This window comes from Photobacterium rosenbergii (genome assembly GCF_003026455.1).
Lineage (GTDB): Bacteria > Pseudomonadota > Gammaproteobacteria > Enterobacterales > Vibrionaceae > Photobacterium > Photobacterium rosenbergii.
In genome coordinates this window covers 1-57671 of record NZ_PYMB01000004.1, presented here as the reverse complement: position 1 = coordinate 57671, position 57671 = coordinate 1, and the positions used below count along the sequence as shown (strand labels likewise).

Genomic DNA, 57671 nt, shown 5'->3' with positions numbered 1-57671 from the left:
GCGGATTTTAACGCCGAACTTTGTTGCCCAGTTCCCTCATAAAATCATCAATATCCACCACAGCTTCCTACCTGCGTTTATTGGTGCCAAGCCTTACCAGCAAGCCTTTGAGCGCGGGGTGAAAATCATCGGTGCCACAGCCCACTTTGTCACTAACGATCTTGATGAGGGCCCGATCATTACCCAGAACGTGATTCCGGTTGACCATAACTTCAGTGCCGTGGATATGGCGCGGGCGGGGAAAGATGTCGAAAAGTCAGTACTCAGCAAAGCGCTGGGACTGGTAATTGACGACCGGGTGTTTGTCTACGGCAACCGGACTGTGATTTTGTAATCAGCATCAACACTAGGCGCCAAGCAGCAGGGCAAATTATCAAAAACGCATAAAGACATCCATGTCGCTCCGACCCGCCGTCCTTGGCGGGTAGGTTTTGCTAATTCACCCTGCTACTCGCGCAGAACCAGTACCGCATGTTCGATCAGTTCAATGAGGGAGTAAGGTCTTTTTTTACTCGGCTTCACTCTCAATAACGTCCTTCAACGAATGCGGATGCAGTTTGATACACACACCGTCATGCTTGAAAGCATAGGTTGGGTTCGACAGACGCTCTTTTTCACCCGACGGGCTGCTGGCTTTGGCCTTGATGCCCTTATCAGCCAATGCACCCCACTGCCCTGCTAATTGCGGGAAAGCCTCATCAAGCGTGACTTTCAATGCCTCGGTATCGGCTGCTTTTGATGGGATAACAAACTCAACGTGTTCCCACCCCTCCTGCGGGTAGGCTTTGTCTCCCGGGTAAGGCAACTCCAGCGCCTCAATCTGCCATGGGCCACAGCTTAGCGGCTTGTCAAAGCCAATCACCACAATCGGGCGACCATTGATTTCGTTGGTTGACCATTCTTTGCCATAAGCCAACCACGCTTGGTGCAATTGTTCCGCTGTTTCCCAATCATTGACCCGCAAGGCGATGTGATCAGCCTGGTAACCGGCAAGCGATAGGCCCAACTGTTCGGCAAGGCGTTCAATTTTCGCCATAAAGGCTGGCAACTCGGCCAACATTTGCTCGGGTAACAGGCCCTTTTGTTCAAGCTTGTGCATCTCTTTTCTCCGATTATTCACGCTGAGCGATTGAACGCATAATTATCCATAGTTTTCGTCTTGACAACAGCCCTTTCAGCATCGGCAAAGCCCTTGTGCTTGCTAGACTCCTGCATAATTTTCACCCCACTATGATTATTTAAAAAAAATCGCAATCTATTGCCTTTACGGCTTGCCAAAGCACCTAAATTTGTGGGTATTATTAGGGCAATGCAACCAGCGTATTCAAGATGTTTCCCCTCTACCCACTCCTGAGGCGGCCCCGTCAAAAATACTCACGTTATTAAATTATCACTTGGTGCTATCTTTATAGGCCAATGGTCGTGATTATTTTTGACGGTCATATCCCTTGAATACGGTGCCGTTTTTGCCTCGCCAATGTGCATTATCATTTGGCGTTCCAAACGATTTAAAGGATAAGCGTGTGAACATTCAAGCACTCATTAATGACAAAGTCTCTCAGGCGCTAGAAGCCGCAGGCGCACCTGCCGGCAGCCCTGCTGCAGTTCGCCAGTCTGCGAAAGCGCAATTTGGTGATTACCAAGCCAACGGTGTTATGGGCGTAGCCAAAAAACTGGGTACTAACCCTCGCGAGTTCGCACAGAAAGTTATCGACCAGCTAGACCTTGACGGTATCGCTGAAAAAGTTGAAATCGCCGGCCCTGGCTTTATCAATATCTTCCTAAGCAAAACCTGGCTTGCCGAGCAAGCTGAGAGCGCACTGAAAGATGCACGTCTAGGTGTAGCGCAGGAAGAGCAGCAAACTATCGTTGTTGACTACTCTGCACCAAACGTTGCCAAAGAAATGCACGTTGGTCACCTGCGTTCAACCATCATTGGTGATGCCGTTGTCCGTACTCTTGAGCACCTAGGTCACAAAGTGATCCGTGCTAACCACATCGGTGACTGGGGTACCCAGTTCGGTATGCTTATCGCTAACCTTGAGCGTGTACAGAAAGAGTCTGGCGAAGTATCAATGGAGCTTTCTGATCTGGAAGCTTTCTACCGCGAATCTAAAAAGCTATACGACGAAGACGCAGACTTCGCAGAGCGTGCACGTAACTACGTTGTTAAGCTGCAGGGCGGTGACGAGTACTGCGCTGAAATGTGGAAGAAGCTGGTTGACGTTACGATGATCCAAAACCAGCGTAATTACGACCGCCTGAACGTATCACTAAGCCGTGATGACGTAATGGGTGAGTCAATGTACAACGACATGTTGCCAGGCATCGTAGCTGACCTGAAAGAAAAAGGCCTAGCTGTTGAAGATGACGGCGCTCAGGTAGTTTTCCTTGAGGAGTACAAGAACAAAGACGGCGAGCCTATGGGTGTTATCATCCAGAAGCGCGACGGCGGCTTCCTGTACACCACGACTGACATCGCTTGTGCCAAATACCGTTACGAGCAGCTTGGTGCTGACCGCGTTCTTTACTTCATCGACTCCCGCCAGCACCAGCACCTGATGCAGGCATGGACTATCGTTCGCAAAGCGGGCTACGTACCTGAAGAAGTCAGCCTAGAGCACCACGCATTCGGTATGATGCTGGGCAAAGACGGTCGTCCGTTCAAGACCCGTGCCGGTGGTACTGTTCGCCTAGCTGATCTTCTGGATGAAGCAGAAGAGCGTGCAGCGAAACTAATCGAAGAGAAAAACCCAGAGCTAGATGCCGCTGAGAAAGCGAACATCGCTAACACAGTAGCAATGGCAGCAGTTAAGTACGCGGATCTTTCTAAGCACCGTACCACTGACTACATCTTCGATTGGGACAACATGCTAGCGTTCGAAGGTAACACTGCCCCTTACATGCAGTACGCTTACACCCGTGTTGCTTCAATCTTCAAGCGCGCTGACGTTGAGCTTGCTGATCTGACTCACCCAGTTGTGATCAACGAAGAGAAAGAGCAGGCACTACTTTCTAAACTGCTACAGTTCGAAGAAGCAGTACAGACTGTTGCCCGTGAAGGCCACCCTCACGTGATGTGTTCTTACCTATTCGAACTAGCAGGTAACTTCTCAAGCTTCTACGAAGCGTGTCCAATCCTGAACGCAGAAGAAGAAGTGAAGCAGAGCCGTCTGAAGCTGGCACTACTGACAGCTAAGACCATCAAGCAGGGCCTAGACCTTCTTGGTATCGAAACGCTTGAGCGCATGTAATAAAACGCTGACATAATTCGATAAACCTCTAATAATCCAAAGCCTTCTAAGGTATCCTTAGAAGGCTTTTTTATTTCCTAAAGCAATACACCAACCTAAAACCAACACGTTCAGCAATAAAAACAACTGGTGTAGATGACCTCTAAGAATGGATGTTAGGTATGAATAACGACAGCTTTGCGAAATCAACGGAGCTATTGAAACAAACCGTTCCTCTGATGATTAAGCACAAGGTACCCACGACCCCTACCAACTATGCCCTGTGGTATACCTATAGCTCTCAACAAAACCCCCAGCTCAATATGGCTCTCGATAGCGGTATTGCTTCAATCGGCCACTGCACACCGACCCTTTGCGAAAGCATCTATCAAGACCACCTTGCCAGCCAGACCAGTAATGATGTCAAACAGCTTAAGCTGAGCCTTACGGCTATGATGCAGGAGTTGTCCCACAGTATGGCTGACACCCTGTCAGACACCAATAGTTTCCACAATGCGCTGGAAACAACTTTTGGTCGCCTTGAGCAAGTTGGCAAAGAGGGGATCTCACTGGAAGAGACCATTGGTCTGGTCCGTGAGTTGATCCGCGAGTCGCAGCAAATGCGCCAGTCAACCGGCTTGTTCAAAGGGCAACTGGATTCAGCCCAACAGGAGATCCAAACCTTGCGTGCTGCGCTGAATAAAAGCCAGCAGCAGGCTAATGAGGATGCCCTGACCAAGCTCTACAACCGGCGAGCCTTCGATCAGGACATACAGAGCTATCTCGATAACCAGATCCCAACTAGCCTGATCCTGTTGGATATAGACCACTTCAAGAATTTCAACGATGAGTTCGGGCATCTACTGGGAGATCAGGTATTGAAGATGGTGGCGAAAAGGCTGACCGAGTGCTGCCGCGACTATGCCAAGGCCTACCGCTTTGGTGGGGAAGAATTTGCCGTACTATTGCCGCATAAATCACTGCCATCGGCCCGCCAGCAAGCAGAAACAATGCGTAAATCCATTGAGAAGATCTCTGTACTGGACAAGAAATCTGGCCAACGGATCAATTCAGTCACTGCTTCATTCGGCATTAGCGCCTCTGAGCCAGCAGAGCACAGTGAAAAGCTGATAGAACGAGCCGATCATTTTCTCAGCCAAGCCAAGCAACTCGGGCGAAACCGCGTTTTACCTATTTCCTAGCCACGACAGCCTTCACTGTGTTGTTACCTTACTGGCCGAAACGCTGACCGCCGCCATGAAGCCATTCTAGTTCTTCTTGGGTCGATAGCCGACCGAAAGCAGCGTTGCGGTGGGGAAAGCGGCCAAAGCGTTTCACGACATCATGATGACTGACAGCATATTGGTAGAAACTATCAAACGTATCGATATGCGTCGGCGTCACAACCTGACGCAAGCGATCAAAACGGAAGACTGCCTCTTCCTGATCTTCAATCGCTTCTGAATGTTCTAGGGGTAAATAGAAAAAGACCCGCTCGATAGGTGTCAGCTGCAAGTCTTGGTTCTTCGCTAACCCTCGCTTACATAATGCCAAAGCCAGTGAGTCATAGCGGAATGCGGCACTAAGGCCTCGGTAAATATTGCGGGTAAATTGATCCAGTAAAATAATCAGCGCCAAAGTACCTTTCGGCTCTTTTGTCCAATGGCTCAGCTCCCCTGCCCCGGCTTGGCTCACTAAGTGGCGAAAACGTTGTGCAATCAGTTGATCGGTTTCTTCCCCGCCTCGGAACCATAGTTTATTACGATCAGTGACCGTTACCTCTTCACCTATCTCGCCGAACCAAAAATCCAGCACCTCTTGATATTGAGCCACCATGTATCACTCCCACATCGATCTTCGTCACGTTACCGCTAAATCCACAAAGCGGCCAATCCAATACCACTGCCTGATCACAACCCAATCAACCATACATTGCTGAAAAATACTGACTGCCATGGCAGAAAGCATTGCCACTGCTTTATATTCACACTATCTTACTGTCATCAGTGCAGCTCCTGATGCCTTTATCCTACCCCAAAGCCAAATTTTGGCTGGAGGTAAATATCCCAACGTGTGAGCTACACAATACAAATAAGGAATAACCCCATGCCGTTTACACTCCATCCGAGACTAGCCGCAGATACTACAATTATCGGCAATCTTCCCCTGTGTCAGGTATTGCTTTCTAAAGAGGCGCTTGGCCCTTGGTTAATTCTGGTACCAAGAAAAGTGGATCTACGTGAAATTCACCATTTACCTGAAGATGAACAGCTTCAGTTGATCAAAGAGTCCAGTGCAGTAGCAGCCGTACTTGAAAAAGACTACCAAGCCGACAAAATCAATATCGGTGCGCTGGGCAACCTTGTACCCCAGTTACATGTACACCACATTGCCCGCTTCAAAGGTGATGTGGCATGGCCTGGCCCGATTTGGGGCAATACAGACGGCACCCAACGTGACGAGGCCCTACAACAAGCATTAACCGAAGAGTTAAGGGCTGAGCTAGGCCATATCGACGGCTTCAGTGCCGCAGAGTAAGGTATAAAAAAGGCAACCCTGAGGTTGCCTTTCCTTTAATTATTGCCTGCTATCCCCGCATTACGGTGATAGAAAGCTCATCGGATTTTAGCGGTCGGTACCAAATCTCCTTGGCACCCTGACAACAACCATCACTGTCACAGCCGACCAGTTCCTTGCCCAACTTGCCTTTGCGGATCCATACATCCAGCATGGCCTCGACACCGTCTTCCGACATACCGAACCGCATTGCCAATGCCTTGCGGCTGGCACGCCCATGTTGCTCAATGTACTGTTTCAGCTGCTGTAGGATCATAGTGTTGCCAACTCCTCGGTTTGCATCTGCTGACCTTTACGTTTGAAGGTAATAAACAAACCAGCATTGATTGCAGTGAAGACCCCAATCCACAACATGCTTGTTGCTGGGTGATCAGAAAAATGAGCGATCTGGTAATAGTACGTCGCAAAGGTATACGCCAATAGCATGGTATAAGCCGCAATAAACACTGAGTACTTCTGACCAAACTCACGAACGTAGGCACCCATTGCTGCGGCACATGGCGTGTACAGTAGAATGAAGATCAAGTAGGCCATTGCCGCCGCAGAGCTCACAAAGTGGGCTTGGATATTGCCGAAGATTGACGCATCAACTTCCTGCTCTTCAGCCGCTGCAGCTTTATCTTCCAACTCACCAACAGTGATACCCAGCGGATCAGAATAGCTAAGGTCAGCAAGGTTGGCACCGATACTGCCTACCGCTTCCTGAAGGCTGCCCATTAGATCATATTCAGCGTCTTCTTCACCCGAAGCTGGCGCATATAGGTTATTCAACGTTCCGACTACGGCTTCTTTTGCAAAAATACCGGTCAGGATACCAACAGTAGCAGGCCAGTTATCTTCTTTCACACCGATAGGTGAAAGAACAGGGGTAACGATCTGGGCTGTTTTTGCCAGTACAGAATTAGGCGTATCTTCGTTACCGAACGACCCATCAGTACCCAGTGAGTTAAAGAAGCTCAGGATTGCCACAACAACGACGATTGTCTTACCGGCTCCCAGTACAAATTTCTTCAGTTTCTGCCAAGTTTTGATACCAACGTTACGCAATGTTGGCATTTCATAATCTGGCATCTCCATAATGAAGCTATCACTGTTACCCGGGTAAATAGTATGACGCAATACCAAACCAGTCAGTACCGCAGCGGCAATACCCAAAATATAAAGACCGAATACGACATTCTGACCATTTTCAGGGAAGAAAGCTGCAGCAAATAGTGCGTATACTGGTAGGCGCGCGCCACAAGACATAAACGGTGCCATCGCCGCTGCAAGCTTGCGCTCACGCTCTTGTTCCAGTGTACGGGTTGCCATGATAGCTGGTACATTACAACCAAAACCCAATACCAATGGCACAAATGCTTTGCCCGGCAGGCCAACTTTCTGCATCACTTTATCAAGTACAAACGCTGCTCGCGCCATATAACCTGAACTTTCAAGCATCGCCAAGAATAGGTATAGGCAGGCAATAACCGGAATGAAGGTCGCTACGGTCTGGATACCACCACCGATACCGTCGGCAATCACAGTCACCAGCCACACCGGAAGGTGGTCATCAAGTAGGTAATGCCCACCATCAACAAGAAGCGCTCCGGCACTGATATCGAAGAAGTCGATAAAGGCACTACCGATGTTGATGGAGAACATGAACATCAGGTACATCACAACAAAGAAGAAGGGGATACCAAATGCACGGTTGAGCAACACCGCATCAATTTTGTCGCTCAGGCTACGGCTCAGCTTGCCTTCTTGACGGCGAACCTTACTGCACAGTTGATGCAAGAAGCTATAGCGTACATCAGCCACTTGGATATCAGGGTCAACATCCACCATCAAAGTATTGCGAACGTTGCATGCCTGATTCTTTTGCTCTTCTGACAACTGGTTGATCACCAAGGTATCATTTTCCAAAGCACGAATAGCCTGCGCGCGGCTGTTCAATTGGGCATCGGTAAAGAAGGCTTCTGTTTCGGCAATGGCTTGCTCAAACTGGGTACCGTAATCCAACTTCAGCTCATTAACAGCAATTCCCTGCGCCAGCATTTTGTGCAACTGGGTTTTGAATTCTGCTACTTGCTTAAGGTTATTCGCCGACAGGCTCATTACCGGACAGCCCAGAGCTTTTTCCAACCCTTTAATGTCTAGTTTCTGGCGTTGGCGCTCCAGTACATCCATTTTGTTCAGCACAACCACCATTGGACGACCCAGTTCGCGTAACTGTAGAGTCATGTATAGGCTACGCTCAAGGCACGATGCATCCACCACATTGATAATGACATCCGCTGGCATGGTTAGGATGGCGCGAGAAGCAATGGCTTCATCCAAGCTATTAACGTCGTTGGCACTGTCAAGGTTGTAGATACCAGGAAGGTCAGTTAGCGCAAAATTGTCACCTGCGCAGTCATAACGGCCTGTTTTCTTCTCAACGGTTACCCCAGCCCAGTTACCCACCTGCTGCTTGGCGCCAGTCAAGCCATTAAATAGAGTCGTTTTACCGCTATTTGGGTTACCGACTGTCAGAATGCTGTATTGCATCAGTTCACCTCCACATCAATGCTTTCTGCAAGTTGTTTACGCAGGGCGATATCCACGCCTCGAACTCGCACCTGAAGAGGATCACCAAGCGGGGCCACACGAATCACACTCACAGGAGTATTTGGTAACACCCCCATGACCATTAACTTTTTACGGGTAGCTGCTGGTAAGCCAGCTAAACTGGTTACCCTTCCTTCAGCCCCGCATAACATTTCTGACAGTTTCATTCTAAACCGCTACCCTAAATAAGAATAATTAGCATTAATACTTTCAATGTTACAGATTGAAACACATTAAGTGTTGTTTTAAATCAATAAATCCCACTCATTTTTGCATTCATTGTTTGCAATATTGACATCCAGCACGCTTTACAGCCTTATTGATGGATTTGTTACCACCTGCAGCTAAAGGGGAAAAGAAAACATTCAAGGGATCAATCACTTAACATCACTGTGTGGTTAAACACAGATAAACGACACAGAGTTGGTACTTGTACAGGCAGAATGGTTAGATGAAAGGATAACGAAACGGGCAGGAGCTACTCCCTAGCAAAATACCGGGAGGGTGATTACTAACGTGATCTGGCTGAATAACCAGACCACGCAATTTAGTCGAGTGTAGAGGCCCCTTTGGCAAACTCACTAGGTGTTTGCCCGCTATAGGCCTTGAACCTTGCACAGAAATATGAAGGGTCTTTGAAGCCACATGCCAGCGCGACATCAGAGACTTTATCCCCTTGTTTAAGCATGACCGCGGCCTGCTCAAAGCGGAACTGGGTGACATAATCTTTAAAAGACAAGCCAAACTCTTGCTTAAAACGCTGCTGGAACGTCCGCTCGGGCATAGTCAGCGCTTTTGCTGCTGAAGAGTTCCCAAAGCCAGAATGGTGAAATTGCTTGGATACAAAAGCGTGGACATTATCCTGCCACTCCTTACTCTGGGGCCCTTCCTCACCATCAGGTTCAGCAGACTCTTTACTGAGTAAGCGACCGATTTCAGCTAGCGCAACATTCGCCTCTAATGGTTTTGAAAGCGTGTAGTCCGCCCAGCGAATCGGTTGAGATCCGCGTGTTTCTTCAGGAGTAGTTAGTGCGACGAACACCGGTCCCTTGTTGCCAAAATAATCTTCCTTCATCCCCCGAAGCAGTTCTTCATCGCTTGGTTCGAGCACTCCCCTGTTAATAATGACGAGCTCAGGGAGGGTATCTTCAATTAGCATCAAGTCCTCATAATCCCCCCGAGTATGGGTAACATGATAATGTTCGGACAGTCGCTTGCTCCACTCACTATGGTTGTCATCCTCATTCCCAATCACCATTAACCATTGGGGATGGTCTGGCGCTCCTTGCTTAGCCGTTGGATACCCTGCTTCCAATGACTCAACCACAAGGGGAAGCCGAATAATAAACTCGCTCCCGACGCCCTGGTAACTGATAACCGAAATGGCACCCTGGTACTGTTCAACCAATTGCTTTACCGTACTTAGGCCCAAGCCGAATCCCGCCTTGGGATTGAGCTGAGGGTCTTCTTGGTAATAGCTATCAAACAAGTGGGCCTTGGTCTGCTCTGACATCCCGCGACCAGTATCACTCACAGAGACAATCAATTGTTGATCAAGCTCTTTCACAGCAACCGTGATCCCCCCTTTACTGTCGGTATATTTCATCGCATTCGACAGCAGGTTACCGAGCATGATCTCAAGGTGGTAGGGCGCCAAGCAAATGGCAGTTTCAGGGGAAATATTTTCTTCGAGGCACAATGCTATCTGTTTCTTTTCGGCTTCAACTTGCCAACTCATGCAACAAGCCTGAATGATTGGGCTGACTCGCTGTTTACATGCCTTCTCTGACTCAACCAGAGCAAATACGTCACGTGAAAGCAGTTGATCCGCCACATGCAGGGCATGGGTAAGGTTCTTTTCGGCAATATCGACCTTACTCGGTGCTTGGCAAGTGGACCTCAGATCTGACAACAAACCCAGTGACAGTTGCAGCGGTGTCCGCAATTCATGAGAAAGCTGCGCCATAATATGCTGTCTTAGGTCCAATATTCGTTGCAGGTGAACATTGCTCGCGTTGAGTTGCTTTTTCTGGAGTTCAATTTTGGCTGTCTTTTGAAATACAGCCTGTTTGAGTTGCTGTGCCTGATCTTTAAATACCCTACCTCGCCAATAAAATAGCACTACAGCTAGTAGCAAGGCAGCAAGCCCCAAAATGCCTATTATGGCTTGATATATTCGCCAGGCTGGCTGGATATTGAAGACATAGCTTAATTCAACTGCGGTATTGTCAGCAGGCTTCACCCTGCGAACTTCAAGCGTGTACTGCCCAGCAGACAATACACCAACAGGCAGCAATGGGTGGGTGGCTATCTGCCATTCGCCAGCCTGAGCATTTTCATCAACCAGACGATACTGATACAAAGTCGAACGGGATGGCATAGCCTCCAGCTTGAAAGCAATGGAGGAGCCATATGGCAACCGCCTCAGTTTGCTCCATGAATCAGATAAGGGCCAAATATCGTTATCCACCCATACTGCGCTCAGCACTAGCTCAGGATCGGGGGGGAATTCATCAAATAATGCGTCATGATCAAGACTCAATAGTCCTTGGCGGTAGCCTAGTACTAAGGCGTTCGTATTATTTTGCAAACATGCCTGTGAGCCGACATCTTCAGGCAACAAGCCGCTGTTGAAGCTCAAGTGCTGCTTCAGATCGCCATAGTAATTCATGAAAGACATGCCGTTACTGGAAGAGAGCCATACGCCGTTACTTCCTCCAACTAAACAGTATGGACGGACAAAATTAGAAGACAGCTGAACATCTTGCAGCTTTAGCGGAGTCAGTACCTGAGAGACCTGCAGACCATAGTTCGAAGCCACCCAGAGTTGACCCATTCGATCTTCATAGATATCGACAACCCCTCCTTTGCCCTCACTCCCCGGCACAAAATGCAGCATTCCGGCATCAAATTTATACAAGCCGAAGGTTGTCCCAACCCATACATGGTTTTCACTGTCTTCCAAGATACGGGTAACAACCTCTCCCCCTTCAGGATCACGCAACCAGTGATTTCCAAAGGGCATCCACTCACTAAACTCTGGCCAGTAGCGATATAAGCCATCCTCAGTCCCAACCCATAGCGAACCAAAATGATCGACCATAATTTGGCTTATTGACCAAGCAGAAATTTCTTTTGGCACATCAATATTTTGTAAATAAGACTGGCTGATATGATAAGTTGCGATACCGTCTTCTTTTAATATCCACAAGACCTCTCCTGACAATGCTAACTGTTTAATCTTGCCAAGAGTTGCAATATGACTTAAGACTTCAAAAAAGGGGGAGATTTCAAACAATCCGTTATCTGTCGCCAGCCAGTAATGCCCATTGCTACCATAGGCAATATCCCCAATAAAGGATGCATCAATCTCTCCTTCCTTTTTGCCCAGCCTGATCCGCTTGAGTAAATCAGAACCTGCAGGTAATTGGCTTACCCCTTCCGGCGTCGACACCCAGAGCATGCCTTGCTGGTCTTGATGGAGCCCAAGCACCCGGCGACCAGGTAATGAAAACTTGTCGAGTTCTGAAGGCATGAGGTGTACTTTTTCCTCCATACCCAAGTCCATCAGGTATAGCCCCATCGTACTGCCTACCCACATACCTTGCGCCGTTACCTGCAGGCTCATGACCGAAGGGCTACTCGCCTTTTCCCCTAAGGGAGTTAACGAGCCATTTCTTCCTTTAATCACGCCCCGCCGGGTACCAAACCAGATTTCACCTTGCTCGTCTTGCTCTATAGCTGTGACATAAAAGTCTGATAACAGTTTGGTGGGAGGTAAGGAGAATGAAAGGTATTCATACACACCTTGCTGAGCCGCAACATACAAATGATTACCCGCCACATGTAGCCCCGCCAGCTTTATTGGGTGTGGAAATGGGAGAAATTTCGCTTCTGGCTCAAACTCTGATAGCTGGTAGAGCCCACGCCGGTTAGCAAACCATGCGCTATTGTCCAAACTGGCTACAGACTCGATAGGCACCTGGCTGATGTTGTGCCTTTGCAGCTCTGAGGTTTTTGGGGAATAGGAGTAGGCGTGGTTATCCTTCACCAACCATAGTATATCGTCCACCAAGGCAACATCCGTCACGCCGGTGACCGGCTTACCGGTTCTTTCAACAGCAGGTTTAAAATTAGTGCCATCGAAGAACAACAACTGGCCTCGAATATCGACCAGCCACAGGCCTTTGTTGGAATCATCAACGATTTTGCGAACAGACAAATTACTTGGCCCGTTTAGGTCCACCATAGAGCGAAAAAGGTAACTCGATGCAATTACAGACATCGAGGGCGTCAATCCTAGCCCTAATAGCGTGATTAATAATACAAATCGCCTGATCATAACAATGAAAAAAATCATCCAACCTCATGAAATACCTATGTATTATGCAGTAATGACAGGTCTATTATAAGTCGACATTTATAAAATGAGGCAAGATGCATAAAAAAACGCACCGTAGTGCGTTTTTTATTACCCGATCCTGTAACCTGATGAAGTTGAAAACGTTATAGCTGATGAACTAGCTATTCAATGTTTGCTGCAACACACGCTTTTCTTCACGGGCAATTTTACCGTATTCGGCAATTTCGCCATCTGGCACTGGAGCAGCCTCTGGAAGCGGTACTTTCATTGCATCAACCGGACGGTTTTTCTTGATCAGCTCGTAGTGCAAATGCGGTCCGGTAGAGCGTCCGGTATTGCCACTTAACGCAATCCGCTGTCCCATAGTGACCCGCTCTCCCGGCTTAACCAGCATCCGGTGCAAATGGAGGTAGCGTGTCACATATTCCCGTCCATGTTTGACAACCACATAATTTCCCGCCAATGGGTGCTTTTGCGCTTTCACAACAACACCGTCTCCTGCTGACAGCACCGGCGTGCCGATAGGTGTAGCAAAGTCCGTACCGTTATGGGGTGATATCCTGCCGGTTACCGGATGCTTACGACGAGGGTTGAAGGGAGAGCTTATTCTATAACGTTTGGCTGTCGGGTAACGACGAAGGGCGCGATCTAAGCTGTTACCGTCGACATCATAAAACTGGCCATCGTGGTGCCGACTGACAAAGATTTCGTGATTACCGTTAAGATAAAGCAGCGATTTGACTTCTCCTCGGCCAACGGCCTTGCCGTCGATATACTCCCGCTCTACAGTCACAGCAAAACGATCACCGCGACGGGCCTGACGGCCAAAATCAAACCGCCATTGCAGAGCCTGTACCACTTCCTGAATCTGGTTAGGGTTCAACCCTGCCGCCAGTGCAGAATTATAAAAACTGCCTGACACCCGGCCTGATAACCTTACCGGCCTAAGCTCCCCGGCTTCTTCAGTACGCTGGTAGCTATAACCGTTGTCAGTACGTTGATAGTGGTCAGTAAACTTGGCGCTGCGATGAACGGTAAAGCTCTCAACCGCGCTGTTGTCATCAAGAGTCCACTCCAGCCGCTGGCCAACGCCAATCTGTTGCAATGCAGGCTCGGCCTCGAGCATCTGGTACATATCGGCAAGCGGGAGGCCATATTGGCCAAATATGCCGCCCAACGTTTCCCCGCTGGCAACGGTATGGCGATGGTTACGCTGCGCATGCTGGGTCAATTGCTGCCCTAGCTCATCGGTCGGGATCTCGAAGGCTGGGTCATTGTTCTCAACCACGGCCCCCAACGGCTCGCTATTTTGCTCTGACAGAAGCTCCCAGCCACTGGCAGGAACACTGATCTCCACCCTGTGGTTAAGTTCCTGTGCCACATACGAACCTGGCTGCCACAAGGTGGCAGCCAGAACGACAGTTGAACATATTGCTAGTCCAACACGATGAGGGCGCGGTAGTTGCCCTAAAACAGCAGCCGCCCCGCGGGCGGCCTTGATGCTTATTTCAGACACTGGCTATAGCTTTGCGACAATTGATTCAAGAACTCTACATAGCTTCCTTGACCATACTCAATCTCTGTCGCCAACGGATCTAGGGTACCAATATTCACCCCAGTGCCACGAGCAACGCTGTCAACCACTGCAGGAGAGAACTGTGGTTCACTGAAGACACATTTTGCATGCTGGTCTTTCAAAGAATTACGAATTGAAATCAAAGTTTTGGCACCTGGGCGACGATCCGGCTCAACAGTGAAGTGGCCAAGGTTATTTAGACCAAAATGCTCTTCGAAGTACCCGTATGCATCATGGAAGACGAAATAGCCTCGATCGGAAACCGGTGTCAGAGTTTGTTCAATGGAAGCAACAGTAGAGCGAACCTCTGCCGAGAAATTCGCTAGGTTCTGTTCAAATTTCTCTTTGTTGGCCGGTGCTACACTAATGAGTTTCTCTGTGATCACCTGGGCAGCCTGAACCGCTTGTTCTGGGCCCAACCACAGGTGTGGGTCAATACCTTCGTGGCTGTGGCCATGGTGGTCATCATGACCATGGTCGTCGTGATCATCATGGGCATGTTTGTCATGGTCGTGACCTTCGTGATCATCATGATCGTGTTTATCATGATCGTGGCCTTCGTGATCATCATGGGCATGTTTATCATGATCGTGGCCTTCGTGATCATCATGGTCGTGCTCATCATGAGCATCGCCATAATGACGGAAATTAATACTCTCTTGAGCAGTAAGCGTCAGCACATTGTCTTTGCCGTCAATCACTTTAGTCAAAAAACGCTCAAGTTCAGGGCCGACCCAAATCACCAAGTCAGCTTCATCAAGCTTGCGGACATCTGAAGGGCGCAATGCGTAATCATGAGGGGATGCGCCAGCAGGTAACAGCGTCTCAGTCGACGTCACGCCCTCTGTTAGCTCTTGGACAATCATGGTTAAAGGCTTGACCGTCGAAACGACTTTGAGTTCTTCGGCATGCAATGCGGGCGTAGCTAGAAGCCCTAAAGTGCTGCAAGTGAGGAGTAAACGGCGCATAATAGGTTCCCTGAATAATTCTTGATTACAACAATTAACAGAGATGTTATATTATAACATCTCACTTTGGCAATTATCTAAGCAAATAAATTTATGAATTCCTTAGTAGAATTACAGTCGGTTACCGTGACTTTTTCCGAACGGCACGTTCTGGATCAGGTTTCCCTGAAAATAGAACGTGGTCAAATCACAACACTGATTGGCCCAAATGGCGCCGGAAAATCGACATTAGTCAAAGTGATTACCGGTTTGACCAAACCAACGGCTGGCAAACTTGTGCGCCAGAAAGGGCTGCGAATCGGCTATGTCCCACAAAAACTTTCACTCAACAGCACACTGCCGCTGACCGTTGATCGTTTCATGCGCCTTGCTGGCCGTTACAAAGAATCACAGCGTATTGACGCGCTGGAGCTAGTCGGCGGCAAACACCTGCACCATAGCAATATGCACTCCCTCTCTGGGGGAGAAACACAACGTGTGTTGTTAGCACGGGCATTGTTACAACAGCCAGATCTGCTGGTGCTTGACGAACCGGTACAGGGAGTAGATGTTAATGGCCAACTGGAGCTTTATAGCTTAATCCAATCTTTGCGCGACAAACTCAACTGCGCCATCTTGATGGTTTCGCACGATCTGCACTTGGTGATGGCAAAAACCGACCATGTTATCTGCCTGCACCACCACATCTGTTGCTCTGGAGAGCCGGAGATGATCACCAACCACCCATCGTATGTGGCCTTGTTTGGTCGCCATCAGTGCGAGCAGTTGGCTCTATACCAGCACCACCACAACCACGAACATGATTTATCTGGCAATCCTGTTGGCCCTTGCCAGCATGATCACCAACATAACGAAAAACAAGAGAGCAACAATGCTTGATTTATTGCTTCCCGCACTGATCGCGGGCATTGGCATCGCCGTCCTTTCCGGCCCCCTTGGTTCATTCGTCGTTTGGCGAAAAATGGCTTATTTTGGCGATACCCTATCCCATGCCTCGTTGCTCGGCATTGCGCTTGGTTTCCTCTTCAATATCAACCTTAACCTCGCACTGCTCATTTGCTGTATGGCCCTTGCTGTCATCTTGGTAAGTTTGCAAAAACAGAAATACGTGGCAACAGATACCCTGCTAGGTATCCTTGCCCATAGTGCCCTATCTCTTGGTATGGTCGCTGTCAGCTTCCTCGATCATGTTCGTATCGACTTAATGTCGTACCTGTTTGGTGATTTGCTCGCCGTGACACCTTCCGATCTGTTATGGATCTATGGTGGTGGTGCTATCGTCATGACCATGCTGCTAGTCCTATGGCGACCATTGCTTTCCATGACAATCAATGAAGAGTTGGCCCAGGTCGAAGGCGTGAATGTTGATCTGATGCGCCTGTTATTGATGCTGATGGTCGGTATGGTCATTGCCGTCGCGATGAAATTCGTTGGTGCCCTGATCATTACTTCCCTACTGATCATTCCTGCAGCTACTGCCCGAAAATTCTCCCGTAGCCCGGAAACGATGGCCGCGCTGGCTTCAGGATTGGGGGTGATTGCGGTGATGTGCGGTCTAGCAATGTCTTGGTACTATGACACGCCGGCAGGTCCTTCCGTTGTTGTTGCCGCCGCCGCTTTGTTCCTGCTAAGCCAATTCAAACGGAGCGAAGCTTAACCTCGCAGACATATTAACAGCAGCCCCTTTCGGGCTGCTGCCTAATCCCCCGCCGTACATAACGATTCTATTATCAATTAAACAAACTACGATGTCGGCTATTACACGTGCTCTTCACTTGCATGGCTGTACGTAGATGCTTGGTTTCAGGCAGATAATCGAGAAGGCACTGGAAATAAGCCTCATCTTTATCAGATAGCATAAAGTTATCGATATAGAGCCGATGGCAGGCGTTGGTCATCAAGTTGGCTGATGTACCATTTTCAGCTAAAGACACATACTCAAGAATGCAGGTCTCGTAACCATCCTTGTCTTCTTTCGCTACGCTAAATGCCGAACTTAACGCGATTATCAGCAGTAAGGCCACCTTTCTCACTGTCAGCCCTCCGGTCACTTACCTCTCCTAAGCATATACACATCCCATCAGGTGTAGCCCAATAAAAAACCCGCCAAATGGCGGGTTTCATTAGAGTCTATCGGTATCGCTTTGGAGGTAAAGATTTACCAGCCAGTGACTTCACGCAGTGCTTTACCGATGTCCGCAAGGCTCTTCACGGTTTTAACGCCTGCTGCTTCCAGTGCCTGGAACTTATCTTCTGCAGTACCTTTACCGCCAGAGATAATCGCACCCGCGTGGCCCATACGCTTACCAGGAGGCGCCGTAACACCCGCAATATAAGACACAACAGGCTTAGTGACGTTATCTTTGATGTAAGCTGCGGCTTCTTCTTCCGCTGTACCGCCGATCTCACCAATCATCACAATAGCTTCAGTCGCCGGGTCTTTTTCAAACAGTTCTAGTACGTCGATAAAGTTTGAGCCTGGGATTGGGTCACCACCGATACCAACACAGGTAGACTGGCCGAAACCTTCATCTGTCGTCTGCTTAACAGCTTCGTAAGTCAATGTACCTGAACGAGATACAATACCCACTTTACCTGCTTTGTGGATGTGACCAGGCATAATGCCAATCTTACACTCGTCTGGTGTAATCACACCCGGGCAGTTTGGACCAATCATACGCACGCCAGCTTCATCAAGGCGTACTTTCACATCAAGCATGTCCAGTGTTGGGATACCTTCTGTGATAGTTACAATCAGCTCGATACCTGCATCAATTGCTTCTAGGATCGCATCTTTACAGAATGGAGCCGGTACGTAGATAACTGTCGCTGTTGCGCCAGTGGCTTCAACCGCTTCACGCACAGTATTGAACACTGGCAGGCCTAGGTGAGTCGTACCGCCTTTGCCCGGTGATACACCACCGACCATCTGTGTTCCGTATTCAATCGCTTGCTCTGAGTGGAATGTACCTTGACCGCCAGTAAAACCCTGACAGATCACCTTGGTATCTTTATTAATTAGAACAGACATTATTTACCCTCCGCTGCAGCAACAACTTTTTCCGCTGCTTCAGTTAGGGAAGTCGCAGCAATGATGTTCAAACCACTCTTCGCTAGGGTTTCCGCTCCTAGCACCGCATTGTTACCTTCAAGGCGAACGACGACAGGGACTTCTACACCCACTTCTTCGACCGCACCAATAATACCTTCGGCAATCAGGTCACAACGGACGATACCACCGAAGATGTTAACCAATACCGCTTTAACATTGGTATCAGACAGGATGATCTTGAACGCTTCGGTAACACGCTCTTTAGTAGCACCGCCGCCCACATCAAGGAAGTTGGCAGGCTGTCCGCCATGTAGGTTGACGATATCCATGGTACCCATTGCAAGGCCAGCACCGTTAACCATACAGCCGATGTTACCATCAAGCGCGACGTAGTTTAGCTCCCACTGTGCTGCATGCGCTTCACGCTCATCTTCCTGTGAAGAATCGTGCATTTCACGAAGCTTAGGCTGACGATAAAGGGCATTGGAGTCAATGTTGATCTTACCGTCAAGACAAAGCAGGTTGTCATCACCGGTGATCACCAATGGGTTGATTTCTAGCAGGGCAAGGTCGTAATCAGCAAACATGTTACCAAGGCCTAGGAAGATCTTGGTGAACTGCTTGATCTGGTCACCTTTAAGGCCCAGTTTGAAAGCTAGCTCACGGCCTTGGTAAGGCTGAGGACCAACAAGTGGGTCAATCGCTGCTTTATGGATTAGCTCAGGGGTTTCCTCAGCCACTTTTTCGATTTCTACACCGCCTTCCGTAGACGCCATGAACACGATGCGACGTGTACCACGGTCAACAACCGCACCAAGGTACAGTTCATTGGCAATGTTGGAGGCTTCTTCAACCAGGATTTTTGTCACTGGTTGGCCATTTGCATCAGTCTGGTACGTCACCAGATTCTTACCCAGCCACTTCTGGGCAAAACCCTTGATACCTTCTTTGGTGTCGTGCAGTTCCACCCCGCCCGCTTTACCACGGCCACCGGCATGTACCTGACATTTCACGACCCATTTGTCACCACTGATCTTACCTGCAGCTTCTGCTGCTTCTTGTGGCGTGTCGCAAGCGTAACCTTCTGGAACTGGCAGACCGTACTCGGCGAACAGCTGTTTCGCCTGATATTCATGCAAATTCATGATGTTCTATCCGTTTTCATATCCCTTGGGGAATCGTTATATCCATGTGAAGTACTCTTCGGTACTTCTTCGATTGTAACTGCAAAAATGGCAGGCCAACTGTCGAGCCTCACTAGCCTGCCTGCAGGGTTACACGTCTAGAAGCAGACGTGTTGGATCTTCAAGTAACTCTTTGATGGTAACCAGGTAGCCCACAGACTCACGACCATCAACCAAACGGTGGTCATAAGACAGTGCCAGGTACATCATAGGTAGAATTTCTACCTTGCCATCCACAGCCATCGGGCGGTCTTGGATTTTGTGCATTCCCAAAATTGCCGACTGCGGTGGGTTGATAATTGGTGTCGACATCAATGAGCCGAATACACCGCCGTTAGTGATAGTGAAGTTGCCGCCAGTAAGCTCATCAACGGTCAGTTTGCCGTCACGGCCCTTGATAGCCAACTCACGAATACCTTTCTCAATCTCAGCCAAGCTCAGCTTGTCACAGTCACGAAGGACCGGCGTCACCAAACCACGCGGTGTGGATACCGCAATGCTGACATCAAAGAAGTTGTGGTAAACAATGTCGTCACCGTCGATAGACGCATTCACTTCTGGGAAGCGCTTCAGGGCTTCAACAACCGCTTTCACGTAGAAAGACATAAAGCCTAAACGGATACCGTGGCGCTCTTCGAAGATATCTTTGTACTGCTTGCGCAGCTCCATGATTGGTTTCATGTTGACTTCGTTGAACGTCGTCAGCATCGCTGTGCTGTTCTTCGCTTCAAGCAGGCGCTCAGCAACACGTTTACGTAGGCGGGTCATCGGGACACGCTTTTCGCTGCGGTGGCCAATCGGTGCTTCAACCTTCGCTTCAACAGCAGGTGCCGCAGGCGCTGGAGCCGGCTTACCTTCTTTCACGAACGCTTCAACATCTTCACGAGTGATGCGACCACCAACACCGGTACCTTTCACATCGGCTGCACTGATATTGTGCTCAGCCAGCAGGCGGCGAACCGCTGGGCTCAATGCTTCATTGGTCTCATCACCCAGCGCTGCAGTGTTGCGCTTGTTAGGCGACGATTCTGCTTCTGCTGGGACATCTTTTGTTGGTTCACCGGCAACTGCGCCCGCTTTGATCTTACCGATCAACTGCTTAGTCAGTACGGTGGTACCTTCGTCTTCTAGAATTGCTTCAAGAATACCGTCTTCCGGTGCTGGTACTTCCAACACCACTTTGTCTGTTTCGATATCAACCAGAACTTCATCACGGGTGACAGCATCACCTGGCTGCTTGTGCCAAGTCGCTACTGTTGCGTCTGCAACTGATTCAGGTAAATCGGGAACCAGAATTTCGATCGTCATATCGGCTTTGTCCTTTTTGTTCCAGTTCTTATTAATCTATTGTTAGTGCGTCTTCAATCAACGCTTTTTGCTGTTTCAGGTGAACCGACATGTAACCTACAGCCGGTGATGCTGAAGCCGGGCGGCCTGCATATTCAAGCTGGGCGCCGGCCGGAAGTGCAGAACGGAAATTGTGCTGGCTGGAGTACCACGCACCTTGGTTCTGAGGCTCTTCCTGACACCAAATAAAATCAGTAACGTGCTGATAGTCTGCCAAGGCAGCTTCAACGTCTTCTTTAGGGAATGGGTAAAGTTGCTCGATACGAACAATGGCCACATCCGTCTGCTCGTTTTTACGGCGCTGTTCTAGCAGGTCGAAATACACCTTACCTGAACAGAAGACCACGCGGTTGACCTGTTTCGGATCAAGATCGTCAATCTCACCAATCGCTGGCTGGAACGTACCGTTTGCCAGTTCATCCAAGCTGGATGTACACAGCGGATGGCGCAGCAAGGACTTCGGTGACATTACCACCAGCGGACGACGCATCGGGCGAACAACCTGACGACGCAGCATGTGGTATACCTGAGCCGGTGTCGATGGGATCACCACCTGCATGTTCTGCTCAGCACACAGCTGTAGGTAACGTTCAAGACGAGCCGATGAGTGTTCAGGCCCCTGCCCTTCATAGCCATGCGGAAGTAGCATTGTCAGGCCACACATACGGCCCCACTTTTGCTCGCCGGAGCTAATGAACTGGTCAATCACTACCTGGGCTCCGTTGGCAAAGTCACCGAACTGAGCTTCCCATAACGTCAAGCCGCTTGGCTCTGCGGTTGCATAGCCGTATTCAAAAGCCAAAACAGCTTCCTCGGAAAGTACCGAGTCAAAGACCTGAAAAGGACCTTGTTTGTTATGGATATTGGCAAGCGGGATATACGTACTGGCATCGCCCTGGTTATGCAGCACTGAGTGGCGGTGGAAGAAGGTACCACGACCGGAGTCCTGGCCCGTAATACGGATACGCTTACCTTCATCAACCAAGGTGGCATACGCCAACGTTTCTGCCATCCCCCAGTCAACCGCTTTTTCACCTTCAGCCATCGCCATACGGTCGTTGTATAGCTTCTGCACACGGCTTTGCAACTTGTGGCTTTCTGGGAACTGGCAAATTCGATGAGCAAGCTCTTGCAGGCGACCATAGTCAACCTGATTGTCCCAATCGACAGTCCAGTCATGGCCGATATACGGTTCCCAATCCACTGAGTGAAGCTTCATCGGGCGCCACTCTTTAACCACGCATTCACCGCGGTCAAGGGCATCACGGTATTCGTTGATCAACGACGTTGCGGTTTCCAGATCCACCGTACCTGCATCAGTCAAGGCATCGGCATAGATCTTACGCGGTGTCGGGTGCTTCTTGATTTTCTGGTACATCAACGGTTGAGTCGCATTCGGCTCGTCCGCTTCGTTGTGACCATGACGGCGGTAACACACCAAATCAATCACTACATCGCGCTTGAAGGTGTTACGGAAATCAAGGGCAATACGGGTAACGAAAGCAACGGCTTCTGGATCATCGGCGTTAACATGGAAGATCGGTGCCTGTACCATTTTGGCGATATCAGTACAGTACTGGGTCGAGCGGGTATCATTCGGGTTGGATGTGGTAAAACCAATCTGGTTGTTCACCACGATACGCACCGTACCACCAACACGGTAGCCGCGTGACTGAGACATATTGAACGTCTCTGCCACAACGCCCTGACCAGCAATGGCCGAGTCACCGTGGATAGTGATAGGCAATACCTGAGAGCCATCTTTATCGCCTAGGCGGTCCTGTCTTGCTCGAACCGAGCCAACCACCACAGGGTTTACAATTTCCAGGTGCGACGGGTTGAATGCCAACACGAGATGCACGTCGCCGCCTGGTGTAGCAAAGTCAGCCGAGAAGCCTTGGTGATATTTCACATCACCGGTACCCCATGTCTCATCATGCTTACCGGCAAACTCGTCAAACAGGTCCTGCGGCTTTTTACCCAGAACGTTGACCAGCATGTTCAGTCGGCCACGGTGAGCCATACCAACAACCACTTCACGGGCACCATTGGTACCTGCGTAGCGGATCAGTTCTTTGACCATAGGGATCAGGGCATCGCCCCCTTCGAGCGAGAATCGCTTCGCGCCAGGGAATTTCGCGCCCAAGTAGCGCTCCAACCCTTCTGCAGCGGTCAACTCATCCAAGAAAGTCATTTTTTCTTCCTTGGAGAAAGAACCACGCCCAACAACCGACTCAAGACGCTGCTGAAGCCAGCGTTTTTCGTCAGTGTTAGTAATGTGCATGTATTCCGCACCAATCGAACCACAGTAGGTCTTCTTCAGCGCGTCATAAAGTTCTGATAACTTCATGGTCTCCTGCCCGATGGCAAAAGAGCCGACATTGAATGTCTCGTTGAAGTCATCGACGGTCAGGTTATGGAATTCAGGATCGAGGTCGGATACTCGCTCCTGCTGCCATAGCCCCAACGGATCTAAGTTTGCGTGCTGGTGCCCGCGGAAACGGTATGCGTTGATTAACTGCAATACCTTAACCTGCTTAGCATCAACATCTGGATCGCTGACGGTAGCACTTAGATGGGTTGTTTCCTTCGCTAGACGCCGGAAATAGTCACGAACACGCGAGTGAGGCTGCTCAACAACGGTCTCATTCACGACAGGCAGATCACTGAACACGTGACGCCATTCTTCATCTACTAATTCTGGGTCGCTAAGATACAACTCGTAGAGTTCCTCTACATAAGTTGCATTGGCGCCAGCCAGGTGTGAAGACTCAAGCCAAGCCTTCATAACGCCGTTCTGCATTGTTTTCCCTTAACCACTAGTTATCGCCATTTTCCCGGCTCGGTGACCGGAATTGAGGCTGGCTCCTGAGAGCGAATCATGAAGCCAGCATATCGATAATACTTATATTTATACCGCGCGCTTGAGCAGCATCGACTTGATGTGTCCAATCGCTTTCGTCGGATTTAACCCTTTAGGACAAACATTTACACAGTTCATGATGCCATGGCAACGAAAAACGCTAAAAGCGTCGTCCAGATCGGATAAACGTTCATCAGTTGCCGTATCACGACTATCAATTAGCCAGCGGTAAGCAGCCAACAGGCCAGCTGGTCCGATGAATTTATCCGGGTTCCACCAGAAAGATGGGCACGACGTTGAACAGCAAGCACACATGATGCACTCGTACAAACCATCAAGATGGGCACGCTCTTCCGGCATCTGCAGGTTTTCACGAGCAGGAGGCTGGGCACCCTCATCAATCAGGAATGGCTTCACTTTGGCGTAGTTGGTATAGAACTGCTCCATATCGATGATCAAGTCACGGATAACTGGCAGGCCCGGCAACGGACGGATCACAATCGTGCTCTGGTCAGTCAGTGCCGAGAGCGGTGTGATACAAGCCAGACCATTCTTACCGTTCATGTTGATACCGTCGGAGCCACAGACCCCTTCACGGCACGAACGGCGGAACGACAAAGAAGGATCTTGTTCTTTTAGCAAGATCAGCGCGTCAAGCACCATCATGTCCGAACCTTCAGGGACCTCAAGGGTATAGCCCTTCATGTGCGGTGCGTTGTCTACATCAGGGTTGTAGCGGTAAATCGAGAAATTCAGTTTCATAGTTTTATCCTCCCCTTAGTATGTACGCGCTTTAGGCGGAAATGCCTCACGATGAATTGGTGTCATATTGACATCACGCTTGGACATCTCTTCTGTCTCAGGGTTGTAGATAGAGTGACATAGCCATTGTTCATCATCGCGTTCAGGGAAGTCGAAACGGGCGTGGGCGCCACGGCTTTCGGTACGGTAGTTCGCCGCCACCGCCGTTGCATAGGCCGTTTCCATCAAGTTCTCTAGCTCAAGACACTCAATACGCTGGGTATTGAATTCTGTCGAGGTGTCGTCAAGGCGCGCTTCTTTCAGGCGCTCACGGATCACTTTCAGCTCTTCCAAGCCGGTTGCCATTGCTTCGCCTTCACGGAATACCGAGAAGTTATTCTGCATACAAGTTTGCAGATCTTTGCGGATCTGAACCGGGTCTTCGCCTTTCTGGGTGTTGTTCCAGCGGTTAACACGGGCAAGGGAGGCTTCGATATCTGAATCTGTGGCTGGGCGAGCTTCAGCTTGCGCCAGTAGGGTTTCGCCCAAGTGCAGGCCAGTCGCACGACCGAATACCACCAAGTCAAGCAGTGAGTTGCCGCCAAGGCGATTAGCACCGTGGACAGACACCGAGGCAATTTCACCACAGGCAAACAAGCCCTGCACTTCGACATCAGCACCCATCGCATTCTGCTTGATAGCCTGACCCGATACCTGCGTAGGTACGCCACCCATCATGTAGTGACAGGTTGGGATAACCGGGATTGGCTCTTTGACCGGATCGACGTGGGCAAAGGTACGGGATAGCTCACAAATGCCTGGTAGACGCGACTCAAGCACATCTTTACCTAAGTGATCCATCTTCAGCTTAATATGTGGACCCCAAGGGCCATCACAACCACGGCCTTCACGGATTTCTACCATCATTGAGCGGGCAACAACGTCACGGCCAGCCAAGTCTTTAGCATTCGGCGCATAACGCTCCATGAAGCGCTCACCGTCTTTGTTTAGTAGGTAGCCACCTTCACCACGACAACCTTCAGTTACCAATACACCGGCACCTGCAATACCTGTCGGGTGGAACTGCCACATTTCCATGTCCTGCATAGGGACACCGGCACGTAGCGCCATACCAACACCATCACCTGTGTTGATGTGGGCATTGGTCGTAGAGGCGTAGATTCGACCTGCACCACCTGTCGCGAGAATGGTTGCCTTCGATTTGAAGTAACAGATCTCACCGGTTTCCATGCAAAGTGCAGTACAACCTAAGATCGCGCCGTCTTGGTTTTTCACCAAATCCAGTGCATACCACTCAGAGAAAATCGTCGTTTTGTGCTTGACGTTTTGCTGGTAAAGGGTGTGAAGCAAAGCATGGCCCGTACGGTCAGCTGCCGCCGCAGTACGTGCAGCCTGCTCACCACCGAACTCTTTCGACTGACCGCCAAATGGGCGCTGGTAGATAGTCCCGTTATCGAAACGAGAAAAAGGCAAGCCCATTTTTTCCAGTTCAATCACTGACTTAGGGCCATTCTTACACATGTACTCGATCGCGTCCTGGTCACCGATATAATCAGAGCCCTTAACGGTATCGTACATATGCCACTGCCAGTTGTCCGGGTGGGAGTTACCCAGCGCAACGGTGATCCCACCCTGCGCGGAAACAGTGTGGGAACGTGTAGGGAAAACTTTGGAAAGCAGCGCACATTTCAGGCCCTGCTCAGAAATTTGAAGTGCCGCGCGCATACCTGCACCACCAGCACCAATAACTACCGCATCAAATTCACGAACTGCAATGCTCACTTACGCACCCCACACAATAAAGAAACCTGAGAACAGGTAAACAAAAAGAACAGCAACAACACCAAATTGGATACCTGCTCGAAGTGCGGCAGGTTTGATGTAGTCAGTCAGCACTTGCCACAAACCAATCCATGCATGGATTAAGATCGACAGCAATGCCAACATAGTGAAGACCTTGGTACTCAACTTGCCGAAGAAAGCGGTCCAGGTATCGAAGGTCAAATCCGGGCCAAAGGCGAAGAAGCCCACCATATAAAGGGTGTAAAGCGTAAGAATGATGGCGGTAGCACGGATCAGGATAAAGTCATGAATTCCGTTGCGGCCAATTGTTGAGACGTTGTTTACCATACCAGGCCTCCTGCAAACAGAGACAGAACACCGACAATGACAAAGCTCACTTTGGCACTTTTGATCCCGGTTTCCATTTCTTCAAAATATCCCATGTCCATTAGCAAATGACGGATACCCACCACGATGTGGTAGAACAACGCCGTCAGGATGCCCCATAGCACCAATTTCACGAAAAAGCTGTCTACGATAGCAGCAGCGCTCGCAAAACCTTCTGGAGAGGATAAGGAAAGGCCTAGCAGCCATAGCAGGATAGCCACGGCAACAAAGGTGATCACGCCGGAGACGCGATGCAGGATGGACGCTATCGCTGTAAGGGGAAAGCGAATCGTCTGTAGGTCGAGGTTGACAGGTCTTGGCTTATTTACTTTCACGGTGATTGCCCACTCAGCTCCATTGAAGCAATGTTATTGTTATCACTCCCTGCTTCTACTGACGCCGAACAAGTGCGTTAACATAACTGTAACCCTAGGTTGCAATTATGTTCTACATGCAAATGTAAAACAGTGCCTTCCCTAACTTACTCTAATTATTGATAACTTTGGCAGTTGCGTCTGGCGGCGGCAGAACCAGAGACCTGCCGCGAGTATACGCCTCGCAACAATCAAATACAAACCCCGTTACATGACCTCTAACACGCTTTTAGAAATTTGCACTATTTTGTGCAAACTTATTAACAAGCGCACACAAGCAAGCACAAAAATTGACATTTGGGCCACTGATCGGTACAACAAATGTACATCCGCCTTGGATTAGGATTATAAAAAACAAAGGAGATTGTTATGGCAGACAAGAAAGCTACTCTTCACATCGAAGGGAAAGCACCCGTCGAACTGCCGATTATCGGGGGCACTGAAGGGCCTGAAGTAATTGATGTACGTAAGCTTGGAGCTAACGGTTATTTTACATTCGACCCTGGTTTTCTAGCCACTGCATCATGTGAATCTCAAATTACTTACATTGATGGTGATAAAGGTATTCTGCTTCACCGCGGATACCCGATTGACCAATTGGCCAATAACGCCGACTACCTGGAAGTGTGTTACATCCTTCTTTACGGAGAGGTTCCGACCCGCGAGCAGTACGAAACATTCCGTACCACTGTGACGCGTCACACCATGGTGCATGAGCAGATTTCAAGCTTCTTCCACGGCTTCCGCCGTGATGCTCACCCTATGGCTGTTATGTGTGGTGTGGTGGGTGCACTTGCTGCGTTCTACCATGATTCACTGGATATCAATAACGATACCCACCGTGAAATCACTGCGTTCCGCCTATTGTCGAAAATGCCGACACTAGCAGCAATGTGTTACAAATACTCTATCGGTCAACCATTTATCTTCCCGCGTAACGACCTAGACTATGCAGAAAACTTCCTGCATATGATGTTTGCAACGCCGTGTGAAGAGTACGAAGTCAGCCCTGTGGTGGCCCGTGCAATGGATAAGATCTTTACCCTACACGCTGACCACGAGCAAAATGCATCAACATCTACTGTTCGCCTTGCAGGTTCATCGGGTGCTAACCCATTTGCCTGTATTGCAGCGGGTATCGCGTCACTTTGGGGCCCAGCACACGGTGGTGCTAACGAGGCCTGCTTGAAGATGCTGGAAGAAATCGGCAGTGTCGACAAGATCCCAGAGTTCGTTGAACGTGCAAAAGACAAAGATGACCCATTCCGCCTAATGGGCTTTGGTCACCGTGTCTACAAGAACTACGACCCACGTGCAACAGTAATGCGCGAAGCATGCCACGATGTATTGCAGGAGCTAAACATTCAAGATCCGCTATTGGATGTTGCTATGGAGCTTGAGCGTATCGCCCTATCGGACGAGTACTTCATCGAGAAGAAACTGTACCCGAACGTCGATTTCTACTCAGGCATCATCCTGAAAGCCATTGGTATTCCGGTATCCATGTTTACAGTTATCTTCGCGATGTCCCGTACCATCGGCTGGATCGCCCACTGGAACGAAATGCACAACGATCCGGGCAACCGTATCGGCCGTCCTCGCCAGTTGTACACTGGTTACAACCAGCGCGAGTTCAGCCCACTGCATGAGCGTGAGTGATAAGCGATTAGCATCAACCACTAAATGAAAGGCCCCTTCGGGGGCCTTTTTTGTTATTACGGCAGAACCTAGTAACGAGATCCTAGTTCCTAGAAAGAACTAAGAGCCAAATCTTGCCCCTGCAAATTAAATCTAAATATCAGTAGTGCACTGTATTTTAGCTTTTCGCTTTTAATCTTTTCCCAGGAACTAGGATCGCTCTTAACCTCGTCCCTGCTTTAAACAACAAAAGGGCCCGAAGGCCCTTTTTATTTAACGAATTATCAGCTGTATGTGATTATACGAACTTGATTTTGGTCACTTCTTTCAAGCCAGATAGAACCAGCGTTGGAAGAGATGCAGCTAGGAACACAGTGATTAGGTGACCAGCTGATAGACCTTCAGTGCTGAAGATGAACTGGCCAACGCCTGTGTAAATCACACCTAGAGACAGTGATGCAGACAGCGCTACCGCACCCAACAGAGATTTGTTGGTGAATGGGTTCTTGCGGAATAGCGTGCTGAACGTACGTGAATCAAAGATGTGCCATAGCTGACAGAATACTAGCATTGCAAAGGCCATTGTCTGTGCGTAGTTAGCGCTTAGGCCAGCGTTCATTGCCCAGTTGAATGCCAGGAAGCTCATACCACCCTGTGCTAGACCACGGATAATAATACGGGTACCTAGGTGATCGCTGAAGAAGCTCTCGTTACGCTTACGCGGTTTACGCTCCATCAGGTCTTTCTCTTCTGGGTCAACACCTAGTGCTAGTGCTGGCAGACCATCCGATACCAAGTTAATCCATAGGATCATTAGCGGCGTCAGTGGCAAAGCAACTTCTGGGCCCATGAACAAGAAGGCAAACAGGATAACCGATACTTCACCTACGTTCGCAGTCAGTGCCTGACGGATGAACTTACGCAGGTTGTCGAAGATCTGACGGCCCTGACGTACTGCTTTAACGATAGTGCTGAAGTTATCATCCAGCAGGATCAGGTCACCTGAATCTTTAGCAACCGAAGTACCTGTGATACCCATGGCTACACCGATGTCCGCGCGGCGTAGTGCTGGTGCATCGTTCACACCGTCACCTGTCATTGCAGCAACTTCGTTGTTGTACTGCTGAGCCTGTACGATACGTAGTTTGTGCTCAGGTGTTACGCGGGCGAATACGGCAACGTTAGGACAGATACGACGTAGTTCTTCATCGTCCATGTCATCTAGCTGGCTACCTGTCACCACTAGGTCTTCTTCGCTGCGGATAATACCGATGTCACGAGCGATAGCTGCTGCTGTCAGAGCGTGGTCACCAGTGATCATTACAGTACGAACACCCGCATCGTAACAGCTGTCTACCGCTGCGCGTACTTCTGGACGTGGTGGGTCCATGATGCCGTATAGACCAAGGATTGTGACATCCTGCTCTAGTTCAGTATGGTCGCGCTTGAGGTCATCCTCAGATAGCTCTCGGAAACCTACAGCAAGGGTACGTAGTGCCTGCTCAGCAAAGTCCTGGATAGCCGCTTCGTAGCTTACAACCATCTCTTCTGCAGGGTTGGCAGCAACCGCTAGGTTACCTTCCGTCGTTGCTGGCTGGTAAGCCACAACATCGCCGTTAACCATAAAGCCTGACGCATTGCGTAGTACTACATCTGGCGCACCCTTGATAGCTAGGAAGTGCTTACCCTGTGGGTCTTTTACGATAACCGAAGCCATCTTACGTGCAGAGTCGAACGGGAATTTCTCAACGATTGAGTAGCCACCGGTTGACAGCATTTCAGCCTGCTGTAGACCCGCTTTGGCTGCAGCAACAATCAGTGCACCTTCGGTTGGGTTACCGCGTACAGAAGACTTGTCGCCGTCTTGAATATATTCTGAATCATTACACAGTGTCGCAACAACCAAGCCTTTCATCATCTCAGGGCTGTCTTTTACGTCTGTGCCGTGTGCTAGCGGCTTGAACTCACCCTCAGGAGAGAAACCTTTACCGCTTACTTCCCAGTTACGGCCTGATGCATCGTAGGCTTTCATTACCTGCATCTGGTTCTGGGTCAGGGTACCTGTCTTGTCTGAACAGATAACAGTAGTTGAACCTAGGGTCTCGATTGCAGCAAGCTGCTTAGCCAGTGCATTGCTCTTAACCATACGGGTTGAACCCATGGTCAGTACGATAGTTACAACTGTTGGTAGACCTTCAGGAATAGCAGCTACTGACAGTGAGATACCTGTGTTCAGGATTTCCAGCCATGGCATGCCGTGGTATAGACCGATAACACACACTACAGCTACAACACCCAACGCAACAATCATTAGCGATTTGGCAATCAAGTCCATACGCTCTTGCATTGGTGTCTTGGTTTCTTCGGTATTTGCCATCATGTCAGCGATGTGGCCAACTTCAGTCTGCATACCAGTACCCACAACGATACCCAGGCCAGTACCTGAAGTTACCATAGTGGTCATAAAGCCCATGTTTTTCTGATCGCCAAGACCGATATTGCCGTCTTCCAGCGCATCAGATGTCTTGTCTACAGGCTCTGACTCACCGGTCAGTGCCGCTTCGTCGATAGACAGACGGTTGGCTTCGATAATACGAACATCAGCAGCCAGAATGTCACCGGTGCTGATTTTCAATACATCACCCGGAACAATTTCACGGGCTGGGATATCGACCCATTCACCGTTACGACGGACCTGCGCCATAGGGGCAGCCATGTCGCGCAGTGCTTCCATACCTTTCTGGGCTTTGAATTCCTGCCAGAAAGCAATCAGCACGTTGATGACAATGATTACGCCGATAGCAACGGCATCAATCAAGTGACCAGTGAAGAAGGAAACAATTGCACCGACCCCTAGGATGAAGATCAGTGGGTTCTTGAATTGATGCGCTAGCAACTCCAGTACCGATTTACCGGCCTGTTCTTGCAGTTCATTGGAGCCGAACTGCTCCTGGCGCTTTTTCACTTCCTCAGAAGATAAACCATTTTCGGTTGACGTACCCAAATTGGACACAGTACTGGCAACCGTTTCGGTAAACCATTTTTTAGTCATGGGGGGAATCTCCAATTAAATACATTCAGTCGACATCAGTACAATTTCAAACTGATAAAAAGCATTCGCTGAATAGGTCAAAGTAATTTAAAACTCGTTATTAAAGGCATCGTGCCAATTAATTTTTTTCACATCCCTGAATACTTACTGAATAAAGCATTCGAGTTCATTTAAACGAGTAAATTTAAATTAACCGAAAAAATGGTGGGTTGTAATTATATTTCGTAGGGCCATACCATAGTTCAGGATGGATCTTTGACAATTATCAAGATTCCGACCGAATATCGCATAAAGTTAGTCATGAAGTTGAAACAAAGTATGAATTAGACCCAGATCTAACAGAATTAATACCTCCGAAATATCGAAATATGAAATTTTACAACACAAAATAAAAGGCTTAATGCGCTCGCATTAAGCCTTTTTATGCCACTGTTTTAGTTAAAAAACCGTTAAACCGGATTATCTATATCGATAAACTTAACGTCGAAATTATGTTTATCGGCTAAATACTCGCCTAATGATTTTATTCCATAACGCTCAGTTGCATGATGACCAGCACTAAAATAATGAATACCTAATTCTCGGGAAATATGAACTGTTCTTTCGGAAATTTCTCCAGAAATAAAAGCATCCAAACCTTTATTAGCTGCTAGTTCTATAAAGTCCTGACCGCCACCAGTACACCATCCCAAGGTTTTTATTTCCTTTGGCGCATTATCGCCAATATGCAACGGTTCACGGTGTAAGGTAATTGATAGCCTTGCCGCGAGTTCTTCACCACTTAAAGGTTGAGCGAGCTGGCCATAAATAGCGACAGAATTAGGATTACCCTCTTCCAAACCACCTAGCACTTCAATATCCAGCAGTTCAGCCAGTTTTGCGTTGTTACCTAACGTTGGGTGGACATCCAGCGGCAGGTGGTAAGCATACAAGTTGACACCATTCTCGATAAGCGCTTTGATGCGACGATATTTCATGCCGCGAATTTCTGCAGGCTCCCCCTTCCAGAAATAACCATGGTGGACCAGCAGCGCATCGGCTTGCTCTTCGATAGCCCGGTCAATCAATGCCTGGCTGGCAGTAACCCCTGTAATGATCTTTTTAACTTCAGGCTTACCCTCAACCTGCAAACCATTCGGGCAGTAATCTTTGATTTGATGGGGACTCAGTAGCTCGTTTAGCACTGACTCAAGTTGGATATTGTTCATCGTCTTTTTCCTTCACCTCGATAGCGATATTCTATACCCAAAGGCAAGGAACTGTTGACCTTTTCCTACTCCCTACCATCAGGGCTGATGATATATCGTACCGACAAAAAAGCTGCCGGTCGGCAGCTTTATCGGGTCATAATGATGAAGGCACTAATACTTAGTATAAATGCTGGGCTGCCAGTTCAGTCTGGGTTAGCCAAACGGGTTTGGTACTGGTTTTCAGCCATACCCTGTGCAGGTAACTATATAGCCGTGAGCGTGTTTCCATTGCAGTGAACATCATGACAGGAAAGGTCACCACACCGACAGTGACAACAAACGTACGGCGAACAAAAATACGCAATGGTGAATAGCGAGTATACATAACGCCTCCTTGGCCAAGCAGAACAACATACTGGTCTTATTGTTCTAATCTATTGAATTAACCTAGAGTCAACACTCTAAAACAGGCTATTTCATAGTCAATATCATTATAAAAAGAAGGGTTTTATAGCGAAATGTCTATTCTTTACAATAAAACTACGGCTAGTGATCATGCTGATAACAGCTTCAATGCTGTACTCACCCTTCCACCACTTTTGGGTGGCCACCCTTTCATTGCTAACCAGTGTTGGCTGGATGAGTTTGCTAGGGACGCTATCATCCCACTCGGTCTCGAATACCAAGGTGGACGCCGATTAGGCTTTTACTACCAATGGCTTTGGCAGCAGCTGATTCTGCATCATCCATACTATGAGCTACTTGCCGAAGAAATCCAATTGAGTGTCGACAAACGCACGCTCGGCGCGGTCGATTTTCTGGTAAAAGATTTGCGGACAAACTTGGTGGAACACTGGGAAGTCGCCATCAAGTTTTACCTTGCATTTGAAGACAGCTGGCCCGGCCCCAACGCTCGTGACAACTTAGATATAAAGGCTAACAAGATGCTCGGCCACCAGCTGATGCTGTCTGAACACCCTGCCTTTATTGATAGCTACCAGCCTCTATATGGCAAGATAGACAAGCGCCGGCTTATCATGCAAGGGCGAGTATTTTATCCCGCGTTTGCCGATTATACCGGCTCGGGGATCCAGCTTGCAGCAGAGGCATCCCAAGGACTGTGGTGCTACTCCGAGCAAGCGGCAAAGCTAAACTTGAGGGCCATCGCCAAGCCAGAATGGATTGCCCCACCCCGCTACAACCAACTTGACAAAGAGCCTGTCCTGACAACAGTTAGCAACCCCACAATGGCTATCGCCCCCGATGACAAAATATGGTTTGTGATGCCCGAACACTGGCCACACTCTTCAATGAAGAAATAGCCCATAGCCCAAAATACAGACATAAAAAAACGCCCGCTCAGTTGAGCGGGCGTTTTCACAATCAATCTAGTGAGATTACAGGCCAGCGTCGGCAAATACCTTGCTGACAATTTCCTGTGCTTCTTTCTCAATCAAAGCCAAGTGCTCTTTGCCCTTGAAGCTCTCGCAGTAGATCTTGTAGATATCTTCTGTGCCCGATGGACGCGCAGCAAACCAACCGTTTTCAGTGGTCACTTTCAGGCCACCGATAGCTGCACCGTTGCCCGGCGCGTGGGTCAGGCGTGCAGTGATCGCATCACCAGCTAGCGTTTCAGCCGCCACCATCTCAGGAGATAGCTTGCTAAGTACTGCTTTCTGCTCACCGTTAGCAACAGCCTGTAGGCGGTTGTACTCAGAAGCACCGTGCTTGGCAGCCAACTCTTCGTAGTACTGCTGCGGGTTCTTACCCGTTACTGCTGTGATTTCAGCAGCTACTAGGCAAAGCAGGATGCCGTCTTTGTCGGTAGACCAAGGCGTGCCGTCCATACGTAGGAAAGAAGCGCCTGCACTTTCTTCGCCGCCGAAGCCAAGCTCACCGCTGTAAAGACCATCAACAAACCACTTGAAGCCAACTGGTACTTCACACAGTTCACGGCCAAGATCAGCCACCACACGGTCAATCAAGGCACTTGATACCAAGGTCTTACCCACAGCAACTTCCTGTGCCCAATCTGGACGGTGACGGTAAAGGTAGTCAATACATACCGCCAGGAAGTGGTTAGGGTTCATCAAACCCGCAGGAGTTACGATACCGTGGCGGTCGTAATCTGGGTCGTTACCGAAAGCCAAGTCGTACTTGTCTTTGTGCGCCAGCAGGCCAGCCATCGCGTAAGGCGATGAACAGTCCATGCGAACCACGCCGTCTTTGTCTAGCGACATGAAACGGAAAGATGGGTCGATAGACTCATCAACCAATGTCAGATCCAAGCCGTAGTGGGCTGCGATCTGGCGCCAGTATTCGATACCTGAACCACCTAGCGGATCAACACCGATTTTCAGGTTCGCTTTTTGGATAGCAGCCATATCGATGACATTAACTAGATCATCAACATAAGGTGCAACCAAATCACGCTCTTCAACCAAATCACTGGCAAAAGCGTCTTCAATTGATACACGCTTAACATCAACCAAACCAGCAGCAATGATCTCATTGGCGCGGGTTTCGATAGCTGTTGTCAGTGCACCTTCCGCCGGACCACCGTGAACAGGGTTATATTTGATACCGCCGTCTTGAGGTGGGTTATGCGATGGTGTGATAACAATACCGTCAGCTTTAGCATCATGTGCTTTGTTGTGGCACAAAATAGCATGCGATACACCTGGTGTTGGGGTATAGCCGCGACCTTGCTGGATCACTACCTGTACGCCGTTCGCAACCAAGACTTCTAGCGTCGAGGTAAATGCTGGCTCTGACAATGCATGGGTATCTTTACCCAAGAATAGTGGACCTGTAACGCCATTGGCCGCTCGAACTTCAGCAACCGCTTGAGCAATTGCCCAGATATGGTGCTGGTTGAAAGTTCCTTTGTCGGCAGTTCCACGGTGACCAGAAGTACCGAATGCAACCTTCTGCTGCGGATTTTGAGCACTAGGCTCAATCAGGAAATAATTCGCCACCAACGCGGGAATATTGTGCATATCTTCTTGCAGGGCGCGCTGCCCCGCACGAGGATGAATAGCCATTAACGTATCCTTGTAAAAATTAAATTGGCATATTGCCGTTAAATTTCACCGCAAACTTTTTCAATGATATCGCCACCGAAGCTCATCTTGACCATCAGTTGCTCTACCATCTGACGTTTACGATCAGTATTCGTGTTCGTGATCACCCAGAAAGGTGTATCCGGAATTTGCTTAGGCTTGGTAGTTTTACCACTAGCCAGCAGTTTCTCTTCAGTATCGGCGAAGTAAATACGGGTACGCCCTTTAATAGCAGCCGCTTCAGAGAAACCTTGAGGATCAATACGATAAAGCGAGGTCAATACCAGCATAAATCGGCCAATTGCTTTTTCCTGCACCGCAAATTCGTCAGAAATTAGCAATGAGCGCATCTCTTTGACACGATCGGTATTTGGTACCACGTTGCCAGCATCTTTGCTCACCACTACGCCTTTCGGACGTACCGGCATAACCACCTCTTGTTGCAAGGTCGCTACAGATTGATCAGGCATCATCAGCAAGCGGCGTAGAATATCCGAAGCACTTTCACCAATGTGCTGGGTTTGGCTTGCGATATAACGATATAGCTCTTCGTCTACCTCAATAGTCTTCATCGTAGTGTTCATTATCGTTCCGTTTAAAAATCACCGAGGGATTATAACGTGATCCGAGGTTATACTCTACGGTAAAGCGTTAACTACAAGAGAAAATAGTCAGTGAATCTTCATTACCAAGTCGATGGCCAAGGCGATGTGATCGTCTTGATCCACGGCCTGTTCGGCAGTGCCGACAACCTCGGCCTGATGGCCAGATCATTGAAAGATAAATATAAAGTGATCAGCGTTGATCTACGCAACCATGGCCGCTCACCACATAGTGATCAATTTACCTACCGCGAAATGGCACAGGATGTCCTTGCCGTGATCGACCAGCTTGACATCGAACGCTTCTCGCTGATTGGTCATTCTATGGGCGGCAAGGTGGCGATGGCAGCAACCGAACTCGCAGCTTCCCGTATCAACCACCTTTTGGTGTTAGATATGGCCCCGGTCCACTACCATGTCCACCGCCACGAAAACGTGTTCAATGGCCTGCGTGAAGTCTCCCGCCATACTGTCAGCAAACGCAGTGAAGCCGAGCCGCTGCTGGCCAAACATGTCATCGAGCCTGGTGTACGTCAGTTCCTGCTAAAATCCTTCGCCCGCCAAGAAAACGGCCTATTCGACTGGCGTTTCAATGTCGAAGGGCTGATCGCCAACTACGCAACTATTATGGGCTGGCAAGACATCACACCATTTACTGGTAAAACCTTGTTCATCAAAGGGCAAAATTCTGAGTACATCTTGCCAGAGCACCGCACTGCGATCGGTACCCAGTTCCCCAATGCCAAAGCACACCTAGTGGCGAATACTGGCCATTGGCTGCATGCTGAAAAACCGGAAACGGTCAATCGCATCATTTTGAACTTCTTGCAAGCCGCTTAGCGTTAACAGGCGGGCCTTGTCTATGATATAGTGCGCGCCTAGCTCAAAAATGACGATAATGTGGAAAGGAGACACAAATGTTGTATGAGCACATGGATTTGCTTGAATCTATTGGGCTGGATTTGCTCTTTGCCGCGATATTTTTCTTTATCGGCATGGCCATCAAAGATGTGCTAAAACAAGGCAATGTTCCGCCTTTTGGCCGAAAAATCGTCTGGCTGGTACTTTTCCTTGGATGTGCCGGATTTATCACTAAAGGCCTGATCCAAATCAGCTGGGAAGGCGCAGGCATCGGCTAAAACTGAACGAATACTGTTATTGGTTGCCAAAAGCATCAGCGTACTGACTTTAGATACCGCAACCACTGACCGTCAGGGTATACTCCTGACAAGGCTATTTCTATCGTTGGCAAGTAAGCTAACGGTCAACATTAATTACGGGTAAATTCTACTATGGCAAGTGTAGGACTCTTCTTTGGTAGCGACACTGGTAACACAGAAGCGGTCGCTAAAATGATCCAGAAACAACTGGGCAAAAAGCTAGTTGAAGTCAAAGATATCGCAAAATGCAGCAAAGAAGATATCGATAACTTTGACCTACTGTTGCTAGGTATCCCTACTTGGTACTACGGTGAAGCACAGTGTGACTGGGATGACTTCTTCCCAGAGCTAGAGCAAATTGATTTCTCAACCAAACTAGTCGCTATCTTTGGTTGTGGTGATCAGGAAGACTACGCTGAGTACTTCTGTGACGCAATGGGCACAGTACGTGAAATCGTAGAAGGCCGTGGCGCAACTATCGTCGGTCACTTCTCTACTGAAGGTTTCGAGTTCGAAGCGTCTAAAGCCCTAGTTGACGACAACCACTTTGTTGGCCTGTGTGTTGACGAAGATCGCCAACCTGAATTGACTGAACAACGCGTACAAAGCTGGGTTAACCAGATTTACGATGAGATGTGTCTAGCTGAGCTTGCAGACTAATCCACTCATTGATTGAAAAAACCGGGCCCAGCCCGGTTTTTTTTATCCATCTAATTTTTATATAGCCACTAAGATATCGCTTGTCCCTCATCGATCGCTTCTTCTCCATCTTGGTCTTGCACCTCTCGATACTGCGGTTTTTTGCGTATGTATAAGACGCGCTTCACCTCAGAGACCACATCCCCCTTTGTATTTTTTACCTGCACCACAAATTCAGGAAAATATTTGTCCCCGTTTGCGGTTGCCTTGAGGATTTGACTGAGGAGATCTTCACTAATCAAAAAGTCGGCATATAAATCTGTATTACCAGGCTTGATGAAGTGGATTTCAGCCTGTTTGTCCCAGACGTAATATTGCTTGCCCAGGATCCCAATTAGCATCAGTGCATAGACAGGATCGGTCAGCGAAAAAATGCTACCGCCGTATTGAGTACGATTAGCATTTTTATTCCACCATCTTAACTTTAGCTTGAGCTGCACTTCGCGAAAGTCTTCAGAAATGCGAACAATACGTATTCCCGCCCCCCAGAAGGGAGGCCATAGATTCAGGGCAAACTTGACGATTGCCGGGCGGTAAAATCGATACACGGCGATATATCCTTATAGCTGGTACGATGAGTTCATTCTAACGCGCAGGCGAACATTTTGACAACATTTGCGCAACAAAAAGAAAAGTTAGATATCAGCAAGATTGACCTGTTTTTAGGTTTATTGTTACCTTGTGGTCACTTATAATGAGGGAAGAAGAGAAAGACTACCGTATCATGAGGGTGCGGGTAGCCAATAGGAAACTCCAATGTCAGATAACAATCACGCACTAAAACAAGCTGGCCTGAAAGTAACCCTTCCACGCCTAAAGATTCTGGAAGTGCTACAACAGCCGGATTGCCAGCATATCAGTGCTGAAGACTTGTACAAGAAGCTAATCGATATCGGTGAAGAAATTGGCTTGGCGACGGTATACCGCGTATTGAACCAATTTGATGATGCCGGCATTGTGACACGTCACCACTTCGAAGGCGGAAAATCTGTGTTCGAGTTGGCAACACAGCATCACCATGATCACCTAGTCTGCCTAGATTGTGGCAAAGTTATTGAGTTCTCTGATGAAATCATCGAAGAACGCCAAAAAGAAATCGCTGCTAGCTTCAATGTTCGCCTTACCAACCACAGCCTGTACCTTTATGGTCACTGTGCCGAAGGCAACTGCCAGGAAGACAGCACACTACACGACAAGAAATAATTAAGCCCAAGTAAAAAACAATAAGGCCGGGAGCTCAACACTTGGCCACTCATCCAGCTTAACGTTTGTTGTTGTATACCAATAAAAAAACCAGCCTTCCGGCTGGTTTTTTCATATTAGGCTTGGAGAAGCTTAACGCTTAGTCACCAATTTTCGCCCAAGTGTCACGTAGGCCAACAGTGCGGTTAAAGACCAACTTCTCTTTAGAAGAGTCTTTGCTATCAGCACAGAAGTAGCCCATACGCTCGAACTGGAACGCTTTCTCCGCTTCGGCTTCAACCAATGATGGCTCAACCACACCGTTCATCACAGTCAGTGACTCAGGGTTGATCACAGAAACGAAATCATCAGCAGCACCAGGATTTGGTACCGTGAACAGGCGATCGTATAGACGGATTTCAGCTGGGATGCCCTGCTCTGCAGAAACCCAGTGGATCACGCCTTTCACCTTGCGACCATCCGTAGGGTTCTTGCCTAGCGTTTCGTTATCGTAAGTACAGAAGATAGTGGTAATGTTACCGTCTTCGTCTTTCTCAACACGCTCAGCCTTGATCACGTAGGCACCACGTAGGCGTACTTCTTTGCCTAGTACCAGACGCTTGTACTTCTTGTTCGCTTCTTCGCGGAAGTCTTCACGCTCGATGTACAGTTCACGGGTGAACGGGACTGGACGACTGCCCATCTCTGGCTTGTTCGGGTGGTTAGCCACGTCAAGCATTTCAGCATCGCCATCGAAGTTCTCGATCACGACCTTAACCGGATCCAGAACAGCCATTGCACGCGGTGCATTCTCGTTCAGGTCATCACGGATACAAGATTCCAGCGAGCTCATCTCGATGGTGTTATCTTGCTTGGTCACACCGATGCGCTTACAAAACTCACGGATTGACGCAGAAGTGAAGCCACGGCGGCGCAGACCAGAGATAGTTGGCATACGTGGGTCATCCCAACCGCTGACCAGGTTCTCGGTCACTAGTTGGTTCAGCTTACGCTTGGACATAACCGTGTACTCAAGGTTCAGGCGGCTGAACTCGTACTGGCGCGGCTGGCAATCAATGGTGATGTTATCCAGCACCCAGTCATATAGACGGCGGTTATCCATAAACTCAAGCGTACAGATAGAATGCGTAATGCCTTCTAGCGCATCAGAAATACAATGAGTGAAGTCATACATCGGGTAGATGCACCACTTGTCACCTGTCTGATGGTGAGTTGCGAAGCGTACGCGGTAGATCACTGGATCACGCAACACCATAAATGGTGAAGCCATGTCGATCTTCGCGCGAAGACTCATCTTGCCTTCTTCAATTTCGCCGTTCTTCATTTTTTCGAACAGCTCAAGGTTTTCTTCTACGCTGCGATCACGGTATGGGCTGTGCTTACCGGCTTCGGTAAGGGTGCCACGGTATTCGCGCATTTGCTCTGGACTTAGCTCATCAACGTACGCTAAGCCTTTATTAATCAATTCAATAGCAAACCCGTACAGCTTATCGAAGTAGTTCGATGAGTAACAAATCTCACCGCTCCACTCAAAGCCCAACCAGTTAACATCGTTCTTAATAGACTCAACGTATTCGATGTCTTCTTTCTCAGGGTTAGTATCATCGAAACGAAGATTACATTGGCCCTGATAGTCCTGAGCAATACCGAAGTTCAAACAAATAGATTTCGCATGGCCGATATGCAGGTAGCCATTCGGCTCCGGCGGGAATCGGGTATGTACGCTTGTATGTTTGCCACTTGCTAAATCCGCATCAATGATCTGGCGGATAAAGTTAGTTGGACGAGCTTCAGATTCACTCATCAATTACACCTCGTGTGCTTACAGGATTTTTAAGTCCCCTATGATCCATAAATATAGGGGCCGACTCAACAAATAGTGTACATTGTTTGTCGATATGAATAAAAAAACCCCGCTACATGACGGGGCTTCATAAAAATCGGCCTCCAAATGGAGGCCGATAGGTTCGTTAACGATGACTTAGGGCTAAGCCATTAAGGCAGTTTTACCGCTGATAGGTCTTCGTTTGGCGATACTTTCTTCATTTCGCCAGCCACGATTTCAGCTAGTGGGCCAAGGATAACCTGTAGGTTGTTTGAACCTAGCTTAACCACACCCATTGCACCTAGTGCTTTCAGCGTCTTCTCATCAGCAAGGCTGCTGTCTTTCAGAGTTAGACGTAGGCGAGTGATACATGCATCGATGTTTTCTAGGTTAGATACACCACCTAGTGCAACGATGTACTGTTTAGCTAGCTCACCAGTTTCCTGAGAACCACCTACTTCTGAAGAAGTTTCTTCATCGTCTTCACGGCCAGGCGTCTTCAGGTTGAACTTAACGATAACCGTACGGAAGATTGCGTAGTAAAGGCCGAAGAATACTAGACCCTGAACAATCAGCATGTACCAGCTTACTGCTAGTGGGTTACGCGTTGATAGAATCATATCAACTAGACCTGCAGAGAAGCCGAAACCTGCAATCCACTGCATTGAAGCCGCGATGTATACAGAGATACCCGCTAGGAATGCGTGAAGAACGTATAGGCCTGGTGCTAGGAACATGAATGAGAATTCTAGCGGCTCAGTAACACCGGTGAAGAATGATGCGAAACCCGCTGCAATCATGATAGAAGCAACTTTCTCTTTGTTCTTCGCTTTAGCTGTGTGGTAGATAGCTAGAGCTGCACCTGGTAGACCAAACATCATGATTGGGAAGAAACCAGCCTGGTACATACCTGTTACACCTGGAGTCGCAACGCCTTCAGCAATTGACTTCGCGCCGCCTAGGAAGTTAGGGATGTCGTTAATGCCCGCTACATCGAACCAGAATACAGAGTTCAGTGCGTGGTGTAGACCCACTGGGATTAGTAGACGGTTGAAGAATGCGTAGATACCAGCACCTAGCTCACCCATACCTTGGATGCCTTCACCGAATGATACTAGGCCACCGTATACTGTAGGCCACACGTACATCAGTACGAATGCAATGAAGATACCAGCAAAAGAAGTCAAGATAGGTACAAGACGCTTACCAGAGAAGAATGCTAGCGCTTTGTGCAGCTCAACATGTGAGAAGCGGTTGTAGATCTCAGCCGATACAATACCCACTAGGATACCGACAAACTGGTTGTTGATCTTACCGAAGGCCGCTGGTACTGCGCTTGCGTCAATACCTTGAATCTGAGCAACGGCGCCCGGAGAAAGTAGAGTAGTAACAACGAGGAAACCAACGAAACCAGATAGTGCTGCTGCACCGTCCTTGTCTTTTGACATACCGTAAGCAACACCCACTGCAAACAGTACTGACATGTTATCGATGATTGCGGCACCAGCTTTGATCAAGAAGGCAGCAAGTGCACTGTTTGCACCCCAGCCATTTGGATCAATCCAGTAACCAATACCCATCAGAATTGCTGCTGCAGGTAGCGTGGCTACCGGCACCATCAGTGCTTTACCTACTTTTTGAAAATATCCAAGAATGTTCACCCTTAGTTCCCCCTATGGTTTTCTTAGATTCGATGTTGGATAACTTATTTTAGTTACCCGATTAAGTTACTTGCAGTTTAAGAATTTTATTTCGCCCCGCAAATTAAAACGTCATCATTTGTGATCTCAGTCACCAGTAAGAGCATTTAGCAGGCGATTTTGCTAGCTCGATCATAAAACTTATTTTATCATGCAAAACAAATGCGATATCACGCTATGATTTAACTGTAAATTAATTTTGGAATGAGGTGTCACTGTGAGACTAATCCCACTGAATGAAGCTAAAGATGTAGGTTTGTGGTCAGCTCGCTATATTGCTGATCGTATTAACAAATTTGAGCCAACAGCGGAACGTCCTTTTGTCTTGGGCCTACCAACAGGTGGCACCCCGCTATCAACTTACAAGCGCCTTATTGAGCTTTATCAAGCAGGTGAAGTAAGTTTCAAGCATGTTGTTACCTTCAACATGGACGAATACATCGGTATCCCGGCTGACCACCCAGAGTCATACCGCAGCTTCATGTACAACAACTTCTTCAATCACGTTGATATTCAAGAAGAAAACATCAACCTGCTGAATGGTAATGCAGAAGATGTTGATGCTGAGTGCCAGCGCTACGAAGACAAAATTAAGTCATACGGCAAAATTAACCTATTCATGGGTGGCGTGGGCAACGACGGTCACATCGCATTCAACGAGCCAGCTTCTTCGCTAGCCTCTCGTACCCGTATCAAGACGCTGACTGAAGATACCCGTATCGCGAACTCTCGTTTCTTCGATGGCGATATCAACCAGGTACCTAAATACGCACTAACAATCGGTGTCGGTACACTACTTGATTCAGCGGAAATCATGATCCTGGTAACAGGCCATAACAAAGCACTTGCCCTGCAAGCCGCGGTTGAAGGTTCAGTGAACCACCTATGGACAGTATCAGCGCTTCAGCTTCACCCTAAATCTCTGATTGTGTGTGATGAGCCATCTACACAAGAGCTAAAAGTGAAGACTGTTAAGTACTTCCAAGAGCTAGAAGCTGAAAACATCAAGCACCTGTAATTAAGGAGTTATTCATGTACGCGCTAACCAACTGCCGTATTTTCACCGGTAGCGATGTGCTGAATAACCACGCCGTCATTATTGACGGCGTGAACATTCACGCTGTCTGCCCTGTTTCAGAATTGCCTACGGATATCGAAATCCGAGATCTTGATGGTGCCAACCTAACCCCTGGCTTCATCGATCTACAACTGAATGGTTGTGGTGGTGTCATGCTCAATGACGAAATCAACGCCGATACCATCCACACCATGCACCGTGCCAACCTTAAATCAGGTTGCACCAGCTTCCTACCAACGCTTATCACCTCTTCAGACGAAGATATGAAAGCGGCCATTGCTGCAGAGCGAGACTACCAGAGTCAATACAACAATCACTCGCTAGGTTTGCACCTTGAAGGTCCTTACCTAAATGTGATGAAAAAAGGTATCCACTCTGTTGACCACATCCGTCGCTCTGACAACGAGATGATTAACACCATCTGCGAAAATGCCGATGTGGTGACCAAAGTGACTTTGGCTCCGGAACAAAACGACCATAGCCACATCGAGCAATTGGTTGAAGCCGGCATTGTGGTATCGGCTGGCCACACCAATGCGACTTATGTTGAAGCCCGTAAAGGCTTTGCCTCAGGGATTACTTTCGCTACCCACCTATTCAATGCGATGACGCCAATTGCCGGTCGCGAACCGGGAATGGTTGGTGCTATCTACGACACACCTGAGGTCTATACCGGTGTGATTGCTGACGGTTTCCATGTCGATTATGCCAACGTTCGCATGGCCCACCGCATGAAAGGCGACAAACTTGTTTTGGTTACCGATGCAACTGCACCTGCAGGAGCAGACATTGATCACTTTATTTTTGTCGGCAAGAAAGTATATTACCGAGATGGTAAGTGTGTTGATGAGAATGGCACACTAGGTGGTTCGGCACTAACTATGATCGAAGCGGTTCAAAATAGTGTCGAACATGCAGGTATCGCCCTGGACGAAGCGATTCGTATGGCAACCCTCTACCCTGCTCGCGCTATCGGCGTTGAACAGAAATTGGGCGCCATCAAAAAAGGCATGGTAGCAAACCTCGCTATTTTTGATCGTGACTACAAGGTTCGGGCGACTGTTGTTAACGGCGAATACGAGCAGAATTAACTATGACAGGCGGACAAATTGGTAATGTTGATCTGGTAAAGCAGCTAAATAGTGCAGCTGTTTACCGGCTCATCGACTTGCAAGGCCCTATATCGCGAATTCAGGTAGCTGATGTCAGTCAGCTTGCACCTGCAAGTGTTACTAAAATCACCCGCCAACTGCTGGAGCGCGGCCTGATCAAAGAGGTCGCGCAGCAGGCTTCCACCGGAGGCCGGCGTGCAATTTCGCTGACGACTGAGTCAGCGCCTTTCCACTCGATTGCGATTCGACTTGGTCGAAACTACATCGAGCAAACCATTTACGATCTCAGTGGCAAGCACATTGTCGGTACTGCGCATCCTTTCCACTATTCCAACCAGCAAGAGCTTATTGACGGTTTGCTGGAGCATATCCGCAAGTTCATTGCAGACAACCAGAACGTGCTTCGCGAATTGGTTGCCTTTGGCATTACCCTGCCGGGCCTGATTGACCCAGAGAGCGGTGTTGTTGAGTACATGCCGCATATCGATGTCGACAATTTGCCACTTTCAGAAATTATTACCGAAAAATATGGCGTTGCCTGCTTTGTTGGCAATGACATCCGCGGTTTGGCGCTGGCGGAACATTACTTCGGCTCAAGCAAAGACTGTAAAGACTCTATCCTTGTCAGTGTCCACCACGGTACCGGTGCGGGTATCATCGTCAATGGTCAGGTCTTCCTTGGCTATAACCGCAATGTCGGTGAAATCGGTCATATCCAGATCGACCCGTTGGGCGACAAGTGCCAGTGTGGTAACTTCGGCTGTCTGGAGACCGTAGCAGCTGATCCGGCGATTATCCGCCATGTTCAAGCACTGCTAGATCAGGGCTACCCGAGTTCGCTGCAGGAACTAGAAGATGTCACTATGCCTGCTATCTGTGAAGCAGCCAACAAGGGTGACGAACTTGCCAGCCAAGCACTGATCAAAGTGGGCAACCAACTTGGCAAAGCCTTGGCAATGACGATTAACTTGTTCAACCCACAGAAGATTATCGTAGCGGGTAACATTACTCAGGCCAAGGATGTGATCTTCCCGGCTATCCGCCGCTGTGTGGAAACCCAATCCTTGTCGACCTTTAACAAGGACCTGCCAATTGTTGAATCAGAGCTTTACACCCAGCCAACCATCGGCGCTTTCTCAATGATCAAACGCGCGATGCTCAACGGTGTCTTGTTGCAGCGCTTGTTGGAAGAGTAACCAACCCACATTACGAGTGTGAAATAGCTTTCTAAGTTATTCATCCTGTTACAAAATATTAAGGGCAGGCTCCAGACAGGAGACTGCCCTTTGTGTTATATTCCGCCCATCAATAAAGTACCCTTACTGATAGAGGTACCTATCCAGCAGCCAGTCCTCACATTTCATTAATCCACTTTTGGGCCTGGCGAAGAACCATAAAGGAACGTCAGCCTAACATGGAACTTATCTATATCATCGCCGCCTTTCTGGCTGGTTTTATTGCGCTCCGGTGCAAACTGCCCCCTCTTGTGGGCTTTCTCGTTGCAGGCTTTGCACTCAATACCGCAGGCTATGAATCGACGCCAGTATTATCGACATTGGCCGATCTCGGTGTCACCTTGCTGCTGTTTACCATCGGCCTCAAGCTTGATGTCAAAACCCTGCTCGCCAAAGAGATTTGGGGCGGGGCCACCCTGCACAACCTACTGACCACAGGGGTGTTCACCCTTGCCCTGCTGATTTTAAAGCAGCTTGGCATAGGCATGATGGCCGATCTCGACGTTACCCAACTTGCGCTGATGGCATTTGCCCTTTCATTCTCCAGCACCGTATTTGCCATTAAAGCACTGCAGGAAAAAGGCGAGCTCAATGCCACCTACGGTACTCTGGCTATCGGCATCTTGGTCATGCAGGACATCTTTGCGGTGATCTTCCTGACCGTCTCAACCGGTAAGATCCCGGAAATAACCGCCCTTGCGTTATTTGCCCTGCCACTGCTGCGCCCGTCGCTGTTCAAGATCCTCGACCGGGCTGGGCACGGCGAGATGCTGGTGCTTTATGGCGTTTTCCTTGCGCTGGTCGCCGGCGCTGGATTGTTTGAATTCGTTGGCATGAAAGGTGATCTCGGGGCACTGATCATGGGTATGATGCTTGCGGCGCATCCCAAGTCATCTGAGATGTCCAAATCACTGTTTAATTTCAAAGAGCTACTGCTGGTCTGCTTCTTCCTCAATATTGGTTTGGCAGAGCAACCGACGCTCGACGGCCTGCTGATGGCCTTGCTGCTGATGGTAATGCTGCCGCTCAAAGGGATCCTTTACTACGTTATCTTCAACCTATTCCGCTACCGGGTCCGTACTTCCCTGCTCGGCACCCTGACCCTGTTCAACTACAGTGAATTCGGCCTGATTGTCGGCGGCCTTGCCTACAAGATGGGCATGTTGCCTGGTAGCTTCCTGGTTGCCATTGCCATTGCGGTATCGCTTTCCTTCCTGGTTGCCGCACCGCTCAACAGTTTGGGGCACAAGCTGTACAAAGACGCGTCTAAATGGCTCAAAGAGTTCGAGCCAGAGAAGCTCAATGCCAGTGATAAGTTGATTGACTTGGGTGACAAGCAAGTCCTTATCCTAGGTATGGGCCGTATCGGCAGCGGGGCCTACGACGAGCTGGTAGAAACCTATGGCAATAACGTCATTGGTGTCGAAGCCCGTGAAGACTCTGTAGAACTACACAGGGAGCAAGGGCGCCATGTTATCCATGGTGATGCGACTGACCCGGATTTCTGGGCTCGGGTGATTTCCAAGCAGAATATCAAGCTGATCCTACTGGCAATGCCACATAGCCAGGCCAATAGTTTTGCCCTCGAGCAAATCCGCGAACGGAACTATCAGGGCCAAATTGCCGCCATCGCCAAATACGGAGATGAAGAGGAAGAGCTGAAAGCGCTGGGGGTCGATGCTGCCTTCAATATCTACCATGAGGCCGGTAGTGGCTTTGCCCGCCATGTGTGCGAACATTTGACGCCACAAATTAAGTCCAACTAATTTTCTCTCCTTCTACATCAAACGGCAGCTTCGGCTGCCGTTTGTTTTTATGCGCAAAATATCACCCACCTTTAACTTTTATTCGGTTAATCTCAATAATTTTAAATTTTATTCAGTAAGAGCTCTTTTTGTTTATTGATTTGAAATTGATGGTTGCAATTTATTATCGAATACGCAATTTTAACAATTAACGAAAGGACAGCACTGACGTGGCCGAGATCTGCCTAGCACATAACAAAGTGCTAACGCATAGAAGAAACAAACCAACACAACAGGTTATCTTCACCGCCACGCTGATTCCGACAATTTTCATGGATAGCAACATTAGTTAAATTTGGGGTAGGAAGTATGTGTTCAGTATTTGGGATCCTAGACATCAAAAGTGATGCAGCCGCATTGCGTCACACTGCATTGGAAATGTCTAAAAAAATGCGCCACCGCGGCCCAGACTGGTCTGGTATTTATTCATCAGAGAAAGCCATTCTGGTTCACGAGCGTCTGGCAATCGTCGACCTGAACAGCGGTGAGCAGCCTCTGTACAATGCAGACAAAACACATGCCCTTGCTGTAAACGGCGAGATCTACAACCACAAAGAACTGCGTGCTGAATTCGCACCGGATTACCCATTCCAGACAGAATCTGATTGTGAAATTATCCTGGCGCTATACAAAGAGAAAGGCCCAGAACTGCTTGATTACCTGAACGGTATTTTCGGCTTTATTCTTTACGATGAGCAGGAAGATGCCTACCTAATTGGCCGCGACCATATCGGTATCATCCCGCTTTACCATGGCTACGATGAGCACGGTAACTACTACGTTGCTTCAGAGATGAAGTCACTGGTCCCAGTGTGTAAGACAATCAGCGAATTCCCTCCTGGCCACTTCCTATGGAGCAAGGCTGGCGAACCAACCCGCTACTACAAGCGCGATTGGATGGAGTTTGATGCTGTTGCTGAAGCCAAAACAGACAAAGTCGCCCTAACCGATGCACTGGAAAGCGCGGTTAAACGCCAACTGATGACAGACGTGCCTTATGGTGTGCTTCTTTCTGGTGGCTTGGACTCATCTGTGATCTCAGCGATCACCAAGAAGTTTGCTGCCCGCCGTATCGAAGACAACGAAGAGTCTGATGCGTGGTGGCCAACCCTGCACTCCTTTGCCATCGGTTTGGAAGGTGCACCGGATCTAAAAGCGGCCAAAGAGGTTGCTGACAGTATCGGTACCGTTCACCACGAACTGACTTACACCATTCAGGAAGGTCTGGATGCCATCCGTGATGTGATTTACCACATCGAGACCTACGATGTGACAACTATCCGTGCATCGACACCTATGTACCTGATGGCGCGTAAAATCCGCGCTATGGGCATTAAGATGGTACTATCAGGCGAAGGTGCCGATGAAGTCTTCGGCGGCTACCTGTACTTCCACAAAGCGCCAAACGCCAAAGAATTCCACGAAGAGACCGTCCGTAAGCTATTGGCTCTGAACATGTTTGACTGTGCTCGTGCCAACAAGTCGATGGCAGCATGGGGGATCGAGGCTCGCGTACCATTCCTAGACAAAGAGTTCTTGGAAGTCGCTATGCGCCTGAACCCTGAGGACAAGATGTGTGGCAACGGCAAGATGGAGAAGCATATTGTCCGTGAGTGCTTCGGCCACTACCTACCAGAATCTGTCGCTTGGCGCCAGAAAGAGCAGTTCTCGGACGGCGTAGGCTACAGCTGGATTGATACCTTGAAAGAAGTAGCAGAAGCCAAAGTGTCAGACCAGCAGCTTGAAACGGCGAAATTCCGCTTCCCATACAACACACCAACGACTAAAGAAGGTTACGCGTACCGTGAGATCTTCGAAGAGTTGTTCCCGTTGGAAGATGCGGCGAAATGTGTTCCGGGCGGCCCGTCTATCGCTTGTTCAAGTGCCAAGGCAATTGAGTGGGACGAGAGCTTCAAGAACAGCGCGGATCCATCAGGCCGTGCAGTCGCTGCCGTACACAACGAAGCCTACGATGCAAAAACCCAAGCTTAATAGCTAATCAACTAATCGCGAAAACAAAAAACCGCCGATATCGGCGGTTTTTTATTATCAACCAAGAAAGTCGATTAACGTTCCCAGTATGCTTCTTCCAAGCTGTCTTCACGCTCCGGTAGGCCGCGGGACAGACGAGGCGAGTGCTGAGCCAGCACTTCATAGCTCACTCGGTTCGAGTACAGACAGATCTGTGAGAACGACGAGTAAGTCAAGAAGTCAAACTGGTGCTTGCTTGATTTCGGTACGTTCTCTTTGTGGTAGCGGTTGGCTGACATGTCGTGCAGCAGTGCAGACAGTGCGCCATCGCCAGCACCATTGGTATTCTTGATACGCTCAGGACCACCCATGTAAGGGGCAATGTGAGAGTACACTTTGATTGGGTTCTGGCACTCTGATTTCAGCATCGGGCGGCTAAACTCATAGCGGTTGAACTCTGGGATTTCACCCGGAAGAAGAGGCAAGCTAGTTTCACGCTTGGCTTCATCTTCAGTGAAGCCTGCAGTGTAAAGGCCGACAGGACCAGCAGTACACAGTACCAAGTCAACCCACTCAAGGGTCTTTTCAGAGGCAATCAATGGGTCAGATTCACCGGTCAGTGCTTCTGCTTCATCTTCGTTCATCGCAACCACGGTTACATGATCGCGTAGGAAATCACGCCACCACTGTGGATCATCTTCGATCACAAACTTGGTGCCCAGAGTCAGAACAACGGGTACATCGTGCTTTTTCGCGTATTCAATCGCCTGCATGGTTGCTGCTGGCATTGGGTCGCCATCTTTACAACGTACCAAGTAAGCCGTCAGTACCAGCGCAGAAGCACGCTTAAACACATCTTCAGGGATACTGCTTGGCTCAAGCTGGTTCATACGACCTTCGTTGATAGCGAAAGTACGCTCGCCTTCTTTAGAGATCAGGGCAAAACAGCGGCCAATTGGACCATTTACTGGTTGCAGGTGGTTCATATCCATGCGGCTTGAGGTGTTGCAAAGATAACGGTAAGCGTAACTGCCGATTTCGATATCTTTACTCATCACACCCAGCAGTACTGATTTATCATCAGCCAGCACAGAATAGTTGTGAAGGGTATTACCGATTGTGCCACCAGCGAACTCGTGGCTGATCAGTTCTTTTTCTTTTAGCTCGCGGTAAAGCGCTTCCGCTTTCTCATCGGAGATAACCAGCGAGTGGCCTTTACTTAGCTCATAGCGTTCCAGGAATTCATCTTCAACGCAGGCTTCAATATCAACCAAAGTCTGGTCAATACCAACAATATGCGTGCGTGTTAGTCGCTTATCTTGCTTAGTTTGACTAAGAAGAGGATCACGTGCATGGACCGGGAAGTAATGCTTGGATTTACGTTGGCCTGGAAATTTCATGTCAATGAGCTGTCTGTTGAGAAATTTTTGCGAATTCTATCACAGAATATAGAACAAAAAAGAAAAAGCTCTCACAGAATGTGAGAGCTCCATCGTCAATCAGGCAAGATTCCCATACAGGGTGTTCATCAATATCGACACCCTATTCCTGTAGGGGTAGGAACTACCAACCTTGGCTGTGCTGCTGCACAAGTGAAGCCATCAAGTCGATATGGGCCGGGTTATCATTCAGGCATGGGATCAAGTTAAAGCTCTCGCCGCCCGCTTCAAGAAAGACCTCTTTACAACCTTCGGCAATTTCTTCCAACGTCTCTAAACAGTCCACTGAAAATGCTGGGCAAATCACATCAAGGCGTTTGACCCCTTTCTGGGCCAACTCTCGGATCGTACCCTCGGTATAAGGCTTGAGCCATTCTTCCCGGCCAAAAATGGACTGGTAGCTCATGCTCATGTTCTCCCGTGGCATATCGAGTTGTTCAGCCAGCAGCGCCGTGGTGCCATTACAATGTTCAGGATACGGATCGCCATTATCAGCATAACGTTTCGGAATACCGTGGTAAGAGCACAGCAAATAATCGGCTTTTCCGTTCTGCTGCCAAAAGTCATTCACTGACTCAGCCAGTGCAGAAATGTAGTCAGGATGATCGTAATAGTGGTTCACAAAACGCAGTTCAGGAATATCCGCCCTCGCCTTCAGCACTTTGGCCACCTTGTCAAAAACTGCTGCCGTCGTAGTACGTGAGTACTGCGGGTACAAAGGCAATACCAGCACACGTTCGCAACCCTGTTTTTTCAATGCATCAAGGCCATCAACAATCGCTGGGCTACCATAGGTCATCCCCAACTCTACCGGTACACCCAACTTTTCGGTCAACGCCTGCTGCTGACGTCTTGAGTACACCATCAGCGGTGAACCTCCATCCATCCAGACCGACTGGTACAATTTCGCGACCTTCGGAGAGCGGATTGGCAAAATAGCACCATGGAGGATCGGACACCAAAGCCAACGGTTCATATCAACGACACGGTGATCATGGAGGAAATCGGACAGGAAGCGTTTTACTCCTGCCGGCGTTGCTTCATCAGGCGTACCTAGATTCACTAGCAGCACCCCATACGGGCGGGTCTGGTTATTGTTATTGATGTTTTGCTCGCTCATATCATCCTTCACGCTTACAGCGGTTTTGGTCAATAGATATAACTGTATCAGTTTTCTTTTCAGTCGGTTATACCACATGCGACATTATTTGGATCATTTTTCTGCCACATAAAAAAACGGGCTGACCTAATGGCCAACCCGTCTCTGAACTTGCTAAGCAGCTTGCAATTAAGCCAGTGCTTTTTCCAGCTCTGCGCTTACAGCGGCTACTGGCTGAGTACCGTCGAATTTCAGGTACTTAGTGTTGCCTGCGTCTGCTTCTTTGTTGTAGTAAGCAATCAAAGGTGCAGTCTGCTCGTGGTATACACCTAGGCGAGCACGTACTGTTTCTTCTTTGTCGTCATCACGAACAACAAGATCTTCACCTGTTACGTCGTCTTTACCTTCAACCTTAGGCGGGTTGTAAACTGTGTGGTAAGTACGGCCAGAAGCTAGGTGGGCACGACGGCCAGCCATACGCTCAACGATCACATCGTCAGCTACGTCGAACTCGATCACGTAGTCAACGTCAACGCCGATTTCTTTCAGACCGTCAGCCTGAGGGATCGTGCGTGGGAAGCCGTCAAGCAGGAAGCCTTTTGCACAGTCGTCTTCAGCAATACGCTCTTTAACCAGACCAAGGATGATGTCGTCTGACACAAGCTGGCCAGCATCAATGACGGATTTCGCTTGTTTACCTAGCTCAGTACCTGCCTTGATTGCTGCACGTAGCATGTCACCAGTAGAGATTTGTGGAATACCAAATTTCTCCATGATGAATTGTGCCTGAGTACCTTTACCTGCACCTGGAGCGCCCAGAAGAATGATGCGCATCTTGTTCCCCTTTAGATTTGAATGGAGTTTTCAAAGAAGTGAAAAATACACTGATTACGCCGCAGTCGCAAGCCCAGTCCCTGACTGGGCAGCGATTACATGCTGTATCAGAATACAATTTGACACCGGTAGCAGGCGATTAGACCTTAGTCCTACCCTGCCCCGGTTCGGTATATTCAGCCGTTATACCAGCAGTTTGTTGACAGCAGCAAGGAACTGGGACGGATCGTCCATACTTCCCTTCTCGGCAAGCATGGCTTGGCCCAGTAGCATTTCCACCCAGCGGCCAAAGGTTTCTTCATCCGCTTCATCGGCCATCTTGCTCACCAATGGGTGCTCAGGGTTCAGCTCGAAAATGTACTGGACTTCAGGTGCGTCATGGCCAGCCGCAGCCAGCAGTTTCGCCATCTGGGTGCCCATCTCATTCTCGTCGGTCACCACAACCGCAGGGGTGTCCTTAAGCTTGAACGTAGTGCGCACATCTTTCACACGCTCGCCAAGGTAGGACTTGGTACGCTCAACCACAGATTGGAAGGCTTCTTCCGTTTCCTTACGCTTCTCTTTCTCTTCTTCCTGCTCAAACGCAGAAAGGTCAAGGTCCGCTTTGGTGATGGCTTGGAACTGCTTGCCATCGAACTCTGGCAGATGGCCCATCAACCATTCGTCAATGCGGTCGTGCATCAGCAGCACTTCAAGGCCTTTAGTACGGAACTGTTCAAGGTGCGGGCTATTTTTCGCCGCGCTGAAGCTGTCGGCCGTCAGGAAGTAGATCTTGTCCTGGCCTTCTTTCATTCGCTCGATGTAACCAGCCAGTGATACCGTTTGTTCAACAGTCTCGGCATGGGTTGAGCTAAAGCGAAGCAGCTTGGCAATTTTCTCGCGGTTGGCGAAATCTTCAACCGGGCCTTCTTTTAATACCTGGCCAAATTCATTCCATAGGGTCTGGTATTTCTCGGCATCATTGTTCGCCAAGCGTTCCATCATGGTCAAAGCACGTTTAGTACATGCTTTACGCAATGACTGGGTCACCTTGTTGTCCTGCAGAATTTCACGCGAAACGTTCAGTGGCAGATCATTAGAGTCAATCAGGCCACGCATAAAGCGCAGGTATGACGGCATGAACTGCTCGGCATCGTCCATAATAAAGACGCGCTGAACGTAAAGCTTCAAGCCGTGCTTGCTGTCACGGTTGTACAAATCCCATGGCGCCTTAGACGGGATGTATAGCAAGCTCGTGTAGTCCTGCTTACCTTCGACACGGTTATGGCTCCATGTCAGTGGCTCAGCAAAGTCATGGGAGACATGCTTGTAGAACTCTTGGTATTCCTCTTCGGTAATGTCTGACTTATTGCGGGTCCAAAGCGCTTGGGCCTTGTTGATCTGCTCCCACTTACGGCCAGTCTCTTTACCTTCTTCATCTCGCACTACGGTCTGGATATGAACCGGGATACCGATATGGTCAGAGTATTTACCGATGATGTCACGCAGGCGGTGCTCGCTTAGAAATTCTTTTTCTTCTTCACGCAGGTGAAGAACAATGTCAGTACCACGGCTTTCTTTCTCGATATCTTCAACCGTGTAATCACCCTCGCCACCTGACTGCCATGAAACCGCCTGATCCGCTGCAACACCAGCAGCACGGGTATTAACGGTCACAGAGTCCGCTACGATAAAGGCCGAGTAGAAGCCGACACCGAATTGGCCGATCAGCTGGGAGTCTTTTGATTCATCTTCGCTTAACTTGGCAAAGAAATCTTTAGTACCGGATTTGGCAATAGTACCCAAATGCTCAATCACATCATCCCGGGTCATACCAATGCCGTTGTCACTGATAGTCAATGTGCCAGCCTGCTCATTGAAAGACAGCTTCACACCCAGCTCGGCATCATTTTCATACAAGTCTGGCTGAGACAACGCACGGAAGCGCAGCTTGTCGGCGGCATCGGACGCATTTGAAATCAACTCGCGCAAAAAGATCTCTTTGTTGGAATACAAAGAATGGATCATCAGTTGCAACAGTTGCTTCACCTCAGACTGAAAACCACGGGTTTCCTTATTGTTGTGGATAGTTTGTTCGCTCATTTCAACTCCGAAACTTGTATCAATAAACATTCGGGGATCTAAAACAGCCGCCTCTTGCAGCTACCCTTTACATTTCCCTATATACATATGGTCAAACGTAGCGTTTTCAACCTAAAATACACGTTTTATGTTTTTGATATTTTTTCAGAGCCATTTTTTATAATTTTTATATTCAGAAGAGATTCAGGGTTGGTGCGTATTATATGCGCAGATAGTGTACCCTTGGTGCTAAAAATGAATAAATTAGAAAGTAAATTCCTAATTGGTCAACGCTTTTTGTTTGACCCATACGACAACAGCTTAATTGACCAACACGAAAATGATGAGCTTACCCGACTAGGTAGTAACGAAAGTCGAGCATTAAGCTTACTCATTGAAGACCCAGGAGCCATCATTACCCGTACCCGCCTGCATGATTTTGTCTGGCGTGAGCAGGGTTTTGAGGTTGATGATTCGAGCCTGACCCAGGCAATTTCTACCCTGCGTAAAGCACTCAAAGACTCCACCAAGTCACCTGAGTTCATCAAAACCGTACCTAAGCGCGGTTACCAGATGATCGCGATGGTTGAATCCTTGTCAGAAATTGCCTCGTCAGCTAGTGCTGAGCAAGCCGAAGCACTTGCTGAGAAATTAGATGAGCCGTCAGAGGTTGAACGCGAGCTGTTCGAACACAGCCAGCAAACGACACCACCTAAAACCTATACGCCAACTCCACAGCCTCAAGCTAAGAAACGCCCGCTACCGATGGCGGCTATTTCTGGTTTGTTAGTTTTGATTGCTCTGTTACTACCGGTGATAGTGAACTTAAGCGTGCCACCTAAGTCTGCCGCATTCGATCAATTCACTGTCGTTGATGATGTCCCAGTCTTGATCCCTGCCAATCACCCGCCCCTTGGCCAATGGGAAGGTATGATCACCCAGTGTGTTGAAAGTTATCTGGATTTCCACTCAGATAATAAACGCCCAATGGAGGTGATTGTATCCGGCGGTCAAAACTCCCAGCTTTGGGTTAACTACGTCCACTCGTATGATAAACCCGCCGAGAATGTCACCCTTCGTTTGTTGACTAGCCACAAGGACAATATCGCGATATGTCAGTAAATACCCACAAGCAGTCAATCAAGCACTTTATCTTCAAATATTGGGCATTCATCCTTCTTGGCCTATCTGTCATGTTCAGTGCTTGGCTTTATTTTTCAAGTGACTACAAACAAGAACAGTTGCTGATCTCCCGTGAGTGGCAATCGAGAACCGTCAGCCGTATTGAGGAAACTGAACTGGAACAACTCGGTATGCTGCGTCGTGTCGAGCAAACTAGCCATGTGGTTTACCTCCCGAATAAGACATATTCGCGTATCACCTTGATGAGGTTATTCAGCGATAATGACCAGCCGTTAACGATTCATATTTCGGAATCTGGCAGTTGGGATGTCAGTGGTAAGTACCTGCTAACCGAGCCGAGAGAGTTTAAAGATATCACTTCCGGCACCAATGAGGACTTCAAGCCTGAGCACCTGAAGATCATCAACCAGATCTACCGTATGGATGCCCAACAAAGCCGCCGTATGGACATCATTGATGAGAAGACCATCCTGCTGACCAGTTTGTCTTACGGTTCGCACATCCTGTATTCGCTGTAAGTTAAGTATTCGACGCTAGAGTTAATCAAACCGCTCAGAAATGGGCGGTTTTTTTATAACAAATCGGTGCTGTGGTGCTGTGGTGCTGTGGTGCTGTGGTGCTGTGGTGCTGTGGTGCTGTGGTGCTGTGGTGCTGTGGTGCTGTGGTGCTGTGGTGCTGTGGTGCTGTGGTGCTGTGGTGCTGT

48 protein-coding genes (1 of these 48 running past the window's edge) are annotated in these 57671 nt (G+C 48.8%); 19 read left to right on the top strand and 29 right to left on the bottom strand.

All coding sequences use genetic code 11. The features are described from left to right. Positions 1 to 334 carry the end of a formyltetrahydrofolate deformylase gene (gene purU / locus C9J01_RS12695; RefSeq protein ID WP_107298529.1) on the top strand. It extends 500 nt beyond the left edge of the window, so only the last 334 of its 834 coding nucleotides appear in the window; the start codon falls outside the window, past its left edge; its stop codon occupies positions 332 to 334. A gap of 174 nt (positions 335 to 508) precedes the next feature. Here purU and C9J01_RS12690 read toward each other — a convergent pair whose 3' ends face one another. Continuing rightward, positions 509 to 1099, bottom strand: coding sequence for a VOC family protein (locus tag C9J01_RS12690; RefSeq protein WP_107298528.1), 591 nt, complete (start codon positions 1097 to 1099; stop codon positions 509 to 511). Between the two features lie 424 nt (positions 1100 to 1523). On the opposite strand from C9J01_RS12690, the gene argS reads away from it, so the two are divergent. Both argS and C9J01_RS12675 read left to right on the top strand, forming a co-directional pair. After that, entirely contained in the window at positions 1524 to 3254 is a 1731-nt protein-coding gene (gene argS / locus C9J01_RS12680) for an arginine--tRNA ligase (protein ID WP_107298526.1), read from the top strand. Between the two features lie 161 nt (positions 3255 to 3415). Then, the gene (locus tag C9J01_RS12675; protein ID WP_107298525.1) at positions 3416 to 4435 is read left to right on the top strand and encodes a GGDEF domain-containing protein; all 1020 of its coding nucleotides are present in this window, start codon (positions 3416 to 3418) and stop codon (positions 4433 to 4435) included. A 28-nt stretch (positions 4436 to 4463) separates the two neighbouring features. Here C9J01_RS12675 and C9J01_RS12670 read toward each other — a convergent pair whose 3' ends face one another. Further along, a complete protein-coding gene (locus C9J01_RS12670; RefSeq protein ID WP_107298524.1) occupies positions 4464 to 5069 on the bottom strand; it encodes a DUF924 family protein in 606 nt (201 codons plus the stop codon). 270 nt (positions 5070 to 5339) lie between these two features. Between C9J01_RS12670 and C9J01_RS12665 the strand changes: the two genes are divergently transcribed. Further along, entirely contained in the window at positions 5340 to 5771 is a 432-nt protein-coding gene (locus C9J01_RS12665) for an HIT domain-containing protein (protein WP_107298523.1), read from the top strand. Between the two features lie 49 nt (positions 5772 to 5820). On the opposite strand, the gene C9J01_RS12660 is transcribed toward C9J01_RS12665, so the two are convergent. From C9J01_RS12660 to C9J01_RS12635, 6 genes are all read right to left on the bottom strand, one after another. Next, a complete protein-coding gene (locus C9J01_RS12660) occupies positions 5821 to 6066 on the bottom strand; it encodes a FeoC-like transcriptional regulator (RefSeq protein WP_107298522.1) in 246 nt (81 codons plus the stop codon). Continuing rightward, complete coding sequence (gene feoB, locus C9J01_RS12655) at positions 6063 to 8342, bottom strand: Fe(2+) transporter permease subunit FeoB (RefSeq protein WP_107298521.1); 2280 nt, start codon at positions 8340 to 8342, stop codon at positions 6063 to 6065. Before feoB ends, C9J01_RS12660 begins: the two co-directional genes overlap by 4 nt. Further along, positions 8342 to 8569, bottom strand: a complete 228-nt coding sequence (locus C9J01_RS12650; protein WP_107298520.1) for a FeoA family protein — start codon at positions 8567 to 8569, stop codon at positions 8342 to 8344. Before C9J01_RS12650 ends, feoB begins: the two co-directional genes overlap by 1 nt. A gap of 380 nt (positions 8570 to 8949) precedes the next feature. Continuing rightward, positions 8950 to 12687, bottom strand: coding sequence for an AraC family transcriptional regulator (locus C9J01_RS12645; RefSeq protein ID WP_158264536.1), 3738 nt, complete (start codon positions 12685 to 12687; stop codon positions 8950 to 8952). A gap of 235 nt (positions 12688 to 12922) precedes the next feature. After that, the gene (gene mepM / locus C9J01_RS12640; RefSeq protein ID WP_107298677.1) at positions 12923 to 14266 is read right to left on the bottom strand and encodes a murein DD-endopeptidase MepM; all 1344 of its coding nucleotides are present in this window, start codon (positions 14264 to 14266) and stop codon (positions 12923 to 12925) included. A gap of 2 nt (positions 14267 to 14268) precedes the next feature. Beyond that, a complete protein-coding gene (locus tag C9J01_RS12635; RefSeq protein ID WP_107298518.1) occupies positions 14269 to 15309 on the bottom strand; it encodes a zinc ABC transporter substrate-binding protein in 1041 nt (346 codons plus the stop codon). A gap of 93 nt (positions 15310 to 15402) precedes the next feature. Here C9J01_RS12635 and znuC point away from each other — a divergent pair, with 93 nt between their 5' ends. Both znuC and znuB read left to right on the top strand, forming a co-directional pair. Next, entirely contained in the window at positions 15403 to 16188 is a 786-nt protein-coding gene (gene znuC, locus C9J01_RS12630; protein ID WP_107298517.1) for a zinc ABC transporter ATP-binding protein ZnuC, read from the top strand. Then, positions 16181 to 16966 (top strand): zinc ABC transporter permease subunit ZnuB, encoded by a 786-nt coding sequence (znuB, locus tag C9J01_RS12625; protein WP_107298516.1) that lies wholly within the window; start codon positions 16181 to 16183, stop codon positions 16964 to 16966. The genes znuC and znuB overlap by 8 nt, the downstream gene beginning before the upstream one ends. A gap of 73 nt (positions 16967 to 17039) precedes the next feature. On the opposite strand, the gene C9J01_RS12620 is transcribed toward znuB, so the two are convergent. The 9 genes from C9J01_RS12620 to sdhC form a co-directional block, all read right to left on the bottom strand. Continuing rightward, complete coding sequence (locus tag C9J01_RS12620) at positions 17040 to 17360, bottom strand: VF_A0006 family four-cysteine protein (protein ID WP_237156959.1); 321 nt, start codon at positions 17358 to 17360, stop codon at positions 17040 to 17042. A gap of 107 nt (positions 17361 to 17467) precedes the next feature. Continuing rightward, entirely contained in the window at positions 17468 to 18340 is an 873-nt protein-coding gene (gene sucD / locus C9J01_RS12615) for a succinate--CoA ligase subunit alpha (RefSeq protein ID WP_107298515.1), read from the bottom strand. After that, positions 18340 to 19506, bottom strand: coding sequence for an ADP-forming succinate--CoA ligase subunit beta (gene sucC / locus C9J01_RS12610; protein WP_107298514.1), 1167 nt, complete (start codon positions 19504 to 19506; stop codon positions 18340 to 18342). Before sucC ends, sucD begins: the two co-directional genes overlap by 1 nt. Positions 19507 to 19635: 129 nt before the next feature. Then, positions 19636 to 20853 (bottom strand): 2-oxoglutarate dehydrogenase complex dihydrolipoyllysine-residue succinyltransferase, encoded by a 1218-nt coding sequence (gene odhB, locus C9J01_RS12605; RefSeq protein ID WP_107298513.1) that lies wholly within the window; start codon positions 20851 to 20853, stop codon positions 19636 to 19638. 31 nt (positions 20854 to 20884) lie between these two features. Continuing rightward, positions 20885 to 23695, bottom strand: a complete 2811-nt coding sequence (gene sucA / locus C9J01_RS12600; RefSeq protein ID WP_107298512.1) for a 2-oxoglutarate dehydrogenase E1 component — start codon at positions 23693 to 23695, stop codon at positions 20885 to 20887. Between the two features lie 108 nt (positions 23696 to 23803). Next, on the bottom strand, positions 23804 to 24517 hold the full coding sequence (locus C9J01_RS12595; protein ID WP_107298511.1) for a succinate dehydrogenase iron-sulfur subunit: 714 nt from the start codon (positions 24515 to 24517) through the stop codon (positions 23804 to 23806). Between the two features lie 15 nt (positions 24518 to 24532). Beyond that, positions 24533 to 26299 carry a succinate dehydrogenase flavoprotein subunit gene (gene sdhA, locus C9J01_RS12590; protein WP_107298510.1) on the bottom strand — a complete coding sequence of 589 codons (1767 nt, stop codon included), beginning with the start codon at positions 26297 to 26299 and terminating at the stop codon, positions 24533 to 24535. Then, the gene (sdhD, locus tag C9J01_RS12585) at positions 26300 to 26647 is read right to left on the bottom strand and encodes a succinate dehydrogenase, hydrophobic membrane anchor protein (RefSeq protein WP_107298509.1); all 348 of its coding nucleotides are present in this window, start codon (positions 26645 to 26647) and stop codon (positions 26300 to 26302) included. It lies immediately after the preceding gene. Then, positions 26641 to 27021, bottom strand: a complete 381-nt coding sequence (gene sdhC, locus C9J01_RS12580; protein ID WP_107298508.1) for a succinate dehydrogenase cytochrome b556 subunit — start codon at positions 27019 to 27021, stop codon at positions 26641 to 26643. Before sdhC ends, sdhD begins: the two co-directional genes overlap by 7 nt. Before the next feature lie 408 nt (positions 27022 to 27429). Here sdhC and C9J01_RS12575 point away from each other — a divergent pair, with 408 nt between their 5' ends. Then, entirely contained in the window at positions 27430 to 28719 is a 1290-nt protein-coding gene (locus C9J01_RS12575; protein WP_107298507.1) for a citrate synthase, read from the top strand. A 277-nt stretch (positions 28720 to 28996) separates the two neighbouring features. Here the strand turns inward: C9J01_RS12575 and C9J01_RS12570 are convergent, their stop codons facing one another. From C9J01_RS12570 to C9J01_RS12560, 3 genes are all read right to left on the bottom strand, one after another. Continuing rightward, positions 28997 to 31750 (bottom strand): cation-translocating P-type ATPase, encoded by a 2754-nt coding sequence (locus C9J01_RS12570; RefSeq protein ID WP_107298506.1) that lies wholly within the window; start codon positions 31748 to 31750, stop codon positions 28997 to 28999. A 449-nt stretch (positions 31751 to 32199) separates the two neighbouring features. Then, positions 32200 to 32958 (bottom strand): Nif3-like dinuclear metal center hexameric protein, encoded by a 759-nt coding sequence (locus C9J01_RS12565; protein ID WP_107298505.1) that lies wholly within the window; start codon positions 32956 to 32958, stop codon positions 32200 to 32202. 160 nt (positions 32959 to 33118) lie between these two features. After that, positions 33119 to 33325, bottom strand: a complete 207-nt coding sequence (locus C9J01_RS12560) for a DUF2517 family protein (protein WP_107298504.1) — start codon at positions 33323 to 33325, stop codon at positions 33119 to 33121. Between the two features lie 133 nt (positions 33326 to 33458). Here C9J01_RS12560 and C9J01_RS12555 point away from each other — a divergent pair, with 133 nt between their 5' ends. Next, positions 33459 to 34262, top strand: a complete 804-nt coding sequence (locus C9J01_RS12555) for a DUF1853 family protein (protein WP_107298503.1) — start codon at positions 33459 to 33461, stop codon at positions 34260 to 34262. A 75-nt stretch (positions 34263 to 34337) separates the two neighbouring features. On the opposite strand, the gene pgm is transcribed toward C9J01_RS12555, so the two are convergent. Together pgm and seqA are read right to left on the bottom strand one after the other, a co-directional pair. Then, positions 34338 to 35984: a phosphoglucomutase (alpha-D-glucose-1,6-bisphosphate-dependent) gene (gene pgm / locus C9J01_RS12550; RefSeq protein ID WP_107298502.1), complete on the bottom strand. Its 1647-nt coding sequence runs from the start codon at positions 35982 to 35984 to the stop codon at positions 34338 to 34340. A 38-nt stretch (positions 35985 to 36022) separates the two neighbouring features. Further along, positions 36023 to 36574, bottom strand: a complete 552-nt coding sequence (gene seqA / locus C9J01_RS12545) for a replication initiation negative regulator SeqA (RefSeq protein WP_107298501.1) — start codon at positions 36572 to 36574, stop codon at positions 36023 to 36025. Between the two features lie 102 nt (positions 36575 to 36676). Here seqA and C9J01_RS12540 point away from each other — a divergent pair, with 102 nt between their 5' ends. The 3 genes from C9J01_RS12540 (at position 36677) to fldA (ending at position 38424) form a co-directional block, all read left to right on the top strand. After that, positions 36677 to 37444, top strand: coding sequence for an alpha/beta fold hydrolase (locus tag C9J01_RS12540; RefSeq protein ID WP_107298500.1), 768 nt, complete (start codon positions 36677 to 36679; stop codon positions 37442 to 37444). Positions 37445 to 37521: 77 nt separating this feature from the next. Continuing rightward, positions 37522 to 37743, top strand: a complete 222-nt coding sequence (locus tag C9J01_RS12535) for a DUF2788 domain-containing protein (protein WP_107298499.1) — start codon at positions 37522 to 37524, stop codon at positions 37741 to 37743. 153 nt (positions 37744 to 37896) lie between these two features. Then, on the top strand, positions 37897 to 38424 hold the full coding sequence (fldA, locus tag C9J01_RS12530; protein ID WP_107298498.1) for a flavodoxin FldA: 528 nt from the start codon (positions 37897 to 37899) through the stop codon (positions 38422 to 38424). Between the two features lie 68 nt (positions 38425 to 38492). On the opposite strand, the gene C9J01_RS12525 is transcribed toward fldA, so the two are convergent. Next, the gene (locus tag C9J01_RS12525) at positions 38493 to 39011 is read right to left on the bottom strand and encodes a DUF4442 domain-containing protein (protein WP_107298497.1); all 519 of its coding nucleotides are present in this window, start codon (positions 39009 to 39011) and stop codon (positions 38493 to 38495) included. A 208-nt stretch (positions 39012 to 39219) separates the two neighbouring features. Between C9J01_RS12525 and fur the strand changes: the two genes are divergently transcribed. Beyond that, positions 39220 to 39666 carry a ferric iron uptake transcriptional regulator gene (gene fur / locus C9J01_RS12520; protein WP_107298496.1) on the top strand — a complete coding sequence of 149 codons (447 nt, stop codon included), beginning with the start codon at positions 39220 to 39222 and terminating at the stop codon, positions 39664 to 39666. Positions 39667 to 39805: 139 nt separating this feature from the next. On the opposite strand, the gene glnS is transcribed toward fur, so the two are convergent. Together glnS and nagE are read right to left on the bottom strand one after the other, a co-directional pair. Next, positions 39806 to 41470, bottom strand: coding sequence for a glutamine--tRNA ligase (gene glnS, locus C9J01_RS12515; RefSeq protein ID WP_107298495.1), 1665 nt, complete (start codon positions 41468 to 41470; stop codon positions 39806 to 39808). Positions 41471 to 41661: 191 nt separating this feature from the next. Further along, positions 41662 to 43152, bottom strand: coding sequence for an N-acetylglucosamine-specific PTS transporter subunit IIBC (gene nagE, locus C9J01_RS12510; RefSeq protein WP_107298494.1), 1491 nt, complete (start codon positions 43150 to 43152; stop codon positions 41662 to 41664). Between the two features lie 256 nt (positions 43153 to 43408). Between nagE and nagB the strand changes: the two genes are divergently transcribed. From nagB to asnB, 5 genes are all read left to right on the top strand, one after another. Next, positions 43409 to 44209 (top strand): glucosamine-6-phosphate deaminase, encoded by an 801-nt coding sequence (gene nagB / locus C9J01_RS12505; protein ID WP_107298493.1) that lies wholly within the window; start codon positions 43409 to 43411, stop codon positions 44207 to 44209. Positions 44210 to 44223: 14 nt separating this feature from the next. Continuing rightward, complete coding sequence (gene nagA, locus C9J01_RS12500; RefSeq protein ID WP_107298492.1) at positions 44224 to 45360, top strand: N-acetylglucosamine-6-phosphate deacetylase; 1137 nt, start codon at positions 44224 to 44226, stop codon at positions 45358 to 45360. 2 nt (positions 45361 to 45362) lie between these two features. After that, complete coding sequence (nagC, locus tag C9J01_RS12495; RefSeq protein ID WP_107298491.1) at positions 45363 to 46577, top strand: DNA-binding transcriptional regulator NagC; 1215 nt, start codon at positions 45363 to 45365, stop codon at positions 46575 to 46577. A gap of 218 nt (positions 46578 to 46795) precedes the next feature. Beyond that, positions 46796 to 48382, top strand: coding sequence for a cation:proton antiporter family protein (locus C9J01_RS12490; RefSeq protein WP_107298490.1), 1587 nt, complete (start codon positions 46796 to 46798; stop codon positions 48380 to 48382). A gap of 348 nt (positions 48383 to 48730) precedes the next feature. Next, complete coding sequence (gene asnB / locus C9J01_RS12485) at positions 48731 to 50413, top strand: asparagine synthase B (RefSeq protein WP_107298489.1); 1683 nt, start codon at positions 48731 to 48733, stop codon at positions 50411 to 50413. A gap of 74 nt (positions 50414 to 50487) precedes the next feature. Here asnB and C9J01_RS12480 read toward each other — a convergent pair whose 3' ends face one another. The 4 genes from C9J01_RS12480 to htpG form a co-directional block, all read right to left on the bottom strand. Further along, on the bottom strand, positions 50488 to 51792 hold the full coding sequence (locus C9J01_RS12480) for an inosine/guanosine kinase (protein ID WP_107298488.1): 1305 nt from the start codon (positions 51790 to 51792) through the stop codon (positions 50488 to 50490). 163 nt (positions 51793 to 51955) lie between these two features. Then, positions 51956 to 52951, bottom strand: coding sequence for a ferrochelatase (hemH, locus tag C9J01_RS12475; protein ID WP_107298487.1), 996 nt, complete (start codon positions 52949 to 52951; stop codon positions 51956 to 51958). A gap of 168 nt (positions 52952 to 53119) precedes the next feature. Next, a complete protein-coding gene (gene adk, locus C9J01_RS12470) occupies positions 53120 to 53764 on the bottom strand; it encodes an adenylate kinase (RefSeq protein ID WP_107298486.1) in 645 nt (214 codons plus the stop codon). 183 nt (positions 53765 to 53947) lie between these two features. Beyond that, positions 53948 to 55846, bottom strand: a complete 1899-nt coding sequence (gene htpG / locus C9J01_RS12465) for a molecular chaperone HtpG (RefSeq protein ID WP_107298485.1) — start codon at positions 55844 to 55846, stop codon at positions 53948 to 53950. Between the two features lie 234 nt (positions 55847 to 56080). Here htpG and C9J01_RS12460 point away from each other — a divergent pair, with 234 nt between their 5' ends. Together C9J01_RS12460 and C9J01_RS12455 are read left to right on the top strand one after the other, a co-directional pair. Continuing rightward, positions 56081 to 56947, top strand: a complete 867-nt coding sequence (locus C9J01_RS12460) for a winged helix-turn-helix domain-containing protein (protein WP_107298484.1) — start codon at positions 56081 to 56083, stop codon at positions 56945 to 56947. Further along, positions 56938 to 57486, top strand: a complete 549-nt coding sequence (locus C9J01_RS12455; protein WP_107298483.1) for a regulatory protein ToxS — start codon at positions 56938 to 56940, stop codon at positions 57484 to 57486. The genes C9J01_RS12460 and C9J01_RS12455 overlap by 10 nt, the downstream gene beginning before the upstream one ends. Positions 57487 to 57671 lie beyond the last annotated feature (185 nt).

What these genes read in the sequence shown, in the direction of transcription:
- C9J01_RS12675 (WP_107298525.1), top strand. Translation starts at nt 3,416, where the DNA reads ATGAATAACGACAGCTTTGCGAAATCAACGGAGCTATTGAAACAAACC.
- C9J01_RS12575 (WP_107298507.1), top strand. Translation starts at nt 27,430, where the DNA reads ATGGCAGACAAGAAAGCTACTCTTCACATCGAAGGGAAAGCACCCGTC.
- glnS (WP_107298495.1), bottom strand. Translation starts at nt 41,470, where the DNA reads ATGAGTGAATCTGAAGCTCGTCCAACTAACTTTATCCGCCAGATCATT.
- fldA (WP_107298498.1), top strand. Translation starts at nt 37,897, where the DNA reads ATGGCAAGTGTAGGACTCTTCTTTGGTAGCGACACTGGTAACACAGAA.
- C9J01_RS12595 (WP_107298511.1), bottom strand. Translation starts at nt 24,517, where the DNA reads ATGAAACTGAATTTCTCGATTTACCGCTACAACCCTGATGTAGACAAC.
- znuC (WP_107298517.1), top strand. Translation starts at nt 15,403, where the DNA reads ATGAATTCCTTAGTAGAATTACAGTCGGTTACCGTGACTTTTTCCGAA.
- pgm (WP_107298502.1), bottom strand. Translation starts at nt 35,984, where the DNA reads ATGGCTATTCATCCTCGTGCGGGGCAGCGCGCCCTGCAAGAAGATATG.
- C9J01_RS12490 (WP_107298490.1), top strand. Translation starts at nt 46,796, where the DNA reads ATGGAACTTATCTATATCATCGCCGCCTTTCTGGCTGGTTTTATTGCG.
- sucC (WP_107298514.1), bottom strand. Translation starts at nt 19,506, where the DNA reads ATGAATTTGCATGAATATCAGGCGAAACAGCTGTTCGCCGAGTACGGT.
- C9J01_RS12645 (WP_158264536.1), bottom strand. Translation starts at nt 12,687, where the DNA reads ATGTCTGTAATTGCATCGAGTTACCTTTTTCGCTCTATGGTGGACCTA.
- C9J01_RS12560 (WP_107298504.1), bottom strand. Translation starts at nt 33,325, where the DNA reads ATGTATACTCGCTATTCACCATTGCGTATTTTTGTTCGCCGTACGTTT.
- htpG (WP_107298485.1), bottom strand. Translation starts at nt 55,846, where the DNA reads ATGAGCGAACAAACTATCCACAACAATAAGGAAACCCGTGGTTTTCAG.
- C9J01_RS12670 (WP_107298524.1), bottom strand. Translation starts at nt 5,069, where the DNA reads ATGGTGGCTCAATATCAAGAGGTGCTGGATTTTTGGTTCGGCGAGATA.
- C9J01_RS12635 (WP_107298518.1), bottom strand. Translation starts at nt 15,309, where the DNA reads ATGCGCCGTTTACTCCTCACTTGCAGCACTTTAGGGCTTCTAGCTACG.
- C9J01_RS12570 (WP_107298506.1), bottom strand. Translation starts at nt 31,750, where the DNA reads ATGACTAAAAAATGGTTTACCGAAACGGTTGCCAGTACTGTGTCCAAT.
- C9J01_RS12455 (WP_107298483.1), top strand. Translation starts at nt 56,938, where the DNA reads ATGTCAGTAAATACCCACAAGCAGTCAATCAAGCACTTTATCTTCAAA.
- hemH (WP_107298487.1), bottom strand. Translation starts at nt 52,951, where the DNA reads ATGAGCGAGCAAAACATCAATAACAATAACCAGACCCGCCCGTATGGG.
- C9J01_RS12480 (WP_107298488.1), bottom strand. Translation starts at nt 51,792, where the DNA reads ATGAAATTTCCAGGCCAACGTAAATCCAAGCATTACTTCCCGGTCCAT.
- C9J01_RS12650 (WP_107298520.1), bottom strand. Translation starts at nt 8,569, where the DNA reads ATGAAACTGTCAGAAATGTTATGCGGGGCTGAAGGAAGGGTAACCAGT.
- feoB (WP_107298521.1), bottom strand. Translation starts at nt 8,342, where the DNA reads ATGCAATACAGCATTCTGACAGTCGGTAACCCAAATAGCGGTAAAACG.
- C9J01_RS12555 (WP_107298503.1), top strand. Translation starts at nt 33,459, where the DNA reads ATGTCTATTCTTTACAATAAAACTACGGCTAGTGATCATGCTGATAAC.
- C9J01_RS12460 (WP_107298484.1), top strand. Translation starts at nt 56,081, where the DNA reads ATGAATAAATTAGAAAGTAAATTCCTAATTGGTCAACGCTTTTTGTTT.
- C9J01_RS12690 (WP_107298528.1), bottom strand. Translation starts at nt 1,099, where the DNA reads ATGCACAAGCTTGAACAAAAGGGCCTGTTACCCGAGCAAATGTTGGCC.
- sucD (WP_107298515.1), bottom strand. Translation starts at nt 18,340, where the DNA reads ATGTCTGTTCTAATTAATAAAGATACCAAGGTGATCTGTCAGGGTTTT.
- odhB (WP_107298513.1), bottom strand. Translation starts at nt 20,853, where the DNA reads ATGACGATCGAAATTCTGGTTCCCGATTTACCTGAATCAGTTGCAGAC.
- C9J01_RS12665 (WP_107298523.1), top strand. Translation starts at nt 5,340, where the DNA reads ATGCCGTTTACACTCCATCCGAGACTAGCCGCAGATACTACAATTATC.
- nagC (WP_107298491.1), top strand. Translation starts at nt 45,363, where the DNA reads ATGACAGGCGGACAAATTGGTAATGTTGATCTGGTAAAGCAGCTAAAT.
- sdhD (WP_107298509.1), bottom strand. Translation starts at nt 26,647, where the DNA reads ATGGTAAACAACGTCTCAACAATTGGCCGCAACGGAATTCATGACTTT.
- fur (WP_107298496.1), top strand. Translation starts at nt 39,220, where the DNA reads ATGTCAGATAACAATCACGCACTAAAACAAGCTGGCCTGAAAGTAACC.
- seqA (WP_107298501.1), bottom strand. Translation starts at nt 36,574, where the DNA reads ATGAAGACTATTGAGGTAGACGAAGAGCTATATCGTTATATCGCAAGC.
- nagA (WP_107298492.1), top strand. Translation starts at nt 44,224, where the DNA reads ATGTACGCGCTAACCAACTGCCGTATTTTCACCGGTAGCGATGTGCTG.
- C9J01_RS12535 (WP_107298499.1), top strand. Translation starts at nt 37,522, where the DNA reads ATGTTGTATGAGCACATGGATTTGCTTGAATCTATTGGGCTGGATTTG.
- adk (WP_107298486.1), bottom strand. Translation starts at nt 53,764, where the DNA reads ATGCGCATCATTCTTCTGGGCGCTCCAGGTGCAGGTAAAGGTACTCAG.
- znuB (WP_107298516.1), top strand. Translation starts at nt 16,181, where the DNA reads ATGCTTGATTTATTGCTTCCCGCACTGATCGCGGGCATTGGCATCGCC.
- C9J01_RS12660 (WP_107298522.1), bottom strand. Translation starts at nt 6,066, where the DNA reads ATGATCCTACAGCAGCTGAAACAGTACATTGAGCAACATGGGCGTGCC.
- C9J01_RS12565 (WP_107298505.1), bottom strand. Translation starts at nt 32,958, where the DNA reads ATGAACAATATCCAACTTGAGTCAGTGCTAAACGAGCTACTGAGTCCC.
- asnB (WP_107298489.1), top strand. Translation starts at nt 48,731, where the DNA reads ATGTGTTCAGTATTTGGGATCCTAGACATCAAAAGTGATGCAGCCGCA.
- sucA (WP_107298512.1), bottom strand. Translation starts at nt 23,695, where the DNA reads ATGCAGAACGGCGTTATGAAGGCTTGGCTTGAGTCTTCACACCTGGCT.